Here is a 56,820-nt window from a genome sequence, read left to right as displayed (position 1 = left end):
GTCGCCCATCTGGCTGCCGTTGAAGCCGACGAACGGGGCCTTCGCACCGGTGCCGTCCTTGATGACGTCGTCCGAGGCGATCAGCGGGATGCCCGCGCTCCTGGCCTTGTCGATCACCTGCGGGCCGATCGCCTGGTCCGGGACGACGATGGCGATGCCGTTGGCGCCCTGGGCGACCGCGGCGTCCAGCTCGGTGATCGCCTTGTTGGCGTCCTGGCCGAGGTTGACCACCTTGAGCTCGACGCCGAGCTCCTTCGCCTTCTCCTGTGCCCCCTGCGCCTGCTCGACGAAGTACTGCTGGTCACCCTGTTTCTGCAGGTAGTACAGGGTGATCTTGCCGTTGGCGGGCGCCTGCTGCTGGGGCGCCGCGGTGTCTTTTCCGGAGGAGCAGGACGCCAGCAAGGCGCCGGAAATCAAACAACAACCAACAACGCGCCAGGTCCGGAACCTGTGCGGGTATGTGGACATCGAGTACTCCCATGGGGCCGAGGTCGAGTGGATCGGATCGGGTCGGGAAGTGACTCGTATTACAAAACACCCCTTCGAGGAGCGTCAAGGCGCAGTTAGCGGAGCGAGACCTACTCTGTGTAGTCACGCCGTCGCGTCGATGGGGGTCATTTATCGTATTTTTTCCACCCTGGGCTGCGCGTTGTCCGGTTTTGTCTCGTGCTGATGTTCTGATCGGTGTTGTCGACTGTGGTGGAAGTTTCATCGCGGGCCCGGACGGCGTGGCTGTCCGATTCTCCGGGCTGGCAGGATGGCCGGATCACTCGTTAGGGGTACCGATGACGAAGCACCGCGTCGCCGCGCTCGCCGGAGTCGCCGTCCTGGTGGCCGCTTGCAGCAGCCCGCCGCAGCAGCAGGGGCCGGCGCCGACGCCCTTTCCCGAGGCGGGCACCTCGAGTGCCGCCGCCCCCGAGGGCTCGTTCAGCGTCATCGCCACCGGTGACGTCCTGATCCACCCGGCGCTGACCGAGCAGGCCGAGGCCGACGGCGGCGGGAAGATCGACTACCGGCCGCTGCTGGCCGGGATCAAGCCGCTGATCTCCGGCGCCGACCTCGGGATCTGCCACCTCGAGACGCCGCTGGCGCCGGAAGGCGGGCCGTACAGCGGCTACCCGTCGTTCAGTGCGCCGCCGGAGATCGCCGACGCGCTCAAGGACACCGGCTACGACACCTGCTCGACGTCGTCCAACCACACCATCGACCAGGGCGCCGACGGCGTCACCCGCACGCTGGACAAGCTCGACGCCATCGGCGTCAAGCACACCGGCTCGGCCCGGTCGGCCGCCGAGGCCGCGAAGCCGCTGGTCATGGACGTCCACGGCGTCAAGGTCGCCCAGGTGTCGTACAGCTTCGGGTTCAACGGCATCAAGGTGCCGGCCGGGAAACCGTGGCTGGCCAACCAGATCGACGTCGACGAGGTGCTGGCGGAGGCGCGCAAGGCCCGCGAAGCCGGCGCGCAGGTCGTGATCGCGAGCCTGCACTGGGGTGTGGAGTACCGGCACGACCCGACGGCCGAGCAGCGGTCGCAGGCCAAGCGGATCCTGGCGTCGGACGACGTCGACCTGATCGTCGGCCACCACGCCCACGTGGTCCAGCCGTTCGAGAAGATCGGCGACAAGTGGGTGGCCTACGGGCTCGGCAACAGCGTCGCCCGCCATTCGGAACCCAAGGGTGACACGGAAGAAGGCGCGGCGGCCCGCTTCCGCTTCGTCCGCGACGGCGACCGCTGGAAGGTCGACAAGGCCGAGTACGTCCCGACCCTGGTCCGGCTGGAAGCCCCGATCCGCCTGATCGACTTGTCGACATCCCCGCCGTCCGCCGCGGTCACCAAGGCCCTCCGCAACACGGACAAGACCATCCTGAGCCTCGGAGCCGACAAGTCCGGCCTCACCCGCCCCGGCCGGTAAGAGGCATCACCCGTGATCCCACGGGCATCACGTGTGATTGAGGAGGCATCAAGCGTGATCAGAGGGGCATCACGGTGATGCCCCGCCAATCACGCGTGATGCCCGCCCAATCACGCGTGATGCCCCTCCAGACACGCGTGATGCCCCGTTTCAGTGGGTTCGGGTGGTGATCAGGCGGGCCAGGGCGGCGAGTTCGGCGGTGGCGCGGGAGGGCGGGGCCGCGGCGGTGAGCTCGCGCAGGGCCTTGGCCAGCAACGCTTCCGCCTGGGCCTGGCTCCACTGGCGGCCGCCCGCGGCCTCGACGAGGGCGGCCGCGCGGGCCAGGTCGGTCTCGTCCAGGGGTTCGCGCCGGGCGTAGAGCGCGGCGAGGTCCGCGCCGGCCGTCGTGCCGGAACACAGGGCCGTCACCACCGGCAGGGACTTCTTGCGGTTCTGCAGGTCCGAGTACACCGGCTTGCCGGTGACGGCCGGGTCGCCCCAGATGCCGAGCAGGTCGTCGACGTGCTGGAACGCCAGGCCGGCCGCGCGGCCGAACGCGCCGAACCGGTCGTCGCCGCCCGCTCCGAGCGCGCACGCCGCGCCCAGCAGGGCCGCCGTCTTGCCCTCCGCCATGCGCACGCACTCGCCGGGGGTGACGTCTTCGCGTTGCTCGAAGTCCAGGTCCGCCGCCTGGCCTTCGAGCAACGCCAGCGTCGCCGCCGACAGCAGCCGCGCGTTCGCCGCCCCGCTCGGCGCCAGCACTTCGAACGCCAGGCTCAGCAACGCGTCCCCGGCCAGGATCGCCGGCCCGGTGCCGAACACCGTCCACGCCGTCGCGCGGTGCCGCCGGGTCGTGTCGCCGTCCATGACGTCGTCGTGCAGCAGCGAAAAGTTGTGCACCAGCTCGACCGCGACGGCAGTGGTGACGGCGTCGGCACTGTCCCGGCCCGTGGCTTCCGCGCACAGCAGCACCAACGCCGGCCGCAGCGCCTTGCCGCCGTCCGCCGTGGCCGCGCGCCCGTGGGCGTCCTGCCAGCCGAAGTGGTAGGAGGCGACCCGCCGCGTCGCCTCCGGCAGGCGCTTGGCGGCCGCCCGCAGCGCCGGGTCGACGAGGCCCTTGCTCCACGCGAGGACGTCGGCGAGCGGACGCGCCGCGGCGCGCGTGTTCATCGTGGTCATCAGCGGCCGATCTGGACGTCGTCGAGCACGCCGAGGGCGTCCGGCACCAGAACGGCCGCGGAGTGGTACGCGCTGACCAGGTACGAGGTCACCGCGCGCTCGTCGGTGCCGGTGAACCGGACGTTCAGCCCGGGCTGGTACTCGTCCGGCAGCGACGCCGGCCGCAGGCCGATGACGCCGGCGTCGTCCTCGCCCGTGCGCAGGGCCAGGATCGACGTCGAACCCGCGGCGCTCACCGGGATCTTGTCGCACGGCAGGATCGGCACCCCGCGCCACGCGGTGACGCGCTTGCCGTCCACGACGGCCGTGCCGGGGTACACCCGGTGGGCGGTGCACGCCCGGCCGAACGCCGCGATCGCCCGCGGGTGCGCGAGGAAGAACCGGGTCTTGCGGCGGCGGCAGAGCAGGTCGTCCATGTCCAGCGGGGTCGGCGGGCCGGTGCGGGTGGTGAGCCGCTGCTTGAGGTCGGCGTTGTGCAGCAACCCGAAGTCGGTGTTGTTGATCAGGTCGTGCTCCTGCCGCTCCCGCAGGGCTTCCACCGTCAGCCGCAGCTGCTGCTCGAGCTGGTTCATCGGCTGGTTGTAGAGGTCGGCGACGCGGTTGTGCACCCGCAGCACCGTCTGCGCGACGGCGAGGTCGTATTCACGCGGCGAAGGGTCGTAGTCGACGTAGGTGCCGGGCAGGACGGGTTCGCCGTCGTGGCCGGCGGACAGGTCGATCGCGGCTTCGCCCTTGGCGTTCTGGGGTTTCCGTGGCCGGGCGAGTGCTTCCGCGACGTGCGTGCGGAGGGCTTCGGAACGGCCGTTCAGCCGGGCGTACGCCGCGGCGGGCAGCACCAGCGCGATGACGCGGGTCGCCGCGCGCGCGGTGAACGCCCAGGTGCCCGGGTCGCGGCCGAGGAGCTCCTCGCCGAAGTGGTCGCCGTCGGTCGCGGTGCCGAGGTGGACCTCGTCGCCGTACTCGCCGGTGCCGTGCCGCGTGACCTTGCCGTGGGCGACGAGCACGACCATGTCCTGCGGCGCGCCGGCGGAAAACAGCGTCGCCCCCGGCTCGTATTCGCGTTGTTCGAAGGCGTCGGCGAGCGCGCGCAACGCCTCTTCGTCGCCGAACCCGCGGAGCAGGGCCAGTTCGGTCAGCTCGGCGGGCACCACCTGCACGCGCGCGCCGGTGTTGTAGAAGCTGACCTTGCCGTCGCCCACCGTGTAGGTCAGGCGCCGGTTGACCCGGTAGCTGCCGGCCGGGACGTCGACCCAGGGCAGCTGCGAGAGCAGCCAGCGGGTGGTGATGCCGCGCATCTGCGGCAGCGACTTCGTCGTCGTGGTCAGCGTCCGGGCCGCGGTGACGCTCAGCGACAGCTGCAGCGACGTCGTTTCTTCGGTGACTGTCACGGTTTCACGCGCCGATCGGGTTCGGGTGCTGCGGGCGGGCGGGTGCCGCCGCTACGCGGGACGATCCGCGCGGCGGCCGTGCCGAGCCCGGTCGGCCCGAAGGCCGACGCGGGCAGGCCGGTCCCGGGCCGCGGCGGTTCGACGTCCGGCTTGCGGGGCGGGGTGACCGGCTCGGGCATCACCCCTCCCGGCCGAGCTCGGCGCTTTCCAGCACCGCCAGCGCGTCGGGCACGAGCACCGCGGCCGAGTAGTAGGCGGAGACGAGGTAGGAGATGATGGCCTGCTCGCTGATGCCCATGAACCGCACGTTGAGCCCCGGCTGGTACTCGTCGGGCAGCCCGGTCTGGTGCAGGCCGACCACGCCCTGTGCTTCTTCGCCGGTGCGCATGAGCAGGACGGAGCTGGTCCGCGTTTCGGTGACGGGGATCTTGTTGCAGGGCAGGATCGGCACGCCCCGCCAGGCGGGGACCTGGTGGCCGCCGAGGTCGACGCTGCCGGGGTAGACGCCGGCCTTGGTGCATTCGCGGCCGAACGCGGCGATGGTCTTGGGGTGGGCGAGGAAGAAGCCCGGGTCCTTCCAGACGAGGGTGAGCAGCTCGTCGAAGTCGTCCGGGGTCGGCGGGCCGGTGCGGGTCGGGATGCGCTGGGCGAAGTCGGCGTTGTGCAGCAGCCCGAAGTCGGTGTTGTTGACCAGCTCGTGCTCCTGGCGTTCCCGCAGGGCTTCCACGGTGAGCCGCAGCTGCTGCTCGATCTGGTTCATCGGCTGGTTGTAGAGGTCGGCCACCCGCGAGTGGACGCGCAGCACGGTCTGGGCGACGGAGAGCTCGTACTCACGGGGGCGGGCTTCGTAGTCGACGAAGGTGCCGGGCAGGACCGGCTCGCCGTCGTGGCCGGAGGCGAGGGAGATCTCGGCTTCGCCGTGGTCGTTGCGGGCCGCGGCGCCGAGAGCCAGGTAGCCGTCGAGGTGGGCCTGGAGGGCTTCGGAGCGGGAGAGAACGTCTTCGAACGCGCTGCGCGGCAGGGTCAGCACGGTGCAGGCGGTGACGGCCTTGGCGGTGAACTCCCAGATCCCGTCCCCGCTGACCAGCGCGGTCTCCCCGAAGTGGTCGCCGTCGGCCAGGGTGCCCAGCACGACCTGGTCGCCGTAGGCGCCGGTGCCGATCTTCGTGATCTTGCCGTGGGCGAGGAGGAACACCTGGTCGGCCTGGGAGCCGAACTCCACCAGCGCGTCGCCGGGCTCGTACTCGTGCTGGGTGAACCGGCCGGCCAGCTCGGCGAGGACCTCTTCGTCGTCGAAGCCGCGCAGCGGGGCGAGCTCGCCCAGCTCGGGCGGGATGACCCTGACCTCGGCGCCGGTGGTGCTGAAGGTGACCCGGCCGTCGCCGACGGCGTAGGAAAGCCGGCGGTTGACCCGGTACGCGCCACCGGAGACCTCGACCCACGGCAGCACCTTCAGCAGCCACCGCGAGGAGATGCCCTGCATCTGCGGAACCGACTTCGTCGTCGTCGCCAGCGTCCGGGCCGCCGCCCGACTCAGGCTCGACGGCGCCTGCTCACCCGCGTCTACGGAATCCACCGGGTCGGTGACAGTCACAGCGAGAACCACCCAATCATTCGCGTTCGGCACGCGCCCGCCCCAGCGGACACGCCGGTCATGATCTGATTTTTGCCTGATATGCGCGCTGTTTCGCCGGCGCCGCGAAATCAACATAGCAACCGGACCTCGCCACACAATGCCACGATCGGGTCACCGGGTTAATCGCCAGGGGCGGCGCTTGATCATTTTCCGGTGACGACCGAAGCGGGTGGTCACGGCCTGTTTCCGGGCGTCACCCGGTCGTGAGATTCCCTGCTCGGCGGCGTCGTCCGTGGTTGCCGTGGGGTGTGAGCGCGCCGGTCGCGACCCGGGAAAACTGCGCCGAACCGGCGATTGTCGTGACCTTTTGCGGCCACTCGGATGAATTCCGCAGTTTCGGTTGTCCGACCGGAAATGGATGGCTAACTTGAGCGGTCCCGGTCGTGGAATGCGCCGGGCAGGCTTCCCGCGCTTCGCGGGCGAAAGGACCCGGATGAACATCTTCGTGGCCGGCAGTCTCTGGGTGGCCGGGGCGGCCTGCGCCGGCGGCGTGATCGCCTACCTCGTCCGCCGGGCGGGCCGGGAGGACGAGGGCAGGCCCGGCAACAACGACGCGGCCGGCCAGGTGTTCACCATCGTCGGCGGGCTGCACGCGGTCCTGGTCGCGTTCGTGCTCATCTCGCTGTACGACGAGGTGGGCACGGTGAGCCAGACCGCGCAGACCGAGGCCGACAGCCTGGTCGCGGCCAGCTGGGCGGCCGACGCGTTGCCGGAGCCGGCACGGGACCGCGTCCACCGCCTCGCGGCGGCCTACGCGCGCACGGTCGAGGAACAGGAGTGGCCACGTCTGGCCGACGGCGGCGAGGTGCCCACGACGGGCGCGACGCAGCTGGACCAGATGCGCCGGGCGGTGGCGGAGGCGCCGACCGAGAACGACTGGCAGCTGGACCGCAAGACCGAGGCGAGCGACCAGCTCTGGTCGGTCTACCAGGCCCGGCAGCAGCGGCTCGGCCACTCCGGCGCGGGCGGGGTCGGCGCGGTCGTCTGGTTCGCGCTGATCCTCGGCAGCCTGATCACCGCGCTGCTGCTGCCCAACCTCTTCGGCGGCACCCGGCCGGCCGCGCACGTCATCATCGTGTCCACGCTGGCCGGCACGATCACGTTGCTGCTGTTCGCGATCCACCAGCTGCAGAACCCGTTCAGCGGCGGGGTCAGCGTGCCGCCCGAGGCGTTCACCGCGGCGCTGGCCAGGCTGGCTTGACCGGCACGCGGCTCCGCTGGGCGGCGGTGGCCGGTGCGGCCGTGGCGGTTTCGGCGCTGCCGGCGGTGACGGGCGGCCTCGCGGAGGCGCGGGAGCCCGGCGGCTGCACGGTCCTGCAGGCGGAGAACGAACGCGAAGGCGCGCCGACGACGTTGCGGCTGCTGACGCTGCCCGGCGGCGTCACCCAGCGGGTGACCCGGGCCGGGTACCGGCTCAACGCGCTGGGTTACTCCGCCGCGCAGGACGTGGTCTACGGCGTCGCCGACGGCACTCGCACCGGCCGGTACCACGGCGCGCACGCGGTGCGGATCGACGCCGGCGGCACGGTCACCGACCTGGGCGTGCTCGGCCGGGCGGGGCCGCGGAGTCCGGTGTGGAGCCCGGCCACCGGCGCCACCGCGGGCGCGGTCGACGGCGACCGCTGGTACGTGCGCCAGGGCAGCGATCTGTACACAGTGGACATCGAGCGGGCGAGCCGGGACTACGGGCGGGTGGTGCACCGGACGGCGCTGCGGCCGGTGTCGCTCGCCGTCGGCGTCGACGACTTCGCCTTCGACCCGGCGGACGGGCTCCTCTACGGCGTCTCGGCGACCTCGCGCGGCGCCGGTTCGGTGGTCACGCTCGACCCGTCGAGCGGCGAGGTCGCGGTGGTGCCCGGGTTGCGGTTCCCCGAGGGCGGCGCGTACGGGTCGGTGGTGCTCGCCCCCGGCACGATCTACGCCACCGCCAACCGCGAAGGGCGGCGCAGTGTCACCTACCGCCTGCCGCGCGACGGTTCGGGCCAGGCCGCCGAAGTCGTGAGCGGGCCGGCCCTGGCGAGCGGCGACGCGGCCGGGTGCGTCACCGAGCCGCCGTCGCTGTCGCCGCCGCCCTGGACGCCGCCGGGCCAGTCTTCGCCCCCGCCCTGGACGCCGCCGGGCCAGTCTTCGCCCCCGCCCTGGACGCCGCCGGGCCAGTCTTCGCCCCCGCCGTCGACGCCGCCTGGCCAGTCGTCGCCGCCCCAGCCGCCCCCACCGCCCCGGACCGAACAGCCGCCGGCTCCCCCGGCACCGGAGCCGTCCCCGCCGCCACCGCCGGTGGAGCAGCAGCCCGTCGTCGTGCCGCCGTCCCCGGCACCCCGGCCCACGCCTGCGCCGGTGGTCACGCCGACGCCGCCCACCTCGGCCCCGCCCGCTCCGCCGCCGACGACGCCGCGCGCGCGTCCGGAGAAGGAGCCCGAGCCGGTGGCCCAGGACGCCGGACGGCGGACCGAGGAGAAACGCCGCTGGGGACTCGCGGCGCTGCTGCTCGTGCTCGGCGGGGGCGCGGCGGTCGCTCACCGGCGACGGCACCGGTGAGCGTCAGTACTTGAACTGGTCGACGTTGTCGGCGGTGATGAGCAGGGGGTCGCCCAGCAGGACGGTCTTCGTGGCCGCGTCGTACTTCACCGACGGCAGCTCCAGGCTCACCTTGTTGACGGCCTGCAGCGGCTTGCCGTCGGCGACCTGCTTCGCCGTCCACGCGGTCAGGTAGCCGAGCGACTCGACGTTCCACAGCACCGACTGCGAGCAGGAGCCGTCGAGCAGGAACGGCTTGATGGCCTGCGGCGTCCCGACGCCGACGGTGAACACCCGGCCGATCTTCTGCTCGTCGCCGACGGCCTTGGCGACGCCGGGCGCGGACGTCGTGCACTCGCCGATCAGGCCGGTCAGGCCGGGGTGGCGGGCCATGAGCTGCTTGGCGAGGGCGGTCGCGGTTTCCTCGTCTTCACCCGCGTACACGGTCTCGACGAGCTCGGCCTTCGGGTAGCGCGCGGCCGCGTACTCCTTCTGGACCGCGATCCACGCGTTGAGGTTCGCCGCGGCCGGGCCACAGGAGACGATCGCGTACTGGCCGGTGCCGCCGGTCTTCGCCATCAGCGCGTCGACGAGCGCGGTGCCGATGCCCTGCGCGCTGGCCTGGTTGACGAACACCTCGCGCTGCGTGCCCGGCGCGTCGGTGTCCGAGGTGAGCACGTGGATGCCCGTGGCCCGCGCCTCGGCGATCACGCCGGCGAGCGCGGCCGGGTCGTTCGGCGCCACCACGATGACGTCGACCTTCTTCGCGATGAGGTCGCGCATGATCGTCACCTGCGCGGCCGGGTCGACGGTCAGCGGTCCGGTCGTGTGCCACGCGACGCCTAGCTGTTTCGCCGCTTCGAGCCCGCCGTTGTGCATCGCGTCGAAGTAGGGGATGCCGCGCACCTTGGGCACGAACTCGATCCGGGTCGGCGCCGGCGCGGGCGTGCTGCCCAGCTGGTCCGAGCAGCCTCCGAGCGCGAGCGCCGCCACCAGCGGCAACGCCGCGACCAGCCGGAAGGTCTTCGTCGGCCCTCGCATTCCCACCCATTCCTCAGGACTTTCGATCGGTCTGCGCACGGTGAAGACCAAGGGCGAACGTAGGGCCCCGGGTAACTGTGGTCAACGGGATGTGCGCAAAGGGTTACGGAAGTGAGTTCTGCTGCGAGGGGTGCCGGAGGTGGATGCCCTGGTCGGCCGCGGTTGGTTACGGAGAGTGGTGACAGGCTAGCGCCCCAATGTGGCCTTCGGTGCGTTGAACGCACCGAAGGCCACATTGGGTGCGTTCAACGCAACCAAGGCCACATTGGGGCGCTTGGGGTGGGTGCTCGGCACGGCGCTCGGCCACGCCGAGGTGCGCGCGCACCGAACCGGACGGCGCTAGACGCTCGAAAGGTCGATCGCGCGGTCGGCCTTGGGCCGGTCGAGCACCCGCAGGATCGCTTCCAGCAGGTAGTAGTCGGCGTAGGGCAGCGACACCTCGATGCCGTCCTCGGCCGGCCGGTGCCGGGTGCAGCGGGCCACGCTCGCCTCGGCGCGGGCGGAGTTCGTCGTCAGGCACGTCCGGGAGACCGCGGTGAGGATCCGCAGCGCGCTGTCCCGGTAGTGCGGGCGGTGCGTCAGCTCCGCCAGGTCGAGCAGGCCGCACGCCATGATCACGCCCGCGGACGCGTCCTTGATGTCGTGGGGTGCCTGCGGGGCCAGGTAGTCCCAGACCGGCACGTTGTCGGGCGTCAGCCGCGACAGCGCGAAGTCCGCGAGCCGCCGGGCGGTGGTCAGGAACTCCGCGTCGCCGGTGCGCCGGTGCATCGTCGTGAACCCGTAGAGGCCCCAGGCCTGCCCGCGCGACCAGCACGACGCGGGGCTGTAGCCCTGGACGGTGTTCGGCCCGATCGGCGCGCCCGTCACCGGGTCGAAGTCGAACACGTGCGGCGACGACCCGTCGGGTCGCAGGAAGTTCCGCTGCGCCGTCTTCGCGTGCGCGACGGCGATCTCGAGGTACTTCGGGTCCTGCGTCTGCGCGCTGGCGAACGCGAGCAGGTCGAGGTTCATCATCGTGTCCATGATGACGCGGCCGGCGTTGTTCGGGTCGGACAGCGCTCCCCAGGCGCGGATGAACCGGCCCGCCGGGTTGTAGCGCTTGATCAGCGACGACGCGGCCTGCACCGCGCCCGCCCGCCACTTCTCGTCGCCGGTGAGCCGCCAGGCGGTGACCCACGAGGGGTAGAAGAGGAAGCCGAGGTCGTGCGTGGTCGTGTCGTCCCGGCGCGGCGCGAGTTTTTCGGCCGAAGCCAGCGCGAGGGCCTTGAATTGTTCCTCGCCGCTGTGCAGCCAGGCCAGCCACAGCTGGCCGGGCCAGAATCCGCCGACCCAGTCGCCGTTCTGCGAATAGGTCCATTTCTCGAACTTCGTGCCGACCGGAAACGCGGTCACGCCGGGAGCCACCGCGCGGAGCTTGGCCACCGCGTAATCGGCCGCTTGGCGGAGCGTCCGGGTGGCCGAAGCCGCATCGACATTTTCGGGAGTGGCCGCGGTGGCCGGGGAAGTACTGGTGCCCACCGCCACCGCGGCACCGGCCGCGCTGGTCAGCAGGGTTCTCCGGGAAACGCTCACAGTGTCCGCCGTTCCGTGATTCCGGGGTCGGAAGAGTGCCCGGAATTTTCGCACAATCGGCGGGTTGTTGTACACCCGGCGGAAGTGGGTTCACGGTTGTGAAAAGTGTGCCGCTGAGCGGAGCGCCGCGGAAATGGGCGAAGGCCCGGCGGGGGACACCGGGCCTTCGCTATTGTCGCGGGTGAGGGCAGTCAACCACGCGACGATTTTCAGCAGTGCGGGGCGACCGGCTGGTCGGAACCCGTCTGCAGGTAGGTGTCCGACACGTAGTGCCCGGGGCCGATCCGGTCCCAGATGTTGCTCGTGCCGAACTTGCCGGTGACGGTGTCACCCTCGACGTAGCACTCGATGTTCACCTTGGCGTAGTTCGCCGCGAGGCCCTTGACGGCGGCCGAGGTGCTGGCGCTCGCCCGGACGTTCATCGGGTCGCCCGCCGTGCTGACGACACCGGTCGGGCCGGAGCCGGTCCACAGGTAGGTGACGTTCACGTTGCCGTTGTCGGACATGCCGAGCCCGTCCCAGAAGACGCCGTCGGCGAGGTCGATGCCGGCCGGGTTCGCGACCTTGTAGCCGAGGCCGCTCTTGCCGCCGTTGTAGCCGTTGTAGTAGGCGGCGTACGCCTCGGGCTGGCCCTGCGGCAGGTCCTTGAACTTGGTCCGCACCGAAGCCGGGTTCCAGTAGTCGTCCTGCTCGTTCCACGGGCCGACGTCCCACACCGGCGCGTACTCGCACTTGCTGCCGTCGGTGCGGCAGACGCGCACGGAGTAGTTGCCGGTGCCCTTGGGGGACAGCGACTTGCCCGAGGGCAGCGCGACGAAGTGGTCCCGGGCGGTGATCACGTGGCCGTTGGCGGTGGTCCGGCCGGTCAGGCCTTCGCGCGTGCCGTAGACCTTGTAGGTCAGCTCGGTCCCGGCGGTCACGGCGTTGGCCTGCGGCGCGCTGTCGGCGCTGAGCGCGACGTTCTTGACCGCGGGCCGCACACCGTCGGTGGTGCTGTGCAGGCTGATCCGCACCTGCACCTCGCTCACGGAGCTCTTCAGCGTGGTGCCGGCGGGCGTCCACTCGGTCCAGTCGTGCGCGCCGGTCCGGCCGCGGACGTCGACGTCGATCGAAGTGCCCTTGGGGGTGTCGGCGGTCAGTTCCGCGCTGACGCGGTTGGCCGGCGAGCCCAGCTTGTGCCCGGCGGTGACGAGGGTGCCCTCGCTGCCGGCGAACACCCGGGCGGTTCTGTGCCACGCGGCGTCGGCCAGGGTGAGCGTACCGCCCGCACCGGTGACGTTGACGTCGTCGCCATCCACAATGGACAGATCGGCGGACCAGTGGGCGCCGGCGGGCGCGGTGGCGGCCTGCGCGGGGGCTCCGGCCAGCGCCGTCACCGCCCCGGCGGCCAGGACCGCCGCTGTCACGCGGCCGGCCTTCATGTTCCGGATCATCCCCGGTTCTCCTCTCGCACCTGTTCGTTCGAAGGTGGCGAAAGACTGACGGGGCGGCGTACATGATCCGTACAAGCGGATTGTGCGTCAGGCGCCGGGCAGCAGAAGTCCCGGTGGCGGGGTCTCCCACGGATCGAACACCGGAGGCGTGGTGTAGTCGCCGGGACCGACCTGGGAGAGGTCGACTTCGCCGCCGGTGAACTTGGCCCCGCGGAAGGTCACTTCACCACCGGTGAAGGCGGCGCCCTCGAACTGGACGCGGCCGCCGCCGAACTCGGCGTTGTCGAACGTCACCCGGGTGCCGTCGGCGAACTCCGCGCCGCCGAACCAGACTTCGCCGCCGCTGACGCGCATTCCGTCGAACGAAACCCAACCGCGGCGGAACCGGGCCAGGCTGAACAGGAGCCGGCCGCCGCTCACCTCGATGTCCGCGAAATCCGCGGAACGGAGGACGGCCCGCAGGAAGTTGAACTCGTGGCCCTGCCAGCTGACCGGCGCGCCCGGGCGGAGGTGGTCGCTGATCACGGACGTGATCGAGAAGCGCACTTCGGTTTCCTCGTCGTGGTACCACGGCGAATCCAGTGTGGGCTCGTACGGCATCCGCAGGTACGCGCACAGCACGTCGATGCACACCTGGCGCTGCTCGGTCCACTCGTCGGCGAGGCTCGCGATGGCGTACACCCCGGCGAGCCGGACGGCCGGCTTCTCGTGGCCGATCTGGGCGCACGCGGTGGCGAAGCGCTCGTTCAGGACCTTGACGTGCTCGCGTGCTTCGGCCGCCTCGCCGATGCGCTGCTTCCGGTAGGCGACGACGAGCGCGACCACCCCGCCGACACCCGCCACGACCGACAGGGCGATCTTGATGACGTTCAGCCGGGTGTCCGGGCCCGGTGCGGACGGCAGTCCCAGCGCCAGCCACAGGAGCACGGTCGCGGCCGCGAACACGCCGAGCCCGATCAGGACCACCACGACGAGGTGTCTCCCGATCGGCCACAGCCCCGCGGCCCGGCCACGCCGGGAGTTCACCGGAGGCACGGTCCGGCTCAGGCAGACGCGATGTGCGGCCGTTCCGCCACGACCACCGGCGGCTCCTGCGGCCGCGTCGACAGCTCGCGCCAGATCGCCAGCGCCCGCTCCGAGTAGTCCCGCGACCGCTCCGGCTGCGACAGTGCCCGGTGCAGCTCCCCGAGCAGCTGCGAGACCTCCGCCTCCGACCGCCGGTCGCCGTTGCGGCGGTGCACCGCCAGCGAGTTCACCAGCAACAGCTGCGCGTGCGCGAAGTCCCCGCTGTGCAGGCACAGCTCACCGAGGTTCTGGTTCGCGTACCCCACGCAGTGGTCGTCACCGAGGTCGGTGAAGATCGCGATCGCCCGGTCGACGTGCTCGCGGGCCGCCGCCAGGTTGCCCTGGTGCTGGAACAGCAGGCCCAGCCGCTTCAACGCGTGGGCCTCGCGGTGGCGGTCGCCGATCGCCGCCGTCAGCTCCAGCGCGTCGGTGATCCAGCGCTTCGCCGCCGCGTAACACCCTCGGGACATCCAGACCGCGCCCGCGCTCAGGCGGGCCACCGCTTCGCCGTTCGGGTCGCCGGCCTCCGCGAACAGCTTCAGCGCCTCGTGGCAGTGGTCGAGGGCCAGGTCGTCCTCACCCTCGATGCGCAGGATCGTCGAGAGCCCGGTCAACGCGACGGCGACGCCCTGGACGTCCCCGACCGCGTCGAACAGCTTCTTCGACTCCTCGAACGCCACCCGGGCCCCGGCGTACTCGTCCTGGTAGAGCAGGTACTGGCCGAGGTTGCGCTGGACGATCGCCTCGGCACGCGCCGAGCCCGTCCGGCGGGCCGACACCAGGGCGATCAGGTGCGTGCTGTGCCAGTCGTCCTGCGGCCCGCGCAGGTCGAAGTACGGCGTCAGCGCCGAAGCCAGTTGCCAGGCCAGGTCGTCGAAGCCGTGCTGGGCGGCCAGCGAAACCGCCGCCACCGTCGTGCGCCGCTCGGCCGCGAACCACTCGGCCGGGTCCTCGGGCAGCACGCCGTCGGGCACCGCCGGACGCGGCAGCTCGTCGTCGCAGTACATCCCGAAGAAGTGCAGCGGCATCCGGCGCGCCGCCTCGAGCGCGAGCCCCAGGTAGCCCTCCAGCACCCGCCGCAGGCCGGCGCGGGTCTTGGCCGCGTCACTGCGCTCGGCGAGCTCCACCGCGTACACGCGCAGCAGGTCGTGCAGCCGGTAGCGCGGCTGGCCCGCCGAATCCGAGCCGACGAGCTCGACGAGGTGGCCGTCGACCAGTACGTCCAGCACGTCCTCGGCCTCGCGGCGGCCCAGCACGGCCGCGACCGCCCACGCCGGGAACTGGACCGGCCCGAGCAGCCCCAGCCCGCGGAACGCGGTGGCCGCCGACATCGGCAGCAGGTCGTAGGACAGCGTCACGCTCGCCCGGACGGCGAGGTCGCCGACGCGCAGCTCGTCGAGCCGGCGGCGCTCGTCGCCCAGCCGGTCGGCCAGCAGCCGCAGCGTCCAGCCCGGCCGGTGCGTCAGCTTCGCGCCGGCCACCCGGATCGCCAGGGGCAGGTGCCCGCACTGGCGCAGGATCGCCGCGGCGCTCTCCGGCTCGGCGGCCACCCGCTCGGCGCCGACGATGCCCTGCAGCAGCCGCGCGGCCTCGGCCTCCGGCAGCAGGTCGACGTCCACCGGCTTCGCGCCGTCGAGCCCGGGCAGCCGGATCCGGCTGGTCACCAGCACCGCGCAGGCGCCGGCGCCGGGCAGCAGCGGGCGCACCTGGGCCTCGCTGCCGGCGTCGTCGAGCACGACGCACATCCGCCGGCCGGCCAGCCGCGACCGCAGCAGCGCCGACCGCTCGGCCAGCTCGCGGGGGAGACCGGCGTCCGGGATGCCCAGCGTGCGCAGGAGCTCGGCGAGCACGCTCATCGGCGCCCGCGGTGACGACGACGTGCCGGCCAGGTCGACGTGCAGCTGACCGTCGGGGAACTCGTCGCGGACCGCGTGCGCGACCCGGACGGCGACCGCGGACTTGCCGACGCCGGGCGCGCCCGACAGCACGATCACCGCGGGCGTGCCGGAGTCCGCGCGCTCCCGCAGCAGGGTGACGACGTCGTGGATCAGCGCGTCGCGGCCGGTGAAGTCCGGCAGGTCGAGGGGGAGCTGGCAGACCGGGGCGACGTCGGCGGGGCGCCCGGGGGCGGCGCTTTCCGGCACGAGGGTCGCGCGCAGCTCGCGCAGCCGGGCCCCCGGTTCGGCGTCGAGCTCCTCGCGCAGGACCCGCTCGGCCGACTCGTACGCCTCGATCGCGTCGCCGGTCCGGCCCGCGGCGCGCAGCGCGACGATCAGCTGGGCCCAGAGTTCTTCGCGCAGCGGGTGCTCGGTGACGAGCCCGCGCAGCTCGGCGATGGCCTCGCCGGAGCGGCCGAGGCCGATCCGGGCCCGGAGGCGCTGCTCCTGCACCGACAGCCGCAGCTCGGCGAGCCGGGCGACGGTCGCGCCCCAGCTGTGGTCGTGCGGCAGGCCTTCGAGGACTTCGCCGCGCCAGAGGGCGTCGGCCTTGTCGAGAAGTTTGAGGGCGCTCTCGGCTTCGCCGCCGTCGAGCGCTTCCTGCGCTTCGCCGGCGAGGGCGGCGAAGGCGAGGTGGTCGAGTTCGTCCGGCGACGCGGTCAGCAGGTAGCCGGAAGCCCGGCTGCTGATCCGCTCGCCCAGGTCGGGGTGGATCTCCGCGAACCGTCTTCGCAGCGAATGCACGTACGTGCGGATGTTCGCCGCGGCCGACCGCGGCGCCGATTCCGGCCACAGCACTTCCACCAGCACGTCGGTCGAGACGACGACGTTCGGCTGCAGGGCCAGGGCGGCCAGCAGCAGCCGGGGCTTCGGGCCGCCGAGGGCGATCACCTGCCCGGCGGCGGTGACCTCCAGCGGACCGAGGACGCGGATGGTAAGCGAGGTGGTCTCAACCTGCCCGATGAGTTCCCCCATGTCCCGGACTCTAGGACCCGTCCGGCGCAGGGGATAGATCCATTCGGAGTGTCTGAGCGCACACGTGCGCGTTTTGTACGGAACGTGTATGCCCGAAAGCGACGCTGCCGGCATGAAGCGTTCGATATTCCGGCGTATCGCCGGTTCCGGCCTGGTACTGGCCGCGGTCGGCGCGCTCCTCACCGGCGGCGCGATCGAAGCGTCGGCGGCGGCGAGCGGGACCGTCAAGACCGCGGGTGACCCCCTCAACGTCCGCCGCGCACCCACCGCGAGTGCCACGGCCGTCAAGACCGTCGCCAACGGCGCCACCGTCACCATCGACTGCCAGATCACCGGCACGTCGGTGACCGGCACCTACGGCACGAGCACGTTGTGGGACTACGTGCCCGCGCTCGGCGGGTACATCTCGGACACCTACGTCTTCACCAACTCCGACACGCGAATCGCGCCGGACTGCGGCGTCGGCACGGGCAGCGGCCAGTGCGCCGACGCCTGCGCGGGCGAGGCGCAGTACCGCGCGTCCGACTCCCACTTCCTGGTCTACGACATGAAAGCCGACGGCTACTCCGCCGTGGTCGCCTACTGGCTCAAGGGTGGCGCCGGGCCGTTCTACGTCTGGAACTCCGGCGGCGAGGGCACGAAGGTCGACAAGGCCGTCTCGGTCCCGCGCGGCACCTGGCTCTTCTACAAGGTGTGCGTCGCCAACTACACGACCGCCAAGCCCGACCTGCTGTCCTGCAGCGACGGCATCACCGACTACGCGGCCTGAGGCCCGTCCACCACGAGAAAGGGCTTTCCCATGGGTCAGGTCAACCGGCGCAAGGTGCTGCTCGGCGGGCTCGCCGCGGTCACCGCCACCGCGGCTTCGGCGGCGCTGCCGTCGTGGGCGAACGCCCGCACCACGGCCGCCGCTCCGCCCATCCGCGATCCGTTCCAACTCGGCATCGCCTCCGGCGATCCGCTTCCCGACAGCGTGGTGCTGTGGACGAGACTCGCCCCCTCGCCGCTCAACCCGGACGGCTTCGGCGGCATGCCGGACGCCACGTACGCGGTCGACTGGGAGATCGCGAACGACGAGGCGTTCAGCTCGGTCGTGCAGCGCGGCTCGGTGAACGCCGTCAGCGCGTCCGGGCACAGTGTCCACATCGAACCGACCGGGCTCCAGCCGGCACGCGAGTACTTCTACCGGTTCAAGAGCTCCGGCTACATCTCGCCGGTCGGCCGGACGCGCACCGCGCCCGCCGCCGGTGCCGCGGTCAACCAGCTCAAGTACTGCTTCAGCTCCTGCCAGCACTGGGAGGAGGGCTACTACCACGCGTACAAGGGCATCGTGGCCGACGACCCGGACCTGGTGCTGTTCCTCGGCGACTACATCTACGAGAAGAAGTCGGGCCGTGCCGCGCAGGAGCGCAACCCGCGCAGCCTGTCCTTCACCGAGGACGTCACCACGCTGGCGCAGTACCGCGCCCGCCACGCCCAGCACAAGACCGACGCCGACCTGCAGGCCGCGCACGCGATCGCGCCCTGGATCGTCGTGTTCGACGACCACGAGGTCATGAACAACTGGAACGGCACCACCACCCCGGCGTCGGCCACGCGCAAGGCCAACGGGTTCCAGGCCTTCTACGAGAACACCCCGATCCGGTCGACGGCCAAGCCGAACGGCGCGTCGATCCAGCTGTACCGGCAGTTCGTCTGGGGCAACCTGGCCCGCTTCCACATGCTCGACACGCGCCAGTACCGCAGCGCCCAGGTGGCCGACCCCTCCGGCGACGCCGGGCCCGCCTGCGCCGACATGCGCAGCACCTCGCGCAGCATCCTGGGCAGCACGGAGGAGGCGTGGCTGCTCAAGCAGTTCGAGTCGCACCCCACCACCTGGGACTTCCTCGGTCAGCAGGTCTTCTTCGCCACGCGTGACGCCGACGGCAACAAGGCCACCTGCGAGAGCCCCGACTCCTGGCAGGGCTACGAGGCCTCCCGGAACCGGATCCAGCAGGGCTGGGTCGACCGCAAGGTCGCCAACCCGGTCGTGCTCACCGGCGACGTCCACCGGCACTGGGCCGCGGACCTGCGGCTGGACTACTTCAACCACAGCTCTCCGGTCATCGGCTCGGAGCTGGTCACGACGTCGGTGACGAGCAACAGCGACAACGCCTCGGCGCCCAGCTCGACCTGGTACGCGAACAACCCGCACATCAAGTACTGCAAGGGCGAGCGCGGCTACGTCCGCGTCACGACCACGCCGGCGCAGACGCGGGCGGACTTCATGACGACGTCGGACACCAGCGTCTACGACCCGGCGTCGGTGGTGATCAGGGCCGACCGCAGCTACGTGGTGCAAGCGGGCAGGCCCGGCCTCCAGCAGGTCTGAAGCTACGCTGCGTGACGTGACTGACGAACCGGGCCTGCGGGAGCGCAAGAAGCTCCGCACGCGGGCGGCGATCTCGGCGGCGGCGATCGGGCTCTTCCTCGAGCGCGGGTTCGACGCCGTCGGGGTCGCCGAGGTGGCACGGGTGGCGGAGGTGTCCAAGCGGACGCTCTTCGCCTACTTCCCGACCAAGGAGGACCTGGTGCTGCACCGGTTCGCCGACCACGAGACCGACGCGGCGGACGTCGTCCGCGCCCGCCGGCCGGGCCAGGGCCCGCTCGCCGCGCTGCGGGAGGCCTTCCTGCGGGGGCTCGAGGCGCGGGAGCCGGTGACCGGGCTGTGCGACCTCCCCGCGGTCGTCGCGGTGTTCCGGCTGGTCACCGGCACGCCGGCGCTGGTCGCGCGGCTGGCGGAGTTCACCGGGGCGGGCGAGGCGGCACTGGCCGCGGCGCTCGCCGAGGCCGGCGTCCCGGACCCGGACGCGGGCCTGGCCGCGGCGCAGATCACGGCGGTCCGGCGGGCGCTGGCGACGGCGAACATGGCCGCGATCGCCGGCGGCGTGCCCGCGCGGGAGCGGCTCCTCCAGGCGCGGGTGACGGCCGAACGGGCGTTCACGCTGCTGTCGTCCGGCGTAGGGTTCGCCTGACTCGCCGATCATGCCGGATTCACATTGTTGACCATGAAAAACGCACGGGGCACCCGGGTCCGGCGAAGGTAGACTCCCCAGAATCCTGAATGGACCGAACCACCGATCACGGGGACCCGCGCCCGACTGGGGGTGGCGCGGGTCCCCGGCTCGCGCGATCTTGACATTCCGTTGGTGTCACTCGTAATCTGGCTGTTCCGCCGTCATGCCGAATTCCGATTCCATGACAAGGCGGTGCCACGGTGAAGAAACTCTTGCTGATCATCTGCGCGGTGACGGGGCTGGTGGTGACCGGCGCCGGCGTTTCCGTCGCAGCGCCCGGCGGCGTGCACGACGTCAGGGACTATGGCGCCAAGGGAGATGGCTCGGCCAACGACTCCGCCGCCATCGACCGGGCGATCACCGCGGCGAACGCGGCGGGCGGCGGCACCGTCCGGTTCACCGCCGGCACGTACAAGTCGGCGAACACCGTCCACCTCAAGAGCAACGTCACGATCCAGCTCGACGCCGGCGCGACGGTCACCGGATCGGGCGCGGACACCTACGACAAGCCCGAGCCGAACCCCTGGGACGACTACCAGGACTACGGCCACAGCCACTTCCACAACGCGATGTTCTTCGGCGACAAGCTCACGAACATCGGCTTCACCGGCGCGGGCACGATCGACGGCGGCGGCCACCTCATCACCGGCAACCCGAAGTCCGGCGAGGCCGACAAGATCCTGTCCCTCACCCGGTGTGACGGCCTGACGCTGTCCGGCATCAAGCTCCGTCGCGGCGGCCACTTCGCGGCGCTGATCAACGGCTGCGCGAACGTCGTGTCCGACCGCCTGACCATCGACACGGCGAGCGACCGCGACGGCTGGAACATCATCAGCACCACGAACGTCACGATCACGAACGCGTCGATCGCCGCGAACGACGACGCGCTGGCGTTCAAGAGCGACTACGCGCTCGGCGCGAAACTGCCGAACGGGAACGTGACGGTGACGGGCGCGAAACTGTCGGCGGTCTGCTGCAACGCGCTGATGTTCGGCTCCGAGACGTGCGGCGACTTCAGCGGCTACCGCTTCTCGGGCATCACGATCACCGGCGCGCACAAATCCGGCATCGGCATCGTCTCGATGGACGGCGCGAAGATTTCCGACGTCCACTATCGCGACATCACGATGTCCGGCACGTATTCGCCGGTCATGATGAAGATCGGCACGCGCAAGCGGTGCGGGAACAACCCGGGCGTCGGCTCGATCAGCGGAATCACGTTCGACAACATCACCGGAACGCACACGGGCAGCAACTTCAGCCCGACGATCTGGGGTGCGGACAGCGGCCACCGCGTCTCCGACGTCACGTTCACCGGCGTGCGGCTTTCGGTGCCGGGCGGGAGCGGAACGATGGGCACGGGCGTGCCGAGCAACACGGCGACGGACTACAACCCGAAGAGCATCGGCACCCGCCCGTCGTACGGCTGGTACGTGCGCTACGCGGCCGGCGTCCGGTTCGTGGACAGTTCGGTGGAGTTCGCCAAGGACGACGGCCGCCCGGCGAGCATCGTCAACAACAGCTCGGACATCACGTTCGACCACTTCACGGCGGAGAAGGGCACGAAGAGCCCGTTCGACATCGGCTTCCAGTCGGTGACGGGCTACTGCGTCAAGGACTCGGCCACCACGTCCGGCTCCACCCTGCGGATGAACACCACAGGTTCCACCCCCACCTGCTGACGTTCCCGCGTGCGGAAAGGGGCTTCACACGTGTGCCAAGGGGCATCACGTGTGATTGCAGGGGCATCAGCCCGATGCCCCGCCAATCACGTGTGATGCCCCCTCAATCACGCGAGATGCCCGCCTGATCACGCGTGATGCCCCTTTCCGCACGGACGAAGGGGCCCCGGCTCGGAAGCCGGGGCCCCTTCTGCGGCGTCAGCAGGGTCAGTGGGAGTACTGCTCGTTCATGATCAGGAACGCCCCGAGGCCGTGGAAGTCGTTGGTCCTGCGGGCCCGGGCGTAGTAGTACGACAGGTCGCCGACGTTGGTGCCTTCGCCGATGTCCGTGATGTTCGTCAGGCCGTCCGGGCCGAGCGACACCTTGCGCAGCACGCCGGCGTAGCCGCGGTCCGCCACCGCCTGGTACGACGTCGGCAGGTAGCCTCGCTGGACGCCGCGGGCCAGCGTGAACGTGTACATCGACGACGCCGACGTCTCCAGCCAGTTCTTCGCGTCGCCGCCGCGGTCGACCACCTGGTACCAGCGGCCCGTCGCCGCGTCCTGGTAGCGCTGGTAACCCGCCGCCAGGAAGCGCACGACGTCGATCAGCGCGGCCCGCCGCGGGTGGTTCGCCGGCAGCACTTCGAGGATGTCGATGGTGGCCATGCCGAACCAGCCGATCGCGCGCGCCCAGTGGTACTTCGAGTGACGTCCGGAGCCGGACGCCCACGACTCGGAGCCGTCCTCGTCGTAGGCGTGGTACAGCAGGCCCTTCGCCGGTTCGCGCAGGTGGCCGAAGTACACGACGATGTTCTTCGCCGCCTCTTCGAAGCAGTAGTCCGCGTCGCCGAACGCCGCGCCGTACAGCGCGAGGAACGGCTGGGCCATGTAGACGCCGTCGCCCCACAGCTGGCCGGTCTTGCTCGTGGCGTGGAACATGCCGCCGTCGGACGTGCGGGGGTAGGCCGGGAACCGCTTGCGCAGCTGGTCGGCCGCCGTCTTGTACTTCCGGCGGCCCGTTTCCGCGTACAGCAGCGGCAGCAGCTGGCACGAACGCATAGAGTCGAGGTTGGTGAAGCTGTTGGAGATGCCGCTGTCGGTGATGAACCGGTCGTACCACGCCACGATGTAGTCGAGGTACTTCTTCTCGCCGGTGCGCTGGTAGAACAGGTACTGCCCGTAGAGGTACAGCCCGAGGGTGTAGCCCCAGCCGCCGATCTTGTCGGGTGTGTACCGCCGCATCGTCGAGTCGATCACCGCGCGGGACCAGTCCGGTGGCGGGGCCGCGCCGCCGATCGGGGGCAGCCGGTCCGCCGCCCGCGCGAGGGGGCCCGCCGCGGCGAGCGCGCCCACGGCGCCGAGTGTCCCGGCCAGGACCGCGCGCCGGGTCGGGCGAAGGGGATGTTCGGACATCGTCGTCCCTTTCGTGCCTGGCCCCGCGACGCGGTGGATGGGTGGCCGGGATGCCGATCCGCCGTCCGTCGGCATCCCGACCAGCTCTGGGGGCGCGGCGCGGGAGCCCGTGTCGCCGGAGCGATGGTCTGGCGAGCGAAAGCGCTCTCGGGGAGAACATCTACTCGCCCGTCCGACGCGGAGTCAAGAGAGATCGGATCTCTCGCGTCATATATCAGATATTTAACCCGAACGGCCGTAGTGACGATGTACCGGCCAGCGAGACTTCGCGAAAAGGTCGGATCTCAGCCTTGACCGTGCCGCGCTGTCAGGAGTACACCACCGAGTGGACCAGACCACTGGAGGTGGCTCATGGCAGACAGGTTCCTCCGCCGGCTGCTCGTCGCGGGCGCGACGGCGCTGGCGGTGTCCGGGCTCATCGCCGCACCGGCTTCGGCCGATCTGCAGAAGCCGTCGCAGCAGTGGCTGCGCGACAGCCAGGCCGGGCTGTTCCTGCACTGGGGCATGCGCACCTCGCCGGGCTACACCAGTTGCAGCGCCTGGGAAAAGGCGGTCACCGACGGCGGGTGGAGTCCCGCCTACTGGGTCACCGAAGCCGAGAAGCTGCACGCGTCCTACCTCGTGCTCGCGTCCTTCCACAGCCGGCTCGGCTACGCGCGGGCCTGGCCGTCGAAGATCCCCGGCAGCTGCACCACCCGGCGGGACTTCCTCGGCGAGCTGGTGGCCGCCGCGAAAGCCCGCGGCCTCAAGGTCATCCTCTACATGACCAACGACGCCCAGTGGCACGACGAAGGCGGCCACGAGTGGCTCGACTCCGCCGGCTACTCGAAGTACAAGGGCAAGGATGTCGATCTCGACAGCCAGAACGGTTTCGGCCAGTTCAGCTACGACAACTTCTTCGAGGTCATGAAGAACTACCCCGACCTCGGCGGCTTCTGGATCGACAACGACAACGCGTACTGGGAATCGCACGACCTCTACCGGCAGATCTACCAGCAGCGCCCGGACTACCTGCTGAGCAACAACAACGAAGACACGCCGATCATGGACACGATCAGCAACGAGCAGAAGACCGGCATGACGCCGTCGTACGACTACCCGCAGGCGACGTACACGGCGATGCCGCGGCTCACCGAGGCGTGCTTCAAGCTGCCCGACACGGGTTCGTGGTGGTACGGCGGCTCGAACCCGGCGGTGAACAAGATGCTCAACGTCGGCCGGCTCGTCACGAACTCGGGCTCGTCGATCAAGTCCCTGATGGCCGAGACGGCGATGGTGAACGGCAGGTTCCCGGCGAACCAGGAGGCGTTCAACAACTTCGCGGACACTTACCTCGACCGGATCTGGGAGTCCCTCGGCGGCACCGAAGGCGCTGGGTACCTGTACGGCGGCATGCAGCCGGGCTTCTGGAACGACGGCGCCCACGGCGTCATCACCATCAAGGGGGACACGCAGTACGTGCACGTCCTGACCAGGCCGTCGGGCAGCACGCTGAAGATCCGTGACAACGGCTACCGCGTCCGCCGCGTCACGAACCTCCGCACCGGCGCGGCGATCGCCTTCGGCCAGGGCGGCGGCAGCCTGACGCTCACCGGGCTGTCCGGCTGGGACACCTACGACACGGTGTTCGAGGTCGAGACGGCGGGTCGCACCGGCACCCACGACCCGAAGACCGTGACGATCGAGGCGAGCGCGTCGGCCAGTGGCCACAGTGGACAGTCCGCGAGCGACGGCAGCTACCTCACCTACTTCGACAACAACAAGACCCTGCCGGTCAACCTCGACTACGACCTCGGCGCGGCGAAGAAGGTGCAGTACCTCGGGATCAACCAGCGCGAGGACTCCGTGAGCTACGCCCGGTCGGACACCGAGCAATCGGCGCGGATCAAGGCGTACCACGTCTTCGTGTCGGCTGACGGCAAGAACTGGGGCAGCGCGGTGAAGTCCGGGACGCTGCCGAGCCACCGTGGCGTCCAGTTCGTCGACCTCGCCGCGGTGACGGCCCGGTACGTGCGGCTCCAGGTCACGAGCACGTACGCCGCGTCGAGCGACAGTTCGCGCTACAAGCGGTTGCGGATCGACGAGACCTGGCTCGGTTCGGACTACGCGACCGCGGCGCGCTGAGCGGACCGCCCAGCCGCCCCCGAACGCGGCTGGGCGGCCCGTTCCTCAGTGCCGCTCGGCCAGCAGGTCCACGGTCAGTGCCGCGGTCCAGCTGAACGAGCGGGTGCCGTGGCCGGCCCCGGTCAGTGGGTCGACGTACTCGGCGAAGCCGGTCTGCGCGGCCGTCTCGACGAGGTCGTCGCGCAGGCGCGCGGCGAGCGCGTGCTCGCCGTGGCGGAGCAGGCCCTGCCGGACGAGCCAGCCGACGTTGAACCACGACGGCCCGCGCCAGTAGCGGCCCGGGTCGAAGCCTGGCGCGGTGAGGTCGTAGCTCGGGACGCCGTGCACCCGGCCGAGCCGGAAGCGCGGGCCGGTCGCGGCCGCCAGCAAGGCGGGTGCGACCGCCAGGTCCGGCAGCACCAGCGGCAGCAGGCCCGCGCACGTGTGCTCGTGGATCAGCGCGCCGGTGCGGACGTCGCGGGCGAAGAAGAAGCCGTTGTCCCAGAGCGTTTCCTGCATGGCCTTCTCGAGGCGGGCCGCGGCTTCGCGGTGCTCGCCGGACGGCAGGCCGAGCTCCTCGGCGATCTCGGCCAGTGCCAGTTCGGCGTCGGCCAGGAGGGCGTTGAAGCCGGGGTCTTCCACGACGAAGTCGCCGGGGTCGGCGTACCCGCTGTCGCGGTAGGCGGCGGCGAGCCGGACGTACCGGCCGTAGTCGTCGTCGCTGGGCCGGTCGGCGGCGTCGCCGTGCTGGAGGTCGCGGCGGACGAACCCGGTGGCGAGCGGGACGCGGGACAGGGGCTCGTCCCAGGCCGGGCTGTTGTCCATGCCGGACTCCCACGGGTGCACGATCGCCACCAGCCCGCGGCCGCCCGCATCACGCCGCGTCCGCAAGTAGTCGTGCCAGGCCACCAGCTTCGGGTACAGCGCCGCGAGGAACCCGGGATCCGGCTCGGCCTCGTGCGCGGCGAGCGCGGCGCGGGCGTGGACCGGCGGCTGGACCAGGCCCGACGTCCGGCCGGCCTGCCAGAAGGACGGCCCCGGGAAGTAGGCCTCGGGCGGGGTGTCCGGGTCGAAGACGATGTGCGGGACGCGGCCGTCGGTCCACTGCGCGGCGAACAGTGTGCGCAGCTCGCGCCGGGCGTGCGCGGGGGACAGGTGGCGCAGGCCGAAGGCGATGAACGCGGAGTCCCAGCTCCACTGGTGCGGGTAGAGCGACCGTGAGGGCACGGTCGACGCGCCGAGCCAGTTGCCCGCCAGGACAGCCGCTGCCCGCTCCCGTGTTACGTTCATATGTCCAATCTATCTCCGACTTGTGTCTTGTCAATGGACAAAAGTCCGAAGGGGGTCGCGGGATGACCAGCGCCGGCGAGCTGTTGCGGCTGGTCCGGACCGGGCAGGCGACCACGCGGAAGGCGCTCCAGGTCCGCAGCGGGCTCTCGCGCTCGACGCTGACCGCGCGCCTGGACCGGCTCCAGGCGGCGGGCCTGCTCGCCGAGGGCGGCCAGGAGGACTCCACCGGCGGCCGCCCGGCGCGGCAGCTGCGCTTCGACGACGGGCACGCGGTCGTCCTCGCCGCGAGTATCGACACGACGCACGCCGAGGCCGTGGTCACCGACCTGGCCGGGCGGGTCCTGGCCCGCCGCGCCGGCGCGCTGCGGGTCGCCGACGGCCCGGAGCCGGTGCTCGACCGCATCGCGGAGTGGTTCGAGGCGCTGCGGGCCGAGGCGGGCCGTCCGGTGTGCGGGGTGGGGGTCTCCGTGCCGGGCCCGGTGGAGCCCGGCCGCGCGCGGGTCACCCAGCCGCCGATCATGCCGGGCTGGGACGGCTACCCGATCGACGCCCACCTCGGCGCCCGGTTCGGCGCCCCGGTGCTGGTCGACAACGACGCGAACCTGATGGCGCTGGGCGAGCACCGCGCCCGCTACCCGGAGTCGGCGGCGCTGGTCGTGGTGAAGGTGTCGACGGGCATCGGGGCGGGCCTGGTCCTCGGCGGCGAGGTGTACCGCGGGATCGACGGCGGCGCGGGCGACATCGGCCACATCCGGCTGCCGGGGTACCCGGAGGCGCGCTGCCTGTGCGGCTCCCACGGCTGTCTCGCGGCGGTCGCCGGCGGCGGCGCGCTGGCGGCGAGGCTGACGGACCTGGGCTTGCCGACGGAGTCGGGCTCGGGCGTCCGCGACCGCATCGCGGCGGGGGAACCGGCCGCGGTCCGGCTGGCCGAAGTGGCCGGCCGCCAGGTGGGCGAGGTACTGGCGACGCTGGTGTGCGTGGTCAACCCGGGGGTGGTGGTGATCGCCGGGGACCTCGCCGAGCCGCATTTCGTGGCGGGTGTGCGGGAGGTGCTGTACCGGCGCGCCCTGCCGCGGGCCACGCAGCACCTGCGGGTCGAAATCGGCGGCCGCGGGGAGGGAATGGCGGTCGGGGGCGCGGTGTCGATGGTGGTCGACGCGGTGTTCGCCCCGGCGGAGGTCGACCGGCGGCTGGCGTGACGGCCGAAGTGCCGCCACCGCCGGACTGTCCCGAGTGGACTCCGGCGACCGACTTTAGTAGGTGGCGGCCGTGGTCCGCGGCGCCGTCGCGAAACGGACCAAGCGCGCATGAAACACCATTCCTCGCTTTTTCTTCGCGACAAATCGGATTTCCTTACCATGGTTGACGACTCGCGAATTCCTGGCGAGATAACGGTTCCGCAAGTACTTCCCTGGGAGCGGAACACCGTTCTAGTCTCACCCGGTGTTTCCAGGCCCGTTTCCGGGGGCCGTTTCGAAGAGGGAGATTTCTGTGCGAAGAAGCTCCACCCTGCTCCTTTCGCTCGCGGTGGTGGGTGGCCTGACCGGCGCCCTGCCGGCGACCGCGTCCGCGCAGGGACGTCAGGACATCCCGCAGTCGCACCCGTTGTGGGCGAACGCGCAGGCGAAGGTCGCCGACACGGCGCCCGCCGCGAAGCTGAGCTTCCGGGTTTACCTGAACCAGCGTGACAACGCCGGCGCCGAGGCGCTGGCCCAGGCCGTGTCCGATCCGGACAGTGCGACCTACCGGCAGTTCCTCAGCCCCGACCAGGTGCGCGACCGCTTCGCCGCCAGTGACGCGACCGTCGGCGCCGTCAAGGCGTGGCTGACCGGCAACGGCTTCAGCATCGGCGAGATCCCGTCGAACCGCGCCTACGTCGAAGCCACCGGCACCGCGGACCAGACGGAAAAGGCGTTCGCCGTCGACCTCGGCAAGTACCGGGTCAAGGGCCAGACGCTGCGTGCCGCCGACAAGAACCTGTCCGTGCCGGCGAACCTGGCCGGTGACGTGCTCGGCGTCGTCGGCGTCGACCAGGCCACCAACCTGTTCAAGCCGGACCACACCGACGGCGCCGACCCGGGGACCGCGACCAAGGCCGGGCAGCCGTCCGACGTGGCGCCCTCGCCCGGGTTCCGCAACGCGCCGCCGTGCAGCGCCTACTACGGCGAGAAGACCGACACCACCGATCCCGCCTACAACGGCAAGCAGCTGCCGTACGCCCCCTGCGGCTACACCCCGGCGCAGCTGCGGTCGGCCTACGGCATCGACAAGGCCGGCGCCGACGGCAAGGGCACCACGATCGCCATCGTGGACGCCTTCGCCTCGCCGACCATCTACGCCGACGCGAGCACGTACGCCCGGAAGAACGACCCGGCGCACCCGCTCAAGCAGAGCCAGTTCTCGCAGCACGTCTTCCCGGTGAACTCCGAGCTGGAGCCGCCGGACCAGTGCGACGCGGCCGGCTGGTACGGCGAGGAGACCCTCGACGTCGAGGCCGCCCACGGTCTCGCGCCGGGCGCGGACATCCTGTACGTCGGCGGGTCCGACTGCCAGGACAACTCGCTCGACGAGGCACTGAACTACGTGGTCGCCGGCCACAAGGCCGACATCGTGTCGAACTCCTACGGCGACACCGGCGAGGACATCCCGGCCGACGAGGTCAAGGTCTTCAACCAGATCTCGCTGCAGGCGGTGCTCGAGGGCATCGGCGTCTACTTCTCCTCGGGTGACAACGGCGACGAGGTCGCGCGCCTCGGCACGCCGTCGCCGGACTTCTCCGCCTCGGCGCCGTGGATCACCGCGGTCGGCGGCACGTCCATCGCCATCGGCAAGGACGGCAAGAAGATCTTCGAGACCGGCTGGGAGACCAGCAAGTCGCCGCTGACCGACGGGGTCTACGGCCCGGCCGCCTACACCAGCGGTTCCGGTGGCGGCACGAGCCGGCTGTTCCCGCAGCCCTTCTACCAGAAGGGCGTCGTCCCGGACGCGCTGGCGACGAAGAACCAGACCGGCAAGAACAAGGGCCGTGTCGTCCCGGACATCGCCGCGATCGGCGACCCGAACACCGGCTTCCTGGTCGGCCAGACGCAGACCTTCCCGGAGGGTGCGCACTACGACCAGTACCGGATCGGCGGCACGAGCCTCGCGTCGCCGGTGTTCGCCGGCATCATGGCGGTGGCCGACAGCTTCGACCACTTCCACCACGGCTTCATCAACCCGGTGATCTACAAGCTGACGTCCCGCACGTCGGCGATCTCCGACGTGAAGCACGTGGACGGCGCGGTGGCCCGCGTGGACTACGCGAACCAGGTCGACGCGACGGACGGCCTGCTCCGTTCGGTGCGGACGCTGGACTACCAGGGGCTGACCATCCACACCGCCCCGGGCTACGACGACGTGACCGGCCTCGGCACGCCCAACGGGCTGCTGTTCCTGCTGCTCGTCTAGTCAAGAAGCACGTGAAGGCCTCCTCGGACCGTTCGAGGAGGCCTTCACGGCTTTTCGGCGAGGGGGATGACCGCGGTCACCGTGGTACCCCCGGCCCCGCTGGCGACGTCGAGCTCCCCACCCAGCGCCTGCACCCGGTCGCGCAGCCCGGCCAGCCCGGTGCCGCCCTCGGTGTCCGCGCCGCCGACGCCCGCGTCCGTCACCTCCACCCGCAGCTCGGCGCCCGCCACCTCGATGCGGACGTCGGCACGGTCGGTCCGGGCGTGCTTGAGCGCGTTCGTCAGCGCCTCCGACGTCACGAAGTACGCCGTCGCCTCCACCGCCGCGTCGAGCCGGGGGACCGTGCCGACCGTCAGCGCCACCTCCATCGGGATGCGGGCGGCCAGCGACCGGACCGCCGCGACCAGGCCCGCTTCGGTGAGGATCGCCGGGCGGATGCCGCGGGCCAGCTCGCGCAGCTCGGTGATCGCCGTCTGCAGCTCGTCGACCGCGCCGGTGAGCAGGGTGCGGAGCTCCGGCGGCAGGCCGTCCCCGGACCGGCGGGCGGCCATCCGCAGCAGCAGCACGACGCTGACCAGCCGCTGCTGCGCGCCGTCGTGCAGGTCGCGCTCGAGCCGGCGGCGTTCCTCGTCGCCGGCCGCGACCAGCCGGGCCCGCGACGCGCGCACCTCGGCCAGCCGCTGCTCCAGCTCGTCGGTGAGCCGCTGGTTGTCCAGCACCAGGCCGGCGGCCGCGTTCAGCGCGTCGATCGAGCGGCTGTCCTTCCACACCTCGTCGTCCTGCACGAGCGCGGCCAGCCCGGTGCCGTCGCGTTCCAGCAGCAGCCGGATCATCTCGGCGTTGCCGACGCGGGCCCGCATCACCCCGGCCAGGAACGCCAGCGGCCACAGGCAGAACAGGATCCGGTACGCCTGCAGCAGCGGGCCGGACAGCGGGTGCGCGTCGCCGAGCGCCGTGCCCGCCCCCGACGTGACCGCCCCGGCCAGCGCGATGACCACGACCGGCGACAGCAGCCGCCGCTGCGGCAGCCGCCCGCTCAGCCACCGGTAGAGCAGCACGACGACCACGCCCGCGCTGATCGCCGTCGCGGCCAGGTCCAGCGCGCGGTCGGCGAAAGCCCCGCTGCCGGGCCAGATCGCCAGCAGGTCGCGCGGGTCGTCGTCGACGAGCAGCCCGACCACGCCCGAGCCGAGCACCACCAGGTAGGCCCCGGCCACCAGCAGCCGTTCCCACCGCGAGCGGAGCCGCCCGTGCGGGAAGGCGAGCACGAGGTGCGCGATCACCGGGCTGGACGCGGCACGCAGCGGCACGGCGATCGTGTAGAGCACCGGGTTGTGCGCGAACTGCAGGTCTTCGAGGAACAGGGCGACGCCGGCGAGGGCGATGAGCACGCCGATCGGGTTGGCCGGGCGCCGCACGTGCGCGACCGCGCCCGCGAGCAGGAAGAGGAACCCGGTCGTGGTGCTGAGCGCGGTGTCGAGCGCCGAGTGGGTGCCTTCGCCGGCTTTGAGCGTCAGCGCGACCACGCCGAGCGCGCACCCGGCGGCCAGCAGGCCGGTCATCGCCGACGTCCGCGGGTGCTGCACTTCGCGACCCTCCCGGTGGGTCTTGGCGTGGGTGTGAAGCAGTCCGGCAACGGCTAACCGTGATTCGTCCGTTCGGGCCCTCGCGTTACACCACGCGGCTGCGCTTTAGGGTGATCGTGACAGGAGGCGGGACATGAGCGGACGCGGTCTGGACGCCGAGGTCTTCGGCGGGCGGATGCCGGCCGGCGGGCGTGACCTGGCGATCGAAACCCACGGCATCGCGCCGGTGCCGCCGGGCAACCGGTTCGGGCGCCCGTGGCGGCTGTTCAGCGTGTGGTTCGCCCCGAACCTGACGATGACGGCGGTGTTCACCGGCACCCTGGCGTCCTCGCTCGGCCTCGGCTTCTGGACCGGCCTGGCCGCGATGCTCGCCGGCACCGTGCTCGGCTCGCTGCCGGTGGCCTACCTGTCGACCTGGGGCCCGCACACCGGCGCCGGCCAGCTGCCACTCGCCCGGCTGCCCTTCGGCGGCGGCGTCGTGCTGCCCGGCCTGGTGCAGTGGCTCGGCTCGATCGCCTGGGACGCGCTGGTCGGCCTGTTCGGCGGCGAGGCCCTCGCCGAGCTGACCGGGCTGCCGTTCTGGGCGGCGGTGCTGATCGTCCTCGTGCTGCAGTGCGCGCTCGGGGTGTTCGGCTACGCGCTGATCCACCGCGTGCAGGCGGTGATGAGCGTGCTGCTGGTGCTCGCGTTCGCCGCGCTCGCCGTGAAGGTCCTTTCCGGACACCCGATCGCCGTCGCCGACACCGCCTCGGGCGCCGACCTGGCGGGTGGCGTCGTCCTGTTCACGACGATCACGTTGTCGCTGGCGATCTCCTGGGCGCCGTACGCCTCGGACTTCAGCCGCTACCTGCCGGTCGCCGCTTCTTCGCGGGCGATCTTCCTGGCAACGCTGCTCGGCCTCGTCGTCTCGTACGCGATCGGCGAAAGCCTGGGGCTCGCGCTCGGGTCCTCGCTCGGCGACCACACGGCTTCCGGGATCGCCCAGCTGCTCGGCGGCGGGTTCCTGGGCGCGCTGGCGCTGGCCGTGATCGCGCTGGCGGCGGTGTCGTCGAACGCGATGAACGACTACAGCGGCTCGCTGGCCCTCCAGACGGTCGGCGTCCGGCTGCGGCGCCCCGTGTCGGCGGTGGTCGTCACGGTGCTCGCGTTCGCGCTGATCCTCTGGATGCACAGCGGCGACCTCTCGGCGAAGTTCGAGAACGTGCTGCTGTTCGTCTCGTACTGGATCCCGCCGTTCCTCGGCGTGGTGGTGCCCGACTGGCTCACCCGCACCCGCGGCGGCCGCGCCGTGGACGTCCTGACGTCGGTGACCGTGCGGCCCTGGGCGGCGGTGGTGGCGTTCGTCGTGGGGTTCGGCGCGGCGGTGCCGTTCATGAACACGTCTCTCTACACGGGACCGGTCGCGGCGGCCCTGCACGGCGCGGACCTGGCGTACTACGTCGGCCTCGTCGTTTCGCCGGCAGCGTATTTCCTGCTTCGCGGCCGCGCTTCGGTTGACCTCAAGTAATGTAGAGGTCTCACGATGGTGTGGTACCCCGCGAAGGAGGAACCATGCCCACCGCACTCGTCACCGGTGCTTCCGCCGGACTGGGCCGCGCGCTGGCGGCCGCCCTCGTTCGTCGCAAGTGGACGGTCGTCGGCGACGCCCGCGACGCGGCCGCGCTGGAAACGGCCGCCCGCGAGGACGGCTTCACGGCCATCCCCGGCGACGTCACCGACCCGGCCCACCGCGCCGCGCTCGCCGACGCCTGTCCCGCCCTCGACCTGCTCGTCAACAACGCGAGCTCCCTGGGTGTCAGCCCGCTGCCGCCCCTGGCCCGCTACCCCTTGCCGGACCTCGAAGACGTCTACCGCGTCAACGTGTTCGCGCCGCTCGCCCTGACGCAACTGCTGCGGCCCGCCGTCGTGATCAACGTCAGCTCCGACGCCGCCGTGGAAGCGTACGAGGGCTGGGGCGGCTACGGCTCGGCGAAGGCGGCCCTCGACCAGCTGACCGCCGTCCTGGGCGTCGAAAATCCGGACCGGTCGGTGTACGCGGTCGACCCGGGCGACCTGCGCACGGCCATGCACCAGCGCGCGTTCCCCGGCGAGGACATTTCGGACCGGCCGCTGCCGGAGACGGCCGTCCCGGCGTTCCTGCGCCTGCTCGACGAGCGCCCACCCAGCGGTCGCTACCGCGCCGCCGATCTGGGGGTGCCGGCATGAGCGTCCGGTTCGATCTCCCGGCGGACCTGTCGGCGTCGGCCCCGCCGGAGGCCCGCGGCCTGTCCCGCGACGAGGTCCGCCTGCTGGTGGCGTCGCCGCCGGGCGTCCACCACACGGTGTTTTCGGCGGTCGGGGCGCACCTCCGGCCGGGAGACGTCCTGGTGGTCAACACCTCGGGCACTCTCCCCGCGGCGGTCGACGCACGGCGGGCGGGCCGCCCGATCGTCGTCCATTTCGCGACGGCTCTCGACGACGGCTCGTGGATCGTCGAGCTGCGTGCCCCGGGCGGGCCGCTGCTCGACGGCCGTCCGGGGGAGCGCCTTTCACTGGCCGGGGAGGCCTCGTTGACGCTCGTGGCCCCCGCGGTCCCGGGCGCGGCGAGGCTGTGGCGGGCGGCGGTGTCGGTTCCGGTGCCGTCACTGCTGGCGGCGGTGGGCCGTCCGATCCGCTACGGGTACGTCCCGCGGACGTGGCCGCTGTCGGACTACCAGACGGTGTTCGCCCGCGAGCCGGGCAGCGCGGAGATGCCCTCGGCGGCGCGGCCGTTCACGCCGGAGCTGGTGACGCGCCTGGTGACCGACGGCGTGCTGATCGCCCCGCTGCTGCTGCACACGGGCGTGTCCTCGCCCGAGGCGGCCGAGCCACCGCAGGCCGAGCGGTTCCGGGTGCCCCCGACGACGGCGGCCCTGGTCGAGTGGGCCCGCGCTCGCGGCGGCCGGGTGATCGCGGTGGGCACCACGGCGGCCCGGGCGCTGGAGTCGGCGGCGCCGGACGGTGCGGTTCGCGCGGCCGAGGGCTGGACGGAGCTGGTGCTGGGCCCGGACCGCCCGGCGCGGGTGGTGGACGGGATCGTGACGGGCCTGCACGCGCCGGAGGCGTCGCACCTGCTGTTGCTGGAAGCGGTGGCGGGGGCGTCCGTGGTCCAGCAGGCGTACGAGGCGGCGGTGGCGGAGCGGTACCTGTGGCACGAGTTCGGCGACGTGTCGCTGCTGCTGCGCCGTTCGGAGGAGTGACCGGCGGGCTCGAAACGGCCCGGCGACCGGGGGCGACTCCCCGGGTGTCGGGTGACAGAGGGGTGGCGTGGTGATGCGCGATCGGTCCGCCCGGACGCACCGGGAAAGCCGCGCCGCCGAGCAGGCTCGGCGCGATCCGGTCCGGCCGGCCACCGGGGTCGCCGGGCTCCTGTACCTGCAGCAGACGGCCGGAAACGCCGCCGTCGTGCAGCGGCAGCAGGCGCCGTGGCAGGTCCGTGTCCGGGACGCGAAGACGAACAACGACCGCGCCGCGCTGTTCCGGCTGGTCCGGGAAGCGCTGCCGCCGGCGATCCGGCTCGTTTCCCGGATCAGCGCCGACCGGTACACGCCGATGCCCGTGGTGAACTTCGATCCGACGCTCGACGAGTTCAACGCCGAGGGCGCGACGGTCACACCCGAGGCGCTGGTACCGGTGGCTTCCCTCGACCCGCTCGCGCCGATCCCGGAGCTCTGCGTGGTCCTCGGGCGCGGCGCGCTGCGCGAGTCCTCACCCGCCTACACCAGGTCGGTGCTGGACCACGAATGGCGGCACGTCGCGCACTTCCGCCGGGCCTTCCAGCTCGTCGGGCTCTGGCACCGCGGCGGCGGGCGGCGGCCGTTCCCGGACTGGCTGGCGCGCGAGCAGCGCGCCGGGCGGGTTTCGACGGAGGACCTGCTCCTGGCGCGAGAGCGGGTCGAATCCGGGGCCACCGGAACGTCGGTGCGGGTCGGGATCACCGAGACCTACGCGCCGCTCGAAGCGTTCCTGAACGACTTCAACGCGATGCCGCTCGAGATGCCGGACCAGGATCTGTTCAAGCAGCTCAGGACGCTCGCCGAGCGGTGGTACGCCCCGCTCGACGCCCAGGGCCGGGCGATGCAGCGCGAAATACTCGGCCGGTTCCGCCCGTTTCACGCGCGGCTCGACCGGGCCCACCGCGCCGCCTTCGACCGCCACGTGGCGGCCAACCAGGCTGTCCCGTTCTACGGACGGCTGGCCCGCACGCTCCGGTGAGTGAGGTTGTCCACAGCCCCCACATCCTGTGGACAACCCGCCTTACTGGCCGGCCTCGACCTGCCGCCGCGAGCGGATCAGGCCGGTGACGACCACCACCGCGATCCCCAGGCCGATCCCGCTCACGATCGACGCCACCAGGCTCGCCGTGCCCGTCGCCAAGCCGAAGCCGCCGCCCAGGTACACCGGGATGGAGATCGCCACCGGCAGCCAGTTGCGCAGCGTGAACGCCCGGTCCGACGCCACCCACAGCACCAGCGTCACGGCCGCGGCGGTGACGACCGGGATCGCCCACACCACCAGGCTCGTCAACGCGTCCATCCCGAGTGACCTGAGCCACTCGAACGACGCCTGCCCCAGGCCGATGAACAACACGACCAGCGCCACGCGGACGCCGGCGGCTCCCTGGCTCCTGCTCGTCATGACTTCCTCCCGAATCCGTGGTCATCCTGTACCACGTCCGGGTGACGCCGGCGGTTGCCCTGATGACGGTTTTCTTTCCTCGCGCCAGGAGCGCCGCAAGTGTCAGAACACGATGCCGGCGCCGGTGCAGAGCTTCGGCCACGAGTTGATGTTGGTCGTCGCGGCCACCTGGACGGCGACCTTGCCCTTGGGGATGGAAACCGCCGGGTACACGTCGGCTGTGAGCGTGATGTCGCCGTTGGCGATGTTGTCGAACTTGTGCGACGCGACGACCGGGCCGCCCGGGCCGTTGAACACGGTCACCGTGACCCGGTGGTCCCCGGTGATCTTCCCGCCAACGTTGCGCAGGTTGGCGTAGATGTTGACGATCTTCCAGTTGCCGCCGTCGGACTGGGCGTTCACCCAGCCCTCGGCGTTGTTGGCTTCGGTCGGCGAGACCCGGGTGCTGCACTTGGCGTGCCAGTCCGGGTTGTCGTCGGCCAGCGCACCCGGCGCCACCAGCAGCAGTGCCGCCGCGGTCGCGGTGAGGATCGCTACCAGTCGTTTCATGAGCCCTCCCCGATTCGATGATGATCTTCGGCTTCGACCGTAATGGACCCGGATCCTCGATGGTGATGATCTGACTCACAAAGGTGTTTTCCGGTTAATTCGTTTCAGCCGGCCTGCTAGCGGCGGGCGCCGGCGATGTCAAGAATTCTCACCGGATGTCCCGGGATGCGGATGGCTATGCGCCTGAGTGGGTGACCGTGCGAACCTCGCCCCGACACCGACGAAAGGCGATGCCGACGTGCGCACCTCCCGGAGAACCCTGGCCTCGGCGCTGGCCGCCCTGACCGCCCTGGGCGTCCTCGCGGGCTGTACGCGCGCCGACAGCAGCGCCGCCCCCGCCGCCGACCAGGGCGCCGCCGCCGAGGTCCGGGTCGGGTTCTTCCCGAACGTCACGCACGCGCCCGCGCTGATCGGCGTCAAGAAGGACTTCTTCAAGAACGAACTCGGTGCCACCAAGCTCACGACGCAGACCTTCAACGCCGGCCCCGAAGAGGTCAACGCCCTGCTCGGTGACTCCCTCGACGTCGCCTTCATCGGCTCCGGCCCGGCGATCAACGCCTTCACCAAGTCCAAGGGCGCCATCCAGCTGGTTTCCGGTGCCGTCTCGGGCGGCGCGCAGCTGGTCGTCAAGCCGGACATCACGAGCGTCGATCAGCTCAAGGGCAAGAACCTCACGACGCCACAGCTGGCGAACACCCAGGACGTCGCGCTCAAGAAGTTCCTGGCCGAGAAGCAGCTGACCGACCAGGTCAAGATCACCACGATGGACAACCCGAAGACGCTCGACGCTTTCCGGAAGGGCGAGGTCGACGGCGGCTGGCTGCCCGAGCCGTGGGCGTCCCGGCTGGTCCTCGACGCCGGCGCGAAGGTTCTGGTCGACGAGAAGACGCTGTGGCCGGGCGGCCGCTTCCCGAGCACCGTCGTCATCGTGCGCAGCGAGTTCCTGCAGCAGCACCCGGACACCGTCCGCGCGCTGCTCAAGGGCGAGCTCGCCGCCATCGACTGGGCCAAGGCCAACCCGGCGGACGCGAAGACCGTGGTCAACGGCGCGCTCAAGGAGCTGGCCGGCAGTACCCTGAGCCCAGCGGTCCTGGACCGCGCGTTCTCCGGCATCGAACTGACCACCGACCCGGTCGCGTCGGCGTTCCCGCAGCTCGCACAGGACTCCGTCACCGCAGGGGTCGTGAAGTCGGCCGTCGCGCTCAAGGGCTTCGCCGACTTCGGTGCGCTCAACGAGGTGCTGAAGGCCCAGAACCTGCCCGCCGTCGTAGCTCCCGAACTGACCAAGTGAGAGGCAGCCCGCGATGACCACGACCCTCCCGACCGGCCGCACCAGCTTCACCGGCGCGGCAGCGGTGCGTCTCGACGGCGTGCGCAAGACGTTCGGCACGGCCGGCCGCGCGGTCGTCGCGCTCGACGGCGTCGACCTGACGGTCGCGCCCGGCGAGTTCGTCTGCCTGCTCGGCGCGTCCGGCTGCGGCAAGAGCACGCTGCTGAACCTGGTCGCCGGGCTGGACGCGCCGTCCGCGGGCGAGATCACGCTGAACACCTCCCGGCCGGCGGTGATGTTCCAGGAAGCCGCGCTGATGCCGTGGCTGACCGCCGCGCGCAACGTCGAGCTGCCGCTGCGGCTGGCCGGCTTCGGCCGGGCCGAGCGCCGCGAAAAGGCCGCCGAGCTGCTGGAACTGGTCCGGCTGAACGGCGCGGGCGGCAAGCGGCCGCACGAGCTGTCCGGCGGGATGCGGCAGCGCGTCGCGCTGGCCCGCGCCCTGGCGGCGACGCTGCGCGTCGGCGGCGACCCGGAGCAGTCCCTCCTGCTGATGGACGAGCCGTTCGCCGCGCTCGACGCCATCACCCGCGACGTCCTGCAGGGCGAGCTGCTGCGCGTCTACCGCAGCACGGGCACGTCGGTGCTGTTCGTGACGCACGACGTGCGCGAGGCGGTCCGGCTCGGCCAGCGCGTGGTGCTGCTGTCGTCGCGGCCCGGCCGGGTCGTGCGCGAGTGGGCGGACGTGCCGCTGGCCGACGCCGAGGAGCTGACCGAGGACATCACCGGGCACCTGCGAGAGGTGATCAGCACCCATGCCGCAGCTTGACCGGTCCGCCGAAGCCGACCTCGACCGGGTCGGCGCCGGACTGGATTCGCTCGACGCCCCGGTGGGCGAACGCCGCCCGGGTTTCTGGAAACGCTTCGCCTGGGGTTTCCTGCCCCCGGTGGGTGCGCTCGTCCTGCTGGGCGTCGTCTGGCAGATCCTCTGGGCGGCGGCCTTCTGGCCCGAGACGCAGCTACCCGCACCTCTGTCGGTGTGGGACGAGTTCTGGGAACGCGTCGTCACCGGCGACGTGGTCGAGTTCGTCTGGACGTCGGTGCACCGCGCCGCGCTCGGTTTCGTGGCCGGAGTGCTCATCGGCACCCCGCTCGGCCTGGTCGTGGCGAAGGTCCGCGTGGTCCGCGCGGCGATCGGGCCGCTGCTGACCGGGCTGCAGAGCCTGCCGTCGGTCGCCTGGGTCCCGGCCGCGATCCTGTGGTTCGGCATCAACGACGCGGCGATCTACTTCGTGGTGCTGCTCGGCTCGGTGCCGTCGATCGCGAACGGCCTGGTGGCGGGCATCGACCAGATCCCCCCCATCCTGCCGCGCGTCGGCCAGGTAATGGGCGCGAACCGGCTCGCCTCGGCCCGGCACATCCTCCTGCCCGCCGCGCTGCCGGGCTTCCTGGCCGGGCTCAAACAGGGCTGGGCGTTCTCCTGGCGTTCCCTGATGGCGGCCGAGCTGATCGCGCTGTCACCCCAGCTGGGCATCGGCTTGGGCGCGTACCTGAACCAGGGGTCATCGCTCAACAGCATCGAGAAGGTCATCGCGGCGATCTTCCTGATCCTGCTGGTCGGCGTGGGGATCGAGCTGCTGGTGTTCCGCCCGCTGGAGCGTGCGGTGCTGCGGGCCCGCGGGCTGACGTCGTCGCTGTAGAAATTCTCCGCTCGGATGTCGAAGCCGGGATACCGGCGTCGACGTCTCCTTCGAATCTGCTGAGCGAAGGAGCGGGCAATGGTGATCGCGGTGCTGGTGACATCGGTGGCGGCGTTCGTGGTGAGCGCGGCGTGGTACATGGCGTTCGGCCAGGTCTGGGCCCGCTTGAGCCCGGCGGGCGCGGCGGCCCGGCCGTCACCGTGGCGAATGGGCGCGGAGTTCGCGCGGACGGCGGTCCTGGTGACGGCGTTCGCGCTGCTGTGCGGCGCCGTGGGCGTCGAGGGGGTGCCGGGTGCGGTGGGGCTGGCGCTGGCGGTGTGGGCCGGGTTCCCGACGGTGATCCTGGCGGGCTCGGTGCTGCACGAGCGGGTCCCGGTGGCCTTGGCGGCGCTGCACGCGGGTGACTGGCTGGTGAAGCTGGCCGTGGTGGCGGTCCTGCTCGGGCTGTGGCGCTGACCGCGGTTGTCCACATCGGCTCGAGTTGTCCACAGATTTCCGGGGCGGGCGTTTTTGCAGGTCAGGACCGATAGAATGGACTAGGGGACGCCCCCCCCGGGGATCGGGTGGGGGCTGTCTGGTTGCGGCCTGGGCCCTGGCAAGAAGCCAAGGCCCAGGCCGGCCTGAAGTCAGCGCGAGCGGCGCGAGCCCGCGCGAGTGCCCGACGAGAAAGCCGCCGCCCCGCCCGAACCCGACCGGCGGTTGCCGCCCGCGGCGGGGCTGTCCGATCGCCGCGCCCCGCCCGAAGCGGCCGCGCCGCCGGAGCGCCGCGCGCCGCCCGAAGCGGCCGCGCCGCCGGAACGTCGTGAACCACCCGAAGCGGAACGGCCGGCACCCTGCCGGTCCGCGGCAGCACCCCGCCGCTCGGACCCGGCCGAACGCTGCTTCTCCTGCCCGGCCGCCCGCGCACGCTGGCCGCCCCGGTTCTCCTTCGGCGCCCCGGCCGCACCCCGGCGACCGCGGCCGCCACCCGGTGCCGCACCGGTCGCCGACACCTTCTTCGGCCGGTTGTCCACCGCCGGCGCCTTTGAGAACGTCCGCTCGCCCGGCGCCAGCTCCGCCAGCAGCGGATGACCCGGGCCGAGCTGCGTCGTCGTCGGCTTGATGCCCGCCTTGCGCGTCAGGTCGCGGACGTCGCGGACCTGCGCGTCCGTCATCAACGTCACCACCGTGCCCGACGCCCCGGCGCGCGCCGTGCGGCCCGAGCGGTGCAGGTACGCCTTGTGCTCCACCGGCGGGTCCGCGTGGATGACCAGCCGGACGTCGTCGACGTGGATGCCCCGCGCCGCGATGTCCGTGGCCACCAGCGTGCGGGCCGTCCCGGACGAGAACGCCTCGAGGTTGCGCGTCCGCGCGTTCTGGCCCAGGTTGCCGTGCAGCTCCACCGCCGGGACACCCGAAGCGTTGAGCTTGCGCGTCAGCGCCTTCGCGCGGCTCTTCGTCCGCGTGAACACCAGCGTGCGCCCGGGCGCCGCCGTCAGGTCGACCAGCACCGGCAGCCGGTGGGTCTCCTCCAGGTGCAGGACGTGGTGCTCCATCGTCGCCACCGGCGACTGCGCCGAGTCGACGCTGTGCAGCACCGGGTCGTCCATGAAGCGCTTGACCAGCACGTCCACGCCGTTGTCCAGCGTCGCCGAGAACAGCAGCCGCTGGCCGCGCTCGGGCGTGGCGTCCATGATCCGCCGGACCTCCGGCAGGAAGCCCAGGTCGGCCATGTGGTCGGCCTCGTCGAGGACCGTGATCTCGACGGCGTCGAGCTTCACGTGCCCGGACCGCATGTGGTCGGCGAGCCGGCCGGGGCAGGCGACGACGATGTCGACGCCGTCACGCAACCGGGTGATCTGCGGGTTGGCGCTGACGCCGCCGAAGATGGTCGTCGCCTTGAGACCCAGCGGGCGGGCCAGGGGCAGGATCGACGCCTCGATCTGCGTCGCGAGCTCGCGCGTCGGCGCCAGGATCAGCGCGCGGGGACGGCCCGGCCTGCGCCGCGTCGGGCCCGCGGCGAGGCGGGCCAGCACGGGCAGCACGAAGCCGTACGTCTTGCCGGAGCCGGTGCGGCCGCGCCCCAGCACGTCGCGCCCGGCGAGGGTGTGCGGCAGGGTCGCCGCCTGGATGGGGAAGGGCTCGGTGACGCCTTGGGTGGCCAGCGCCGCCACCAGGGGGACGGGCAGGCCGAGTTCAGCGAAAGTGCTCATAAGCGTGCGGGCACGGGAGTGCCCTGGTCTCCATAACCTGAGAAGGGTTGTCCTGCCCGGCGCAGACCGGTCAACGGCCGCGGCGCGTGGTAGTCGACAACAGCAGCGGGCCGAGGCAGAACTGAGCGGCCCGCATGATCAGTGTACCCAACCGGAGTGACCTACCCCCAGTGAGATTGCCCGCACTCGCGCAGCCTTGCTAAGTTACCGGTCGGTAATCGAGGAGGCCCCACCATGCTGCTGAACCCGCGCGACTACGACCCGGCGCACTTCGACGCCGAGACCCGGCGCCTGCTGCGCGCCACCATCGACTGGTTCGAGCAGCGCGGCAAGGCGAAGCTGACCGAGGACTACCACAACCGCACCTTCTACGCGGACTTCATCGAGTTCGCGGGCAAGGAAGGCCTGTTCTCGACCTTCCTGACGCCGGCCGCGAACGCCGGCGGCAACCCGGACAAGCGCTGGGACACCGCCCGCGTCGCCGCGCTGTCGGAAATCCTCGGCTTCTACGGCCTCAACTACTGGTACCCGTGGCAGGTCACGATCCTCGGCCTCGGCCCGGTCTGGCAGAGCGCCAACGACGCCGCCCGCAAGCGCGCGGCGGAAGCGCTCGACGCCGGCGGCGTCGGCGCGTTCGGACTGTCCGAAAAGGACCACGGCGCCGACATCTACTCGTCCGACATGGTCCTGACCAAGGACGGCGACGGCTACCGCGCGACCGGCTCCAAGTACTACATCGGCAACGGCAACTGCGCCCGCACGGTGTCGGTCTTCGGCCGCATCGACGGCGTCGAAGGCCCTGACCAGTACGTCTTCTTCTACGCCGACTCCGAGCACCCGGACTACCACGTCGTCAAGAACGTCGTGCCGTCGCAGATGTACGTCGCCGAGTTCCGGCTCGAGGACTACCCGGTGCGCGCCGAGGACATCCTGCACGTCGGCGCCGAGGCCTTCAGCGCCGCGCTGAACACCGTCAACATCGGCAAGTTCAACCTCTGTTTCGGCGGCATCGGCATGGCGACGCACTCGCTGTACGAAGCCATCACGCACGCGCACAACCGCGTCCTCTACGGCAAGCCCGTCACGGACTTCCCGCACGTGCGCCGCGAGTTCGTCGAGGCCTACGCGCGGCTGACCGCGATGAAGCTGTTCTCCGACCGCGCCGTCGACTACTTCCGCAGCGCGAACTCCGGCGACCGCCGCTACCTGCTGTTCAACCCGATCACCAAGATGAAGGTGACGACCGAGGCGCAGAAGGTGATCGGCCTGGTCGCCGACGTCGTCGCGGCCAAGGGCTTCGAGGCCGACACCTACCTCGCGATGTCGAAGAACGACATCGACGGCCTGCCGAAGCTCGAGGGCACGGTGGCCGTCAACCTGGCGCTGATCGCGAAGTTCATGCCGAACTACCTCTTCGCGCCGCAGGAGTACGCGCCGGTGCCGACCCGCACCGACGCCGCGGACGACGAGTTCCTCTTCCGGCAGGGCCCAGCGCGCGGCCTGTCGAAGGTCCGGTTCCACGACTGGAAGACCGCCTACGCCGACGCCGCGCACATCCCGAACGTCGCGCTGTTCACCGAGCAGGCCGGCTACCTGGTCAAGCTGCTCACCGAGGCGGCGCCGGACGAGGCGCAGCAGGCCGACCTCGACTTCGGGCTCGCGCTGACCGAGCTGTTCACGCTGATCGTCTACGGCCAGCTGATCCTGGAGCAGGCCGGCATCACCGGCCTGGCCGACGAGGTCGTCGACCAGATCTTCGCCGTGCTGGTGCAGGACTTCAGCGTCGCGGCGGTGGACCTCAACGGCAAGGCGAGCTCGACCGGGGCCCAGCAGGCGATCGCCCTGGCCGCGCTGCGCAAGCCGGTGGTGGACGCCGCGCGGTTCGAGAACGTCTGGGCGCGGGTGCGGGACCTCTCCGGGGTCTACGCCATGCGGCCGTGATGGCGCGGAAGTACCGGCTGGGCGTGACGCGGAAGGCCGCGAACGTCGTCGTGACGGCGTTGCTGGCGCGCGGGATCCCCATCAACGGCGGCACCGGGTTCCTGCTCACCACGCGGGGGCGCCGGAGCGGCGTGGACCGGACCACTCCGGTCAACGTCATCGAGGTCGGCGGCGAGCGCTGGCTCGTGTCGCCGTACGGGCGGGTCGGCTGGGTGCACAACCTGCGTGCCGACCCGACGGCCCGGCTGTGGCGCGGCCGGCGGCGTGAGACGTGGGAGGTCGAAGAACCCGACGCGGCCACCGCGGGCCGGGTGCTGCGGGCCTACGTCCGCAAGATCCCGGTGACGGCGCCGTTCTTCGACGCGAAGCTGACCGACCCGGCCGGGGTCTTCGCGGCGGAAGCCGATCGACACCCGGTGTTCCGGTTGGCAAGATCGCGGTCGTGAAGCGAGAGCGGGCGGCGGAGCTCATCTGGGACGCGTGGCTGACGGGCAAGCGGCTGGAGGGCCTGCCGGACGACGCCCGCCCGTGCGACCTCGCCGAGGGCATGGCGGCGCAGGCGGCGCTCGCCGACCTGGCCGGGCCGGTGTCCGGCTGGAAGATCGCCGCGACCACCGCGTACGCGCGGCAGTACCTCGACGTCCCCGGGCCGCTGCCGGGCGCGGTGTTCGAGCGGTTCCACCACGTCGAGGGTTCGCCGATCCCCGCGGACACGATGACCATGGGGGTCGCCGAGCCGGAGTTCGCCTTCCGGCTCAAGGCCGACCCGGGGTTGTCGCCGTCGCTGGCCGCGGTGCTCGACGCGGTCGACACGATGTTCCTGGCGATCGAGCTGCCGGACAGCCGCTACACCGACCACCGCCACGCGGGCGGCCCGCAGCTGCTGGCCGACGCGGCGTGCGCGGGCCGGTTCGTCGAGGGCCGTCCGGTGCCGGGCTGGCGCGACCTCGACCTGCCCCGCCGGCCGGTGGTCCTGCACGCCGACGGCGAGGAGTTCTCCCGCGGCAGCGGCAGCCTGGTGCTGGGCGACCCGCGGCTGGCACTGCACTGGCTGGCGATGGAGCTGCCCCGCCACGGCCGTGCGCTGCGCCCCGGCGACATCGTGACGACGGGCACGGCGACCCCGCCGTGCCCGATCCGCGCGGGTGGTCACGTGATCGCGGACTTCGGCGAGCTGGGCAGCGTGGAAGTACGGTTCGCCGCATGACCTTCCGGCCCGGGTTCGTGGTGCTCGCCGTGGTGGTCGCGGCGCTCGACGGAGGCTTCTGGTTCCTCGCGCGCGGCCCGCACCCGGCGACGGCCCGCAGCGGCTTCCTCGTGGCGTTCATCCTCCTGCTGGCGCTGCTCGCGGCGGCCGCGGGCGTGGTGCGCTGGGAGGTCGCGGCCCCACTGGGCGCGGCGTCCGCGTCGGGCCTGCTGGTCGTGGGCGCGGCGGCGATCTTCAGCGTCGGCCTCGGCTTCCTGCTGACGGCCGTGGTGGAGGCGGCGCTGGTACGCCGGATGGTCGCGTCGGCGGCCGGCTGGAGTGGCGGGCTGGGGCTGATCAGCGCGACGGCCGCGGTGGTGCCGGTGGCGTTGTTCGCCGCCGGTCTCTTCGCGCTTCGGTGATTTTTTGTCGGTCCCCCCTGTCACGATGTCCCGGTGACGTCCTGGAGAGATCGACTCAGTGCCCTCGCCCACGAGCGGCTGCCCGCCGAGCTGGCTGCCGCGTGGACGGGCTTGTTCCGGCCGGGCATCCGCCTGGTGTCCGAGGGCGACGGCCCGCCGGTGGGCCGGATCGGTGGTGCGCCGATGCTGCCCGAGGACGTCGGGTGGCCCGAGTGGCCGGGGCGGGGTCCCCTCGACTTCGTGGCCGCGGTGGACTGCGCCGCGCTGCCGCGGGAGTTCCTGAGCATCCCGCTGCCGGAGGCGGGCACGCTGCTGTTCTTCTACTTCGACGCCGAGCGCCGGGCAGCCGACGACATCCCGGAGTTCGGAGACGTCGAAGCCGCCCGGGTGGTCTTCGTCCCGGCGGGGGTTCCGGTCACCGAGCGGGCGGCACCCGAGGGCGTCGACCCGTACCCGGCGCGCGACCTGTTCGGCAAGGTCGAGGCCACCGCCCCGAAGAGCTACCACGCCCTGCTCGACGAGACGAAGACCGCGAGGGGCGAGACCCTCGCCGAGGCGGCCGAAAAGGTGCTGCTGCGCGGGAGCTACACGGGCGACGCAGTCTTCGGCCTGCTGGTCCGGCAGGTGCACCCGGAGGGGCCGCACCACCAGGTCGGCGGGTTCGCCGACCCCGTCCAGACCGCGGTCGAGAAGGAGGTCGCGAGGGAGGTGCTGGGGGACCACCGGGATTCCCGGCTGCTCGAGGAGGCGGCCCGCTGGGTGTTCCTCGCCCAGATCGACAGCGACGAAGCCGCCGACATGATGTGGGGCGACGCCGGAATGCTCTACTGGATGATCCGCTCCGACGACCTCGAAGCGGGCCGTTTCGACCGAGCGCGATGCATCCTGCAGTGTTGCTGATGGTGCCGTGCGGCTGAGGGTTCCTTGACCGCCGGCAGGCCACCCCGGCTCGTCCGGGGTGGCCTGCCGGCAAGCTCCTACTTGCCGAAGCCGGCCCGCCGCAGCGCGTCGGCCATCGAGCCGCTCGCGTTGCCGCCCCGGTCGCGCCCGCCGCCGCCACCGCGCCGGTCGCCGCCACCGCCGCCACCCCGGCGCTGACCACCGCCACCGCCGCCGCCCTGGCCCCGATCACGGCCGCCGCCCCCGCCGCCGCGGTTGGCCGAGCCGGCGCCCGGCTCGTCGTCCAGGCGCAGCGTCAGCGAAATCCGCTTCCGCGGCACGTCGACTTCCAGCACCTTCACCTTCACGATGTCCCCGGGCTTCACGACCTCCCGCGGGTCTTTCACGAAGTTCTTCGACAGCGCCGAAACGTGCGCCAGGCCGTCCTGGTGCACGCCCACGTCGATGAACGCGCCGAACGCCGCCACGTTCGTCACCACGCCCTCCAGGCGCATGCCCGGCTTGAGGTCGCCGATCTTCTCCACGCCCTCGGCGAACGTCGCCGTCTTGAAGGCCGGGCGGGGGTCGCGGCCCGGCTTGTCGAGTTCCGACAGGATGTCCGTCACCGTCGGGAGACCGAACTGCTCGTCCACGAACTCGGCCGGGCGCAGCGAGGACAGCGTCCGCGTGTTGCCGATCAACGCCCGGATGTCGGTGCCCGTCTTCGACAGGATCCGGCGGACCACCGGGTACGCCTCCGGGTGCACCGCCGACGAGTCGAGCGGGTCGTCGCCGTCCGGGATGCGGAGGAAGCCCGCGCACTGCTCGAACGCCTTCGGGCCGAGGCGCGCGACCTCCTTCAGTGCCATCCGGGAGCGGAACGGCCCGTTCGTGTCGCGGTGCGCCACGATGTTCTCCGCCAGGCCCGTCGTGATGCCCGAAACCCGGGTCAGGAGCGGCGCCGACGCCGTGTTGACGTCCACGCCGACCGCGTTCACGCAGTCCTCGACCACCGCGTCGAGGGAGCGCGACAGCGAAACCTCGGACAGGTCGTGCTGGTACTGCCCGACGCCGATCGACTTCGGGTCGATCTTCACCAGCTCGGCCAGCGGGTCCTGCAGCCGCCGGGCGATCGAGACCGCGCCGCGCAGGGAGACGTCCATGTTCGGCAGTTCCTGCGAAGCGAACGCCGACGCCGAGTACACCGAAGCGCCCGCCTCGGACACCACGGCCTTCGTCAGCTTCAGCTCGGGGTGCTTCTTGATCAGTTCCTGCGCCAGCTTGTCGGTCTCGCGCGACGCCGTGCCGTTGCCGATCGAGATCAGCTCGACCCGGTGCTTCGCGCACAGCACCGCCAGCTCGGCGATCGACTGGTCCCACTTGTTCGCCGGCTGGTGCGGGTAGATGACGTGGGTGTCGACGACCTTCCCGGTCGCGTCGACCACCGCCACCTTGACGCCGGTCCGGAAGCCCGGGTCGAGGCCCATGGTGGCGCGGGTGCCGGCCGGCGCGGCGAGCAGCAGGTCGCGCAGGTTGGCCGCGAACACGCGGACGGCGTCGTCCTCGGCCGCCTGGCGCAGCCGCATCCGCAGGTCGATGCCCAGGTGGAGGAGGATCTTGGTGCGCCACGCCCAGCGGACCGTGTCGCCGAGCCACTTGTCGGCCGGGCGCCCCTGCTGGGTGATGCCGAACTTGGCGGCGATGCGCTGCTCGTACTCCGTCGGGCCGACCTGCGGTTCGTCCGAAGGCTCGTCCGGCGCCATCGTGAGGTCGAGAACCTCCTCCTTCTCGCCGCGCAGCATCGCGAGGATCCGGTGCGAGGGGAGCTTGGTGTACGGCTCGGAGAAGTCGAAGTAGTCGGAGAACTTCGCGCCTTCCTCCTCCTTGCCCGCGCGCACCTTGGCGACCAGGTGGCCCTGGCCCCACATCTTCTCCCGCAGGTCGCCGATGAGGTCGGCGTCCTCGGCGAAGCGCTCGACGAGGATCGCGCGGGCGCCGTCGAGGGCGGCCTGCGCGTCCGCGACGCCCTTGTCCGCGTCGACGAACACCGCGGCGGCGGCCTGCGGATCCGTCGAAGGGTCGTTGAGCAGGCCGTCGGCCAGCGGCTCGAGACCCGCTTCGCGCGCGATCATCGCCTTCGTGCGGCGCTTCGGCTTGTAGGGGAGGTAGATGTCCTCCAGCCGCGACTTCGTGTCCGCGGCGAGGATCGACGCCTCGAGGGCCTCGTCGAGCTTGCCCTGGCTGCGGATGGATTCGAGCACGGCGAGCCGGCGCTCGTCGAGTTCCCGCAGGTAGCGCAGCCGCTCCTCGAGCGTGCGCAGCTGCGCGTCGTCGAGCATGCCGGTGACTTCCTTGCGGTAGCGGGCGATGAACGGCACGGTCGACCCGCCGTCGAGCAGTTCGACGGCGGCCTTGACCTGTCCTTCGCGCACGCCCAGTTCTTCGGCGATCTTCTGCTCGACCGACACGCTCACTGCAACACGCTCCTGCTTCGCCTGGATCCGATCGTCACATTCTGCCGTTTCGGGCGCCCCGACTTTCGGATGGGGTTCCTTGACATTCAGATTGGTCTAGTCCATTTTGTGGTGACCTGCCTCACCAGTGTCGTGGAGGTCGCCCGTGGTCCCCAAGGTCCGCTTCGCTCTGCTTTCCTTACTTTCCGTGGTGATGCTGTCTCTCGGCGTGACCTTCGTGCTCGCCGGCAGCGCTTCGGCGGCGAACATCCTGGCCAACCCCGGCTTCGAGGCCGGCACCACGGGCTGGACGTGCACCGGCACGGCCGCCGCGGTGAGCACGCCGGTGCACAGCGGGAGCCGCGCCTTGAGCGCGACGCCGTCGTCGTCGGACAACGCCCAGTGCGCCCAGACGCTCGCCGTCTCGCCGAACACGGCGTACAAGCTGTCCGCCTGGGTCCAGGGCAGCTACGTCTACCTGGGCGTCTCCGGCTCGGCGACGACCAGCACGTGGACGCCCGGCACCAGCGGCTACCAGCAGCTGTCGCTGAGCTTCACGACCGGGTCGAGCACGTCGCTGACGGTGTACCTGCACGGCTGGTACGGCCAGCCGGCGTACTACGCCGACGACGTCAGCCTCGACGGCCCGGGCACCCCGCCCACGACGACGCCGACCACGCCCACCACCACGACCACCCCGCCGACGACCACGACCACCACGACGCCACCGACGCAGAGTGACCTGCCGAAGCACGTCCTGACGGGCTACTGGCAGAACTTCTACAACGGCGCGAAGGCGCTGAAGCTCGCCGACGTCCCGACGAAGTACAACATCATCGCGGTGTCGTTCGCGGACGCCACGGGCACGCCCGGCGCGGTGGCCTTCACGCTCGACCCGGGGCTGTCCTCGCAGCTCGGCGGCTACACGGACGCGCAGTTCAAGGCCGACGTCAAGACGGTCCAGGCCCGCGGCCAGAAGGTGATCATCTCGGTCGGCGGCCAGAACGGCACGATCAGCGTCGGCGACTCGAACTCGGCCACCAACTTCGCCAACAGCGTGAAGGCGCTGATCGCGAACTACGGCTTCGACGGCGTCGACATCGACCTCGAGAACGGCATCAACGCCACGTACATGGGCCAGGCGCTGCGAAGCATCTACAACGGCGGCGGCAAGGTCATCACGATGGCACCGCAGACGATCGACATGCAGTCCACGGCGGGCGGCTACTTCCAGCTGGCGCTGAACATCAAGGACATCCTGACGATCGTCAACATGCAGTACTACAACTCGGGTTCGATGAACGGCTGCAACGGCAACGTCTACTCCCAGGGCACGGTGGACTTCCTGACGGCGCTGGCCTGCATCCAGCTGCAGGGCGGCCTGCGCGCGGACCAGGTGGGCCTCGGCCTCCCGGCATCACCCCAGGCGGCAGGCGGCGGTTACCAGGCCCCGGCGAACACGGTGTCGGCGCTGAACTGCCTGGCGCGGGGAACGTCGTGCGGCAGCTTCAAGCCGTCGACGACGTACCCGTCGATCAGGGGCGCGATGACGTGGTCGATCAACTGGGACGCGTCGCAGGGGTACGCGTTCGCCAACACGGTGTCGGCCGGGCTCGCGGGCCTGCCGTGACCCGTGGGTCGAGCGGTCCTCCCGGCGGCGCGGTCCGGGAGGGCCGCTCGGCCATGTCGAAGGCCTCGCCTTCCGCGGCTACCTCGTCGAACTCACCTAGGCACCACCGGCAGCCGCAGGGCGCCCGGCGCCTCCGACGGGACGACCGGACGTCGAGGAGCCACCGCCGCCACCCGCCGGTACGGCGAGCCCAGCTCAGGCCGCGGATCCTCGTCGCCCCGGTTCGGCCAGAACGCCATCGCGCGCTCCGCCTGCGCCGTGATCGTCAGCGAGGGGTTCACCCCCAGGTTCGCCGAGATCGCCGAGCCGTCCACCACGTGCAGGCCCGGGTACCCGTACAACCGCTGGTACGGGTCCACCACCCCCGAAGAAGGCGAGTCCCCGATCGCGCAGCCGCCGATGAAGTGGCCCGTGATCGGGATGTTCGCCAGGTCCGTCCACGCGCCCTGGGGAAGCCCGCCGATCTTCGCCGCCACCCGGCGCGTCACCTCGTGACCCACCGGGATCCAGTCCGGCGACGGCGTCCCCGCACCCTGGCGAGTCGTCATCCGGCGCCCGAACAGCCCGCGCTTGGTGTACGTCGTCACCGAATTGTCCAGGGTCTGCATCACCAGCAGCCCGATCATCCGCTCCGACCAGCGCCGCGGGTTGTGGATCCGTGGCAGGTCGCGGCGGGCGCGCCACAGTTCCCGCAGGCCCAGCACCCAGCGCCGGCGGCCCGGGACCGCGTCCACCAGCACCGTCGCCAGCAGCCCCAGCAGGTTGCTGCCGCGCCCGTACCGCACCGGCTCGACGTGCGTCACCGCGTCCGGGTGGATCGACGACGTGATCGCGACGCCCCGCGAGTAGTCCGTGTCCGGCCGCAGCGACCGCGCCGCCAGCACCGCCTCGGAGTTCGTGCGGGCCAGGAGCCCGAGCCGAGAGGAAACAAGAGGCAACGTGCCCGTGTCCCGCATCCGGTGCAGCAGCCGCTGCGTCCCCAGCGCCGCAGCCGAGAACACCACCTGCGTCGCGGTGAACGTCCGGCGGGAGAAACCGCCGGTCCGCCGGGTGTCGACCGCGTACCCGCCGGAGATCGGCCGCACCGAAATCGCCGTCGTCAGGGGATGCACCACGGCGCCCGCCCGCTCGGCCAGGTACAGGTAGTTCTTCACCGTCGTGTTCTTCGCCCCGACCCGGCACCCGGTCAGGCACTCGCCGCACAGAGTGCAGGACGAACGCGCCGGACCCGCGCCGCCGAAGAACGGGTCCACGCCGGGCTGTCCGAAGTAGACTCCGACGGGCGTGCGCCGGTACGTGTGGCCGACGCCCATGTCTTCGGCCACCTCGCGAAGCACGCGGTCCGCGGCCGTCGTCGCCGGGTTCTCGACCACGCCGAGCATCCGCTTCGCCTGGTCGTAGTACGGCGCCAGCTCGGCCTTCCAGTCCGTGATGTGCGCCCACTGCGGATCGGCGTAGAAGCCGTCCGGCGGCTCGTACAGCGTGTTCGCGTACACCAGCGAACCCCCGCCGACGCCGGAGCCGCTCATCACGAACGTGTTCTTCAGCAACGTCAGGCGCTGGATGCCGAAGCAGCCCAACGCCGGCGCCCACAGGTACTTCCGCACCCGCCACGACGTCTTCGCGAACTCGTCGTCGGCGAACCGGCGGCCGGTCTCCAGCACGCCGACGCGGTAGCCCTTCTCGGTCAGCCGCAGCGCCGTGACGCTGCCGCCGAACCCCGAGCCGATCACCAGGACGTCGTAGTCCATCAGGCCACCACCCGGTAGTCGGCGACGTCGAAGCGCCGCGTCCGGCGGTCGTACTCGGTGACCAGGCCCGGCCAGTTGGTTGTCACCCGGCCGTCGGCCTGCCGGTACCAGCTCGTGCAGGCGCTCCACACGCTCCTGCCGAGCCGCTGCTGCACCTCGCGGTCGTACCGCTCTTCGACCTCCGGTCGCACGTCCACATAGGACACACCGGGCCGCGCGAGCCGCTCCACCGCCTGCCGGATGTAGCGCGCCTGCCGCTCGATCATGTAGATGATGGACCCGGCGCCGAGGTTCGTGTTGGGGCCGTAGACACAGAACAGGTTGGGGAAGCCGGGCACGGTCATGCCCAGGTACGCCCGCGCGCCGCCGGACCACTCCTCCCGCAGCGACCGCCCGCCGAGGCCGCGGACATCCATGCTGCCGAGGAACTGCGTCGCCGCGAAGCCGGTGCCGTAGACCAGGACGTCCGCCTCGATCTCCGTCCCGTCCTCGACCCGCACGCCCTTCTCGGTGATCTCGCGGATCCGCCGCGTCTCGACGTCGACGTCCGGCTCGGCCAGCGCGGGCAGGTAGTCGTTGCTGAAGAGGATCCGCTTGCAGCCCATCGGGTAGGACGGCGTCAGCTTCGCGCGCAGCTCCGGGTCCTTGATGTGGCGCCGGCGCAGCTGACCGGTCCGCAGCTCGAACATCTTCGCCAGCACGGGGTGGCGCGTCATCGCGTAGGTGGCGTACTCGGCGAGCAGGAAGATCCGCAGCCGGCCGAGCAGCTGCGTGGGCGGCAGGTGCTCGAAGAGCCAGTGCTGCCACCGCCGGTAGCTCGGGTCGGACTTCGCCATGACGTACGGCGGCGTGCGCTGGAAGACCGTGACGTGCTGGGCGCGTTTCCGCAGCTCGGGCACGAACTGCACGGCGCTGGCCCCGGTCCCGACGACGGCGACGCGCTTGCCGGTCAGGTCGACGTCGTGGTCCCACCGAGCGGAGTGGAAGGCGTCGCCGGCGAAGCTCTCCCGGTTCGGGATGTCCGGCAGCACCGGCCGCGACAGCTGCCCGACGGCGGGCACGAAGACGTTCGCCTCGAAGGTTTCCCCGGTGCCGGTTTCGACGCGCCAGAGCCCGCGTGCCTCGTCGAAGGCGGCCCCGGTGACCTCGGTGCGGTACCGGATGTGCGGCTCGAGGCCGTGTTTCGCGATGACCCGCCGCAGGTAGGCGAGGATGTCGGGCTGGTGCGAGAACCGCTTCGGCCACCGAGGGTTGGGCTCGAAGGAGAAGGAGTACAGCGGCGACGGGATGTCGCACGCGGCGCCGGGGTAGGTGTTGTCCCGCCAGACACCGCCGGGCTCGGCGGCGCTCTCCAGGATCGTGAAGTCGCCGAACCCGGCCCGCTTGAGCTCGATCGCCGTCCCGATGCCGCCGAAGCCGGTGCCCACGATCAGCACCGACGGCCCCTTCGCCGAACCAGTCATGCCGGAAAAGCTACGCACCGCGGGGCTGTGACAACAGGCCACGAACGGTCACTCGATCGAGATTTCCGGCCAGCCTCACTCGGGCGGGTGGGTGCGCACGTCGTACGTCTCCGCGGCCGCCTCCGCCCACTTCACCAGCTCGCCCGCCGACTTCTCCAACGCCGCCAGGTCCCGCTTCCCCAGCTTCTCGAACGGCGACAGCTCGATCACCGCCGCCTTCCGGGTCGCCTTGATCTCCCAGAAGCCGCACACCTGCCCGTCGACCAGCAGCGTGCCTTTGACCAGGCCGTTGTGCGAGATCACCCGCTTGCGGTAGGTGTCCGAAATGACCCGCGTCCGGTCCGCGTAGGACAGGACCATCTGGTCGAACGGCCCCAGCAGCCGCGGCGGCGCGGGGACGTCCTCGTCCGGTACCGTCAGCTCCGGCAGGTCGAGCAGCTCGCGGCCGTCCGGGTCGCGGTAGCGCCGCAGGTCCATCGAAGAGGCCACCTCGCCCAGGCGCGTGATGCCCGCCCACGTCTGGACGTCCGCCACCGTGGCCGGGCCGAAGGCGCGCAGGTACCGCGAAATCAGCTCCGCCGGTGCGGGCGGGGAGAGCGGAGCGCCCACCCACTCGTCGAGGCACGCGTACGTCGTCTGCCCGGCCTTGCCCCAGATCGCCCGGGGCGGGGTCTGCACCAGCGGCAGCCGGCCCCGGGCGAGGTGGGTCAGGGAGGTCGCCGGGGCGTCCCAGGTCCGGGCCAGTTCGGCACCCAGCGCGGTCCCGGGCAGCGGGCCGCGGCGGAGCAGTTCCCGGGCCGCCGAGGCCACCGTGGAGTGATCGAGATCGGCCAGCGCGGCCGCGTGCAGAGTGTTCTGCTTCAGGTCGCGGTCGTAGATGCGCTGGACCACCGGCCGCCACGCCAGCGCGTCCGCCGCCGTCACCAGGTGGACCGTGCCGCGCATCAGCGCGATCCGCACCACGCGCCGGCTCTCCAGCAGCTCCGCCAGCTCCGCGGGCTGGAATCCCGCCAACCGCGACCACAGCGCGAAGTACGGCGGGAACGGCGCCTGCGCCTGCAGCCCGGCCAGGTGCTCGATCGCGTCGAAGGCGGACATCTTCGCCCGGCGCAGCAGCACCTGGCGCTCCAGGGTGGCGCGGTTCAGGGCGCGCCGGCTCAAGGTCTCCACGTCGTCACCCTAACGACCACCCAGGACAGTTCCGGTCCTCGATTGGACACGTTCTTCTCCCGTGATCCAGAATTCCGGCCATGGCCGAGCTCGCCGCGCCCGCCGTCGGGGACTGGGACTTCCCGCGCGGCACCGCGAGCATCGAGCTGATGACCCGGTTCGCCGCCGAACGCGCCTTGCCGGCGGAGAACCTGCTCGCCGCCACGACGTTGACGCCGGACCTCCTCACCGACCCCGCCGTCCAGGTCGACGCGCGCCAGGAGCTGGCCGTCGTCCGGGCGCTGGCCGGGCTGGACGGATCGGACGCGGCGGCGCTGGAGCTGGGGTGCCGCTACCGGGTCACCACGTTCGGCATCTTCGGCTTCGCCTGCATCAGCAGCCCGACGTTGCGCGACGCGATGCTGTTCGCCCTCCGCTACTTCGACCTGAGCTTCGCGTTCTGCATCCCGCACGTCGTCGTCGGCGCCGACCGGCTGACCCTCGAACTCGACGACAGCCGGGTGCCCGCCGACGTCGCCCGGTTCCTCGTGCTGCGCGACCTGGCCGCGATCTTCGCCGTCATGCGCGACCTGCTGCCCGGGATCGCGCTGGACGAGCTGACGTTCCGGCACGAAACGTCCACACCGGAGGAGTACCTGGCCGCCTTCGGCGTGCTGCCGCGCTTCGGCGCCGACGCCTGCCGGGCGACGCTCGACCCGGAGCTGCTGAGCCGGCCGCTGCCGCAGGCCAACGACCAGACCGTCGCCCTGTGCGCCGCGCAGTGCGAAGCGCTCGTCACGCGACGGCGGCAGCGTTCGGGCATCGCGCAGCAGGTCCGGGAGCGCCTGGTCCGGCTCGGCGGCGTCGACGCCGGCATGGACGAGATCGCCCGGCAGCTGACGCTCAGCACGCGCACGCTGCGGCGCCGCCTGACCGAAGCCGGCACGAGCTACCGGGCGCTGGTCGACGAGGTCCGCCAGACGCTCGCCGAAGAGCTGCTCGACACCGGCGTGCTGTCGGTCGAGGACGTCGCCTACCGGCTCGGGTACGCCGAGGCGTCGAGCTTCATCCACGCGTTCAAGCGCTGGACCGGGATGACGCCGGCGGCGTTCGCCCGGCGCTTCCGCGCCGCTCGGCGAGGACCGCGGGGTAGGTGATCTTCAGCAGGTTGAGGATCGAATCGGTGAGGAAGGTCCGCAGTGCCGCGCGGTCGAGCGTGCCGCGGATCAGCCATTCGCGCGAGGCCGCGCGCAGCATCCCGCCGAACGACCGGATCATCGCGCGCAGCTCTTCGCGGCCTTCGGTCACGCCGGTCATCAGCGCGGCCTCGAGGACCCGGTCGGCGGCGATCTCGTCGGCCTCCAGCATGATCCGCTCGATCTCGGGGTCGCGCCCGGCCGCCTCCGGCCCGATCACGGTCAGCCAGGCGTCGCGGTTGCGGTCCACGACCTCGATCCAGCGTTCGACGCCGATGGCGAGCCGCTGTTCCATGGTGGTGTCCGGCAGTGCTTCGGTGACCGGCGCGGGCACGATCATCAGCTGCCGCACGACCTCCAGGTAGAGCTCCCGCTTCCCCCCGAAGTAGTGGTTGATCAGCGGCCGCGCCACCCCGGCGGCCTCGGCGATGTCCGAAGTGGACACCGAGGCGTAGCTGCCCGCGCCGAAGAGGTGCCGGGCGGCGGCGAGGATCTCCGCACGCCGTTCGGCGGGTTCGAGCCGCCGGCGCCGCGGCCGGGTCCCACTGGTCATGAGCCCAGCCTCGTGGCGGATCGGCACGCTGTCAACAAGTAGTTGACCCATCGTCAAAAGAGTGACTCCGGTGGCGGCCAAGCGGTGTTTCGCGCCAACCTTTGTCGTTACGCAACCGGAACAACCCGCCGGTAACTCCGCGGGGGCCGGACGCGACGAGACGGCAGGGGGCCCGGACCGGGGGTAGGAGCAGATGAACGAAGAAGGCGCGCCGATCCGGCAGGCCGGACGCTGGGTGAGTGTCCGCCTGCAGCATCGCCACGTCAGCTTCGACGAAGCCTTCGAAGCGGACGAGCCCCTTCCGGACGGCGACTGCGCGGACGAGGCATCGCTGTCGTACTCGGGCATCGTGATCTCCAGCTACGACCGCGGAGAGAAGGTGTCCGAGCGCTGGATCCCGCTGGGCGTGGACCCGTCCGAAGCGGACGACGAGCGGCTGATCGGCCAGCTGCGCGAGGCGTTGCTGTGGCAGGCGGGCCGGCCGCCGCAGACCGCGGAGGAGTGACCCCACAAGCGCCCCAATGAGGTTTTCTCAGTAGCGTCCGTGGTGTTCGTGGTGGGTGAGGACGAGGGCGGCTTGGACGATGTGGCCGATGCGGTGGGGGCAGAGGCTGATGTGGCGGAGTGCTCGCCAGCGGG

The 56,820-nt window shown here is 71.5% G+C and carries 47 protein-coding genes (1 of these 47 only partly in view); 26 read left to right on the top strand and 21 right to left on the bottom strand.

All coding sequences use genetic code 11. From position 1 onward, the window contains the following. Window positions 1-417: the beginning of a substrate-binding domain-containing protein gene (locus tag I4Q55_RS44390; protein WP_206796817.1), read on the bottom strand. The gene continues 558 nt to the left of window position 1, outside the view; 417 of the gene's 975 nt are visible here — the first part of the coding sequence; it begins with the start codon at window positions 415-417; its stop codon lies beyond the left edge, outside the window. Between the two features lie 368 nt (window positions 418-785). Between I4Q55_RS44390 and I4Q55_RS44385 the strand changes: the two genes are divergently transcribed. Further along, window positions 786-1,913 (top strand): CapA family protein, encoded by a 1,128-nt coding sequence (locus I4Q55_RS44385; RefSeq protein WP_206796816.1) that lies wholly within the window; start codon window positions 786-788, stop codon window positions 1,911-1,913. A 150-nt stretch (window positions 1,914-2,063) separates the two neighbouring features. Here the strand turns inward: I4Q55_RS44385 and I4Q55_RS44380 are convergent, their stop codons facing one another. Genes I4Q55_RS44380 through I4Q55_RS44365 form a run of 4 tightly spaced genes read right to left on the bottom strand, consistent with a single transcriptional unit; the run spans window position 2,064 to window position 6,053 of the window. Then, complete coding sequence (locus I4Q55_RS44380) at window positions 2,064-3,071, bottom strand: polyprenyl synthetase family protein (RefSeq protein ID WP_206796815.1); 1,008 nt, start codon at window positions 3,069-3,071, stop codon at window positions 2,064-2,066. After that, window positions 3,071-4,459: a family 2B encapsulin nanocompartment shell protein gene (locus I4Q55_RS44375; RefSeq protein WP_206796814.1), complete on the bottom strand. Its 1,389-nt coding sequence runs from the start codon at window positions 4,457-4,459 to the stop codon at window positions 3,071-3,073. The genes I4Q55_RS44380 and I4Q55_RS44375 overlap by 1 nt, the downstream gene beginning before the upstream one ends. Then, window positions 4,456-4,638: a hypothetical protein gene (locus I4Q55_RS44370; protein WP_206796813.1), complete on the bottom strand. Its 183-nt coding sequence runs from the start codon at window positions 4,636-4,638 to the stop codon at window positions 4,456-4,458. The genes I4Q55_RS44375 and I4Q55_RS44370 overlap by 4 nt, the downstream gene beginning before the upstream one ends. Beyond that, entirely contained in the window at window positions 4,638-6,053 is a 1,416-nt protein-coding gene (locus I4Q55_RS44365; protein WP_206796811.1) for a family 2B encapsulin nanocompartment shell protein, read from the bottom strand. The genes I4Q55_RS44370 and I4Q55_RS44365 overlap by 1 nt, the downstream gene beginning before the upstream one ends. 475 nt (window positions 6,054-6,528) lie before the next feature. On the opposite strand from I4Q55_RS44365, the gene I4Q55_RS44360 reads away from it, so the two are divergent. Together I4Q55_RS44360 and I4Q55_RS44355 are read left to right on the top strand one after the other, a co-directional pair. Next, window positions 6,529-7,296, top strand: coding sequence for a DUF4239 domain-containing protein (locus I4Q55_RS44360; RefSeq protein ID WP_206796810.1), 768 nt, complete (start codon window positions 6,529-6,531; stop codon window positions 7,294-7,296). Beyond that, window positions 7,293-8,633: a hypothetical protein gene (locus I4Q55_RS44355; protein WP_206796809.1), complete on the top strand. Its 1,341-nt coding sequence runs from the start codon at window positions 7,293-7,295 to the stop codon at window positions 8,631-8,633. The genes I4Q55_RS44360 and I4Q55_RS44355 overlap by 4 nt, the downstream gene beginning before the upstream one ends. A gap of 3 nt (window positions 8,634-8,636) precedes the next feature. On the opposite strand, the gene I4Q55_RS44350 is transcribed toward I4Q55_RS44355, so the two are convergent. The 5 genes from I4Q55_RS44350 to I4Q55_RS44330 form a co-directional block, all read right to left on the bottom strand. Next, window positions 8,637-9,653 carry an autoinducer 2 ABC transporter substrate-binding protein gene (locus tag I4Q55_RS44350; protein ID WP_206796808.1) on the bottom strand — a complete coding sequence of 339 codons (1,017 nt, stop codon included), beginning with the start codon at window positions 9,651-9,653 and terminating at the stop codon, window positions 8,637-8,639. Window positions 9,654-9,992: 339 nt separating this feature from the next. Next, entirely contained in the window at window positions 9,993-11,225 is a 1,233-nt protein-coding gene (locus I4Q55_RS44345) for a glycoside hydrolase family 88 protein (RefSeq protein WP_206796807.1), read from the bottom strand. A gap of 209 nt (window positions 11,226-11,434) precedes the next feature. Further along, on the bottom strand, window positions 11,435-12,658 hold the full coding sequence (locus I4Q55_RS44340) for a hypothetical protein (RefSeq protein ID WP_206796806.1): 1,224 nt from the start codon (window positions 12,656-12,658) through the stop codon (window positions 11,435-11,437). 87 nt (window positions 12,659-12,745) lie between these two features. Then, window positions 12,746-13,684: a pentapeptide repeat-containing protein gene (locus I4Q55_RS44335; protein ID WP_206796805.1), complete on the bottom strand. Its 939-nt coding sequence runs from the start codon at window positions 13,682-13,684 to the stop codon at window positions 12,746-12,748. Between the two features lie 17 nt (window positions 13,685-13,701). Beyond that, entirely contained in the window at window positions 13,702-16,635 is a 2,934-nt protein-coding gene (locus I4Q55_RS44330) for a BTAD domain-containing putative transcriptional regulator (protein WP_206796804.1), read from the bottom strand. 112 nt (window positions 16,636-16,747) lie between these two features. On the opposite strand from I4Q55_RS44330, the gene I4Q55_RS44325 reads away from it, so the two are divergent. From I4Q55_RS44325 to I4Q55_RS44310, 4 genes are all read left to right on the top strand, one after another. After that, entirely contained in the window at window positions 16,748-17,404 is a 657-nt protein-coding gene (locus tag I4Q55_RS44325) for a hypothetical protein (protein ID WP_206796803.1), read from the top strand. A gap of 30 nt (window positions 17,405-17,434) precedes the next feature. Further along, window positions 17,435-19,006, top strand: a complete 1,572-nt coding sequence (locus I4Q55_RS44320; protein ID WP_206796802.1) for an alkaline phosphatase — start codon at window positions 17,435-17,437, stop codon at window positions 19,004-19,006. A gap of 16 nt (window positions 19,007-19,022) precedes the next feature. Then, entirely contained in the window at window positions 19,023-19,649 is a 627-nt protein-coding gene (locus tag I4Q55_RS44315; protein ID WP_206796801.1) for a TetR/AcrR family transcriptional regulator, read from the top strand. A gap of 242 nt (window positions 19,650-19,891) precedes the next feature. Further along, a complete protein-coding gene (locus I4Q55_RS44310; protein ID WP_206796799.1) occupies window positions 19,892-21,373 on the top strand; it encodes a glycoside hydrolase family 28 protein in 1,482 nt (493 codons plus the stop codon). 207 nt (window positions 21,374-21,580) lie between these two features. Here I4Q55_RS44310 and I4Q55_RS44305 read toward each other — a convergent pair whose 3' ends face one another. Further along, window positions 21,581-22,768, bottom strand: coding sequence for a glycoside hydrolase family 105 protein (locus I4Q55_RS44305; RefSeq protein WP_206796797.1), 1,188 nt, complete (start codon window positions 22,766-22,768; stop codon window positions 21,581-21,583). Between the two features lie 351 nt (window positions 22,769-23,119). On the opposite strand from I4Q55_RS44305, the gene I4Q55_RS44300 reads away from it, so the two are divergent. After that, window positions 23,120-24,892 carry an alpha-L-fucosidase gene (locus I4Q55_RS44300; protein ID WP_206796795.1) on the top strand — a complete coding sequence of 591 codons (1,773 nt, stop codon included), beginning with the start codon at window positions 23,120-23,122 and terminating at the stop codon, window positions 24,890-24,892. Window positions 24,893-24,937: 45 nt separating this feature from the next. Here the strand turns inward: I4Q55_RS44300 and I4Q55_RS44295 are convergent, their stop codons facing one another. Next, entirely contained in the window at window positions 24,938-26,161 is a 1,224-nt protein-coding gene (locus tag I4Q55_RS44295) for a trehalase family glycosidase (RefSeq protein ID WP_206796793.1), read from the bottom strand. Window positions 26,162-26,223: 62 nt separating this feature from the next. Between I4Q55_RS44295 and I4Q55_RS44290 the strand changes: the two genes are divergently transcribed. Together I4Q55_RS44290 and I4Q55_RS44285 are read left to right on the top strand one after the other, a co-directional pair. Beyond that, the gene (locus I4Q55_RS44290; protein WP_206796792.1) at window positions 26,224-27,360 is read left to right on the top strand and encodes an ROK family transcriptional regulator; all 1,137 of its coding nucleotides are present in this window, start codon (window positions 26,224-26,226) and stop codon (window positions 27,358-27,360) included. Window positions 27,361-27,652: 292 nt separating this feature from the next. Then, complete coding sequence (locus I4Q55_RS44285; RefSeq protein WP_206796791.1) at window positions 27,653-29,608, top strand: protease pro-enzyme activation domain-containing protein; 1,956 nt, start codon at window positions 27,653-27,655, stop codon at window positions 29,606-29,608. Window positions 29,609-29,652: 44 nt separating this feature from the next. On the opposite strand, the gene I4Q55_RS44280 is transcribed toward I4Q55_RS44285, so the two are convergent. Then, window positions 29,653-31,170: a sensor histidine kinase gene (locus I4Q55_RS44280; protein WP_242547854.1), complete on the bottom strand. Its 1,518-nt coding sequence runs from the start codon at window positions 31,168-31,170 to the stop codon at window positions 29,653-29,655. 157 nt (window positions 31,171-31,327) lie between these two features. Between I4Q55_RS44280 and I4Q55_RS44275 the strand changes: the two genes are divergently transcribed. The 4 genes from I4Q55_RS44275 (at window position 31,328) to I4Q55_RS44260 (ending at window position 35,427) form a co-directional block, all read left to right on the top strand. Then, complete coding sequence (locus I4Q55_RS44275; RefSeq protein WP_206796789.1) at window positions 31,328-32,701, top strand: cytosine permease; 1,374 nt, start codon at window positions 31,328-31,330, stop codon at window positions 32,699-32,701. A 44-nt stretch (window positions 32,702-32,745) separates the two neighbouring features. Continuing rightward, on the top strand, window positions 32,746-33,399 hold the full coding sequence (locus tag I4Q55_RS44270; protein ID WP_206796788.1) for an SDR family oxidoreductase: 654 nt from the start codon (window positions 32,746-32,748) through the stop codon (window positions 33,397-33,399). Beyond that, on the top strand, window positions 33,396-34,412 hold the full coding sequence (locus I4Q55_RS44265; protein ID WP_206796787.1) for an S-adenosylmethionine:tRNA ribosyltransferase-isomerase: 1,017 nt from the start codon (window positions 33,396-33,398) through the stop codon (window positions 34,410-34,412). The genes I4Q55_RS44270 and I4Q55_RS44265 overlap by 4 nt, the downstream gene beginning before the upstream one ends. A 73-nt stretch (window positions 34,413-34,485) precedes the next feature. Beyond that, complete coding sequence (locus I4Q55_RS44260; protein WP_206796786.1) at window positions 34,486-35,427, top strand: hypothetical protein; 942 nt, start codon at window positions 34,486-34,488, stop codon at window positions 35,425-35,427. A 42-nt stretch (window positions 35,428-35,469) separates the two neighbouring features. Here the strand turns inward: I4Q55_RS44260 and I4Q55_RS44255 are convergent, their stop codons facing one another. Beyond that, window positions 35,470-35,850: a hypothetical protein gene (locus I4Q55_RS44255; RefSeq protein ID WP_206796785.1), complete on the bottom strand. Its 381-nt coding sequence runs from the start codon at window positions 35,848-35,850 to the stop codon at window positions 35,470-35,472. Between the two features lie 102 nt (window positions 35,851-35,952). Further along, entirely contained in the window at window positions 35,953-36,399 is a 447-nt protein-coding gene (locus I4Q55_RS44250; protein WP_206796783.1) for a hypothetical protein, read from the bottom strand. A gap of 238 nt (window positions 36,400-36,637) precedes the next feature. On the opposite strand from I4Q55_RS44250, the gene I4Q55_RS44245 reads away from it, so the two are divergent. From I4Q55_RS44245 to I4Q55_RS44230, 4 genes are all read left to right on the top strand, one after another. Further along, on the top strand, window positions 36,638-37,690 hold the full coding sequence (locus tag I4Q55_RS44245) for an ABC transporter substrate-binding protein (protein WP_206796780.1): 1,053 nt from the start codon (window positions 36,638-36,640) through the stop codon (window positions 37,688-37,690). Between the two features lie 13 nt (window positions 37,691-37,703). Next, window positions 37,704-38,495: an ABC transporter ATP-binding protein gene (locus I4Q55_RS44240; RefSeq protein WP_206796778.1), complete on the top strand. Its 792-nt coding sequence runs from the start codon at window positions 37,704-37,706 to the stop codon at window positions 38,493-38,495. Then, window positions 38,482-39,366 (top strand): ABC transporter permease, encoded by an 885-nt coding sequence (locus tag I4Q55_RS44235; RefSeq protein ID WP_206796776.1) that lies wholly within the window; start codon window positions 38,482-38,484, stop codon window positions 39,364-39,366. The genes I4Q55_RS44240 and I4Q55_RS44235 overlap by 14 nt, the downstream gene beginning before the upstream one ends. Before the next feature lie 78 nt (window positions 39,367-39,444). Beyond that, complete coding sequence (locus tag I4Q55_RS44230; RefSeq protein WP_206796774.1) at window positions 39,445-39,822, top strand: DUF1761 domain-containing protein; 378 nt, start codon at window positions 39,445-39,447, stop codon at window positions 39,820-39,822. A 170-nt stretch (window positions 39,823-39,992) separates the two neighbouring features. On the opposite strand, the gene I4Q55_RS44225 is transcribed toward I4Q55_RS44230, so the two are convergent. Further along, complete coding sequence (locus I4Q55_RS44225; protein WP_206796773.1) at window positions 39,993-41,558, bottom strand: DEAD/DEAH box helicase; 1,566 nt, start codon at window positions 41,556-41,558, stop codon at window positions 39,993-39,995. A 234-nt stretch (window positions 41,559-41,792) separates the two neighbouring features. Here I4Q55_RS44225 and I4Q55_RS44220 point away from each other — a divergent pair, with 234 nt between their 5' ends. From I4Q55_RS44220 to I4Q55_RS44200, 5 genes are read left to right on the top strand one after another with little or no spacing between them, the layout of a single operon-like run. Next, on the top strand, window positions 41,793-43,499 hold the full coding sequence (locus tag I4Q55_RS44220; protein ID WP_206796771.1) for an acyl-CoA dehydrogenase: 1,707 nt from the start codon (window positions 41,793-41,795) through the stop codon (window positions 43,497-43,499). Further along, complete coding sequence (locus I4Q55_RS44215; protein WP_206796770.1) at window positions 43,499-43,945, top strand: nitroreductase family deazaflavin-dependent oxidoreductase; 447 nt, start codon at window positions 43,499-43,501, stop codon at window positions 43,943-43,945. Before I4Q55_RS44220 ends, I4Q55_RS44215 begins: the two co-directional genes overlap by 1 nt. Continuing rightward, a complete protein-coding gene (locus I4Q55_RS44210) occupies window positions 43,942-44,706 on the top strand; it encodes a 2-keto-4-pentenoate hydratase (RefSeq protein WP_206796769.1) in 765 nt (254 codons plus the stop codon). Before I4Q55_RS44215 ends, I4Q55_RS44210 begins: the two co-directional genes overlap by 4 nt. Continuing rightward, complete coding sequence (locus tag I4Q55_RS44205; protein ID WP_206796768.1) at window positions 44,703-45,107, top strand: hypothetical protein; 405 nt, start codon at window positions 44,703-44,705, stop codon at window positions 45,105-45,107. The genes I4Q55_RS44210 and I4Q55_RS44205 overlap by 4 nt, the downstream gene beginning before the upstream one ends. Window positions 45,108-45,140: 33 nt before the next feature. After that, the gene (locus tag I4Q55_RS44200; RefSeq protein WP_206796767.1) at window positions 45,141-46,007 is read left to right on the top strand and encodes a YwqG family protein; all 867 of its coding nucleotides are present in this window, start codon (window positions 45,141-45,143) and stop codon (window positions 46,005-46,007) included. A gap of 77 nt (window positions 46,008-46,084) precedes the next feature. Here the strand turns inward: I4Q55_RS44200 and I4Q55_RS44195 are convergent, their stop codons facing one another. Beyond that, a complete protein-coding gene (locus I4Q55_RS44195) occupies window positions 46,085-48,460 on the bottom strand; it encodes a Tex family protein (protein WP_206796766.1) in 2,376 nt (791 codons plus the stop codon). 145 nt (window positions 48,461-48,605) lie between these two features. On the opposite strand from I4Q55_RS44195, the gene I4Q55_RS44190 reads away from it, so the two are divergent. Further along, window positions 48,606-50,069 (top strand): chitinase, encoded by a 1,464-nt coding sequence (locus tag I4Q55_RS44190; protein WP_206796765.1) that lies wholly within the window; start codon window positions 48,606-48,608, stop codon window positions 50,067-50,069. A 92-nt stretch (window positions 50,070-50,161) separates the two neighbouring features. On the opposite strand, the gene I4Q55_RS44185 is transcribed toward I4Q55_RS44190, so the two are convergent. From I4Q55_RS44185 to I4Q55_RS44175, 3 genes are all read right to left on the bottom strand, one after another. Then, window positions 50,162-51,820 (bottom strand): GMC oxidoreductase, encoded by a 1,659-nt coding sequence (locus I4Q55_RS44185; protein ID WP_206796764.1) that lies wholly within the window; start codon window positions 51,818-51,820, stop codon window positions 50,162-50,164. Then, complete coding sequence (locus I4Q55_RS44180) at window positions 51,820-53,283, bottom strand: NAD(P)/FAD-dependent oxidoreductase (protein WP_206796763.1); 1,464 nt, start codon at window positions 53,281-53,283, stop codon at window positions 51,820-51,822. The genes I4Q55_RS44185 and I4Q55_RS44180 overlap by 1 nt, the downstream gene beginning before the upstream one ends. 75 nt (window positions 53,284-53,358) lie before the next feature. After that, window positions 53,359-54,453: a winged helix DNA-binding domain-containing protein gene (locus I4Q55_RS44175; RefSeq protein WP_206796762.1), complete on the bottom strand. Its 1,095-nt coding sequence runs from the start codon at window positions 54,451-54,453 to the stop codon at window positions 53,359-53,361. 80 nt (window positions 54,454-54,533) lie between these two features. On the opposite strand from I4Q55_RS44175, the gene I4Q55_RS44170 reads away from it, so the two are divergent. Next, the gene (locus I4Q55_RS44170) at window positions 54,534-55,589 is read left to right on the top strand and encodes an AraC family transcriptional regulator (RefSeq protein WP_206796760.1); all 1,056 of its coding nucleotides are present in this window, start codon (window positions 54,534-54,536) and stop codon (window positions 55,587-55,589) included. Here I4Q55_RS44170 and I4Q55_RS44165 read toward each other — a convergent pair. Beyond that, entirely contained in the window at window positions 55,510-56,181 is a 672-nt protein-coding gene (locus tag I4Q55_RS44165; RefSeq protein WP_206796757.1) for a TetR/AcrR family transcriptional regulator, read from the bottom strand. The two genes, I4Q55_RS44170 and I4Q55_RS44165, sit on opposite strands and share 80 nt — an antisense overlap. A 193-nt stretch (window positions 56,182-56,374) precedes the next feature. On the opposite strand from I4Q55_RS44165, the gene I4Q55_RS44160 reads away from it, so the two are divergent. Beyond that, a complete protein-coding gene (locus I4Q55_RS44160) occupies window positions 56,375-56,686 on the top strand; it encodes a hypothetical protein (RefSeq protein ID WP_206796755.1) in 312 nt (103 codons plus the stop codon). Window positions 56,687-56,820: the final 134 nt, after the last annotated feature.

Origin of the sequence: Amycolatopsis sp. MtRt-6 (assembly GCF_017308975.1) — a bacterium.
Classification (GTDB): Bacteria; Actinomycetota; Actinomycetes; order Mycobacteriales; family Pseudonocardiaceae; genus Amycolatopsis.
The sequence above is the reverse complement of the archived record's forward strand: the minus strand, read 5'-3'. Positions and strand labels throughout refer to the sequence as shown.

What these genes read in the sequence shown, in the direction of transcription:
- I4Q55_RS44385 (WP_206796816.1), top strand. Translation starts at nt 786, where the DNA reads ATGACGAAGCACCGCGTCGCCGCGCTCGCCGGAGTCGCCGTCCTGGTG.
- I4Q55_RS44380 (WP_206796815.1), bottom strand. Translation starts at nt 3,071, where the DNA reads ATGACCACGATGAACACGCGCGCCGCGGCGCGTCCGCTCGCCGACGTC.
- I4Q55_RS44370 (WP_206796813.1), bottom strand. Translation starts at nt 4,638, where the DNA reads ATGCCCGAGCCGGTCACCCCGCCCCGCAAGCCGGACGTCGAACCGCCG.
- I4Q55_RS44360 (WP_206796810.1), top strand. Translation starts at nt 6,529, where the DNA reads ATGAACATCTTCGTGGCCGGCAGTCTCTGGGTGGCCGGGGCGGCCTGC.
- I4Q55_RS44350 (WP_206796808.1), bottom strand. Translation starts at nt 9,653, where the DNA reads ATGCGAGGGCCGACGAAGACCTTCCGGCTGGTCGCGGCGTTGCCGCTG.
- I4Q55_RS44340 (WP_206796806.1), bottom strand. Translation starts at nt 12,658, where the DNA reads ATGATCCGGAACATGAAGGCCGGCCGCGTGACAGCGGCGGTCCTGGCC.
- I4Q55_RS44330 (WP_206796804.1), bottom strand. Translation starts at nt 16,635, where the DNA reads ATGGGGGAACTCATCGGGCAGGTTGAGACCACCTCGCTTACCATCCGC.
- I4Q55_RS44325 (WP_206796803.1), top strand. Translation starts at nt 16,748, where the DNA reads ATGAAGCGTTCGATATTCCGGCGTATCGCCGGTTCCGGCCTGGTACTG.
- I4Q55_RS44320 (WP_206796802.1), top strand. Translation starts at nt 17,435, where the DNA reads ATGGGTCAGGTCAACCGGCGCAAGGTGCTGCTCGGCGGGCTCGCCGCG.
- I4Q55_RS44305 (WP_206796797.1), bottom strand. Translation starts at nt 22,768, where the DNA reads ATGTCCGAACATCCCCTTCGCCCGACCCGGCGCGCGGTCCTGGCCGGG.
- I4Q55_RS44300 (WP_206796795.1), top strand. Translation starts at nt 23,120, where the DNA reads ATGGCAGACAGGTTCCTCCGCCGGCTGCTCGTCGCGGGCGCGACGGCG.
- I4Q55_RS44295 (WP_206796793.1), bottom strand. Translation starts at nt 26,161, where the DNA reads ATGAACGTAACACGGGAGCGGGCAGCGGCTGTCCTGGCGGGCAACTGG.
- I4Q55_RS44290 (WP_206796792.1), top strand. Translation starts at nt 26,224, where the DNA reads ATGACCAGCGCCGGCGAGCTGTTGCGGCTGGTCCGGACCGGGCAGGCG.
- I4Q55_RS44280 (WP_242547854.1), bottom strand. Translation starts at nt 31,170, where the DNA reads ATGACCGGCCTGCTGGCCGCCGGGTGCGCGCTCGGCGTGGTCGCGCTG.
- I4Q55_RS44275 (WP_206796789.1), top strand. Translation starts at nt 31,328, where the DNA reads ATGAGCGGACGCGGTCTGGACGCCGAGGTCTTCGGCGGGCGGATGCCG.
- I4Q55_RS44270 (WP_206796788.1), top strand. Translation starts at nt 32,746, where the DNA reads ATGCCCACCGCACTCGTCACCGGTGCTTCCGCCGGACTGGGCCGCGCG.
- I4Q55_RS44265 (WP_206796787.1), top strand. Translation starts at nt 33,396, where the DNA reads ATGAGCGTCCGGTTCGATCTCCCGGCGGACCTGTCGGCGTCGGCCCCG.
- I4Q55_RS44260 (WP_206796786.1), top strand. Translation starts at nt 34,486, where the DNA reads ATGCGCGATCGGTCCGCCCGGACGCACCGGGAAAGCCGCGCCGCCGAG.
- I4Q55_RS44255 (WP_206796785.1), bottom strand. Translation starts at nt 35,850, where the DNA reads ATGACGAGCAGGAGCCAGGGAGCCGCCGGCGTCCGCGTGGCGCTGGTC.
- I4Q55_RS44250 (WP_206796783.1), bottom strand. Translation starts at nt 36,399, where the DNA reads ATGAAACGACTGGTAGCGATCCTCACCGCGACCGCGGCGGCACTGCTG.
- I4Q55_RS44240 (WP_206796778.1), top strand. Translation starts at nt 37,704, where the DNA reads ATGACCACGACCCTCCCGACCGGCCGCACCAGCTTCACCGGCGCGGCA.
- I4Q55_RS44235 (WP_206796776.1), top strand. Translation starts at nt 38,482, where the DNA reads ATGCCGCAGCTTGACCGGTCCGCCGAAGCCGACCTCGACCGGGTCGGC.
- I4Q55_RS44230 (WP_206796774.1), top strand. Translation starts at nt 39,445, where the DNA reads ATGGTGATCGCGGTGCTGGTGACATCGGTGGCGGCGTTCGTGGTGAGC.
- I4Q55_RS44225 (WP_206796773.1), bottom strand. Translation starts at nt 41,558, where the DNA reads ATGAGCACTTTCGCTGAACTCGGCCTGCCCGTCCCCCTGGTGGCGGCG.
- I4Q55_RS44220 (WP_206796771.1), top strand. Translation starts at nt 41,793, where the DNA reads ATGCTGCTGAACCCGCGCGACTACGACCCGGCGCACTTCGACGCCGAG.
- I4Q55_RS44215 (WP_206796770.1), top strand. Translation starts at nt 43,499, where the DNA reads ATGGCGCGGAAGTACCGGCTGGGCGTGACGCGGAAGGCCGCGAACGTC.
- I4Q55_RS44205 (WP_206796768.1), top strand. Translation starts at nt 44,703, where the DNA reads ATGACCTTCCGGCCCGGGTTCGTGGTGCTCGCCGTGGTGGTCGCGGCG.
- I4Q55_RS44185 (WP_206796764.1), bottom strand. Translation starts at nt 51,820, where the DNA reads ATGGACTACGACGTCCTGGTGATCGGCTCGGGGTTCGGCGGCAGCGTC.
- I4Q55_RS44180 (WP_206796763.1), bottom strand. Translation starts at nt 53,283, where the DNA reads ATGACTGGTTCGGCGAAGGGGCCGTCGGTGCTGATCGTGGGCACCGGC.
- I4Q55_RS44170 (WP_206796760.1), top strand. Translation starts at nt 54,534, where the DNA reads ATGGCCGAGCTCGCCGCGCCCGCCGTCGGGGACTGGGACTTCCCGCGC.
- I4Q55_RS44165 (WP_206796757.1), bottom strand. Translation starts at nt 56,181, where the DNA reads ATGACCAGTGGGACCCGGCCGCGGCGCCGGCGGCTCGAACCCGCCGAA.
- I4Q55_RS44160 (WP_206796755.1), top strand. Translation starts at nt 56,375, where the DNA reads ATGAACGAAGAAGGCGCGCCGATCCGGCAGGCCGGACGCTGGGTGAGT.